Source organism: Hydrogenophaga sp. L76, assembly GCF_057654755.1.
Genome location: NZ_CM172807.1, coordinates 168,927 through 223,858, shown reverse-complemented (window position 1 = coordinate 223,858; position 54,932 = coordinate 168,927). Strand labels below are relative to the sequence as shown.

57 protein-coding genes (2 of these 57 cut by a window edge) are annotated in these 54,932 nt (G+C 66.6%); 30 read left to right on the top strand and 27 right to left on the bottom strand.

Features of this window, described 5'->3' with window-relative positions:
- Positions 1–761 carry the 3' portion of a serine hydroxymethyltransferase gene (gene glyA, locus AC23D4_RS01085; RefSeq protein ID WP_472888501.1) on the top strand. 484 nt of this gene lie to the left of the window's left edge, so the window shows 761 of its 1,245 coding nt (coding positions 485–1,245); its start codon lies beyond the left edge, outside the window; its stop codon occupies positions 759–761.
- Positions 762–792: 31 nt separating this feature from the next.
- Positions 793–1,242 carry a transcriptional regulator NrdR gene (gene nrdR, locus AC23D4_RS01080; RefSeq protein ID WP_305363060.1) on the top strand — a complete coding sequence of 150 codons (450 nt, stop codon included), beginning with the start codon at positions 793–795 and terminating at the stop codon, positions 1,240–1,242.
- 72 nt (positions 1,243–1,314) lie between these two features.
- On the opposite strand, the gene AC23D4_RS01075 is transcribed toward nrdR, so the two are convergent.
- Complete coding sequence (locus tag AC23D4_RS01075) at positions 1,315–1,863, bottom strand: GspH/FimT family pseudopilin (protein WP_472888500.1); 549 nt, start codon at positions 1,861–1,863, stop codon at positions 1,315–1,317.
- Positions 1,864–2,235: 372 nt separating this feature from the next.
- Here AC23D4_RS01075 and AC23D4_RS01070 point away from each other — a divergent pair, with 372 nt between their 5' ends.
- The 16 genes from AC23D4_RS01070 (at position 2,236) to tolA (ending at position 16,712) form a co-directional block, all read left to right on the top strand.
- The gene (locus AC23D4_RS01070) at positions 2,236–2,649 is read left to right on the top strand and encodes a type IV pilin protein (RefSeq protein WP_472888499.1); all 414 of its coding nucleotides are present in this window, start codon (positions 2,236–2,238) and stop codon (positions 2,647–2,649) included.
- Entirely contained in the window at positions 2,646–3,149 is a 504-nt protein-coding gene (locus AC23D4_RS01065) for a GspH/FimT family pseudopilin (RefSeq protein WP_472888498.1), read from the top strand. The genes AC23D4_RS01070 and AC23D4_RS01065 overlap by 4 nt, the downstream gene beginning before the upstream one ends.
- Positions 3,146–3,730: a hypothetical protein gene (locus AC23D4_RS01060; protein WP_472888497.1), complete on the top strand. Its 585-nt coding sequence runs from the start codon at positions 3,146–3,148 to the stop codon at positions 3,728–3,730. Before AC23D4_RS01065 ends, AC23D4_RS01060 begins: the two co-directional genes overlap by 4 nt.
- A 77-nt stretch (positions 3,731–3,807) precedes the next feature.
- Entirely contained in the window at positions 3,808–4,812 is a 1,005-nt protein-coding gene (locus AC23D4_RS01055; protein WP_487623680.1) for a PilW family protein, read from the top strand.
- Positions 4,812–5,378, top strand: a complete 567-nt coding sequence (locus tag AC23D4_RS01050) for a hypothetical protein (RefSeq protein WP_472888495.1) — start codon at positions 4,812–4,814, stop codon at positions 5,376–5,378. The genes AC23D4_RS01055 and AC23D4_RS01050 overlap by 1 nt, the downstream gene beginning before the upstream one ends.
- A gap of 65 nt (positions 5,379–5,443) precedes the next feature.
- Positions 5,444–8,716 (top strand): pilus assembly protein, encoded by a 3,273-nt coding sequence (locus tag AC23D4_RS01045; protein ID WP_472888494.1) that lies wholly within the window; start codon positions 5,444–5,446, stop codon positions 8,714–8,716.
- A 97-nt stretch (positions 8,717–8,813) separates the two neighbouring features.
- Entirely contained in the window at positions 8,814–9,935 is a 1,122-nt protein-coding gene (gene ribD, locus AC23D4_RS01040) for a bifunctional diaminohydroxyphosphoribosylaminopyrimidine deaminase/5-amino-6-(5-phosphoribosylamino)uracil reductase RibD (protein ID WP_472888493.1), read from the top strand.
- 114 nt (positions 9,936–10,049) lie between these two features.
- On the top strand, positions 10,050–10,697 hold the full coding sequence (locus AC23D4_RS01035) for a riboflavin synthase (protein WP_472888492.1): 648 nt from the start codon (positions 10,050–10,052) through the stop codon (positions 10,695–10,697).
- Positions 10,694–11,824, top strand: coding sequence for a bifunctional 3,4-dihydroxy-2-butanone-4-phosphate synthase/GTP cyclohydrolase II (ribBA, locus tag AC23D4_RS01030; protein ID WP_472888491.1), 1,131 nt, complete (start codon positions 10,694–10,696; stop codon positions 11,822–11,824). The genes AC23D4_RS01035 and ribBA overlap by 4 nt, the downstream gene beginning before the upstream one ends.
- Before the next feature lie 30 nt (positions 11,825–11,854).
- Positions 11,855–12,319 (top strand): 6,7-dimethyl-8-ribityllumazine synthase, encoded by a 465-nt coding sequence (ribH, locus tag AC23D4_RS01025; protein ID WP_472888490.1) that lies wholly within the window; start codon positions 11,855–11,857, stop codon positions 12,317–12,319.
- Between the two features lie 2 nt (positions 12,320–12,321).
- On the top strand, positions 12,322–12,861 hold the full coding sequence (gene nusB / locus AC23D4_RS01020; protein WP_472888489.1) for a transcription antitermination factor NusB: 540 nt from the start codon (positions 12,322–12,324) through the stop codon (positions 12,859–12,861).
- Between the two features lie 21 nt (positions 12,862–12,882).
- Positions 12,883–14,103: a pyridoxal phosphate-dependent aminotransferase gene (locus AC23D4_RS01015; RefSeq protein ID WP_472888488.1), complete on the top strand. Its 1,221-nt coding sequence runs from the start codon at positions 12,883–12,885 to the stop codon at positions 14,101–14,103.
- 62 nt (positions 14,104–14,165) lie between these two features.
- Positions 14,166–14,639: a tol-pal system-associated acyl-CoA thioesterase gene (gene ybgC / locus AC23D4_RS01010; RefSeq protein WP_472888553.1), complete on the top strand. Its 474-nt coding sequence runs from the start codon at positions 14,166–14,168 to the stop codon at positions 14,637–14,639.
- Positions 14,640–14,669: 30 nt separating this feature from the next.
- Positions 14,670–15,362 carry a protein TolQ gene (gene tolQ / locus AC23D4_RS01005; protein ID WP_177135309.1) on the top strand — a complete coding sequence of 231 codons (693 nt, stop codon included), beginning with the start codon at positions 14,670–14,672 and terminating at the stop codon, positions 15,360–15,362.
- A gap of 1 nt (position 15,363) precedes the next feature.
- Positions 15,364–15,801, top strand: a complete 438-nt coding sequence (locus AC23D4_RS01000; RefSeq protein WP_177135310.1) for an ExbD/TolR family protein — start codon at positions 15,364–15,366, stop codon at positions 15,799–15,801.
- Between the two features lie 11 nt (positions 15,802–15,812).
- A complete protein-coding gene (gene tolA, locus AC23D4_RS00995) occupies positions 15,813–16,712 on the top strand; it encodes a cell envelope integrity protein TolA (RefSeq protein WP_472888487.1) in 900 nt (299 codons plus the stop codon).
- Between the two features lie 44 nt (positions 16,713–16,756).
- Here tolA and AC23D4_RS00990 read toward each other — a convergent pair whose 3' ends face one another.
- From AC23D4_RS00990 to AC23D4_RS00970, 5 genes are all read right to left on the bottom strand, one after another.
- Positions 16,757–17,620 (bottom strand): universal stress protein, encoded by an 864-nt coding sequence (locus AC23D4_RS00990; RefSeq protein ID WP_472888486.1) that lies wholly within the window; start codon positions 17,618–17,620, stop codon positions 16,757–16,759.
- A gap of 13 nt (positions 17,621–17,633) precedes the next feature.
- Entirely contained in the window at positions 17,634–19,112 is a 1,479-nt protein-coding gene (locus tag AC23D4_RS00985; protein ID WP_472888485.1) for a SulP family inorganic anion transporter, read from the bottom strand.
- Between the two features lie 347 nt (positions 19,113–19,459).
- The gene (locus AC23D4_RS00980; RefSeq protein ID WP_472888484.1) at positions 19,460–21,694 is read right to left on the bottom strand and encodes an ATP-binding protein; all 2,235 of its coding nucleotides are present in this window, start codon (positions 21,692–21,694) and stop codon (positions 19,460–19,462) included.
- Positions 21,695–21,817: 123 nt separating this feature from the next.
- The gene (dnaE, locus tag AC23D4_RS00975) at positions 21,818–25,384 is read right to left on the bottom strand and encodes a DNA polymerase III subunit alpha (protein ID WP_472888483.1); all 3,567 of its coding nucleotides are present in this window, start codon (positions 25,382–25,384) and stop codon (positions 21,818–21,820) included.
- 49 nt (positions 25,385–25,433) lie between these two features.
- Complete coding sequence (locus AC23D4_RS00970) at positions 25,434–26,042, bottom strand: COG4648 family protein (RefSeq protein ID WP_487623679.1); 609 nt, start codon at positions 26,040–26,042, stop codon at positions 25,434–25,436.
- 330 nt (positions 26,043–26,372) lie between these two features.
- Between AC23D4_RS00970 and AC23D4_RS00965 the strand changes: the two genes are divergently transcribed.
- The 7 genes from AC23D4_RS00965 to AC23D4_RS00935 all read left to right on the top strand — a co-directional run bounded on the left by AC23D4_RS00965 (position 26,373) and on the right by AC23D4_RS00935 (position 33,829).
- Complete coding sequence (locus tag AC23D4_RS00965) at positions 26,373–28,010, top strand: NAD(P)/FAD-dependent oxidoreductase (protein ID WP_472888481.1); 1,638 nt, start codon at positions 26,373–26,375, stop codon at positions 28,008–28,010.
- 111 nt (positions 28,011–28,121) lie between these two features.
- On the top strand, positions 28,122–29,456 hold the full coding sequence (locus AC23D4_RS00960) for an NAD(P)/FAD-dependent oxidoreductase (protein ID WP_472888480.1): 1,335 nt from the start codon (positions 28,122–28,124) through the stop codon (positions 29,454–29,456).
- Positions 29,453–30,322: a MipA/OmpV family protein gene (locus AC23D4_RS00955; RefSeq protein WP_472888479.1), complete on the top strand. Its 870-nt coding sequence runs from the start codon at positions 29,453–29,455 to the stop codon at positions 30,320–30,322. The genes AC23D4_RS00960 and AC23D4_RS00955 overlap by 4 nt, the downstream gene beginning before the upstream one ends.
- A complete protein-coding gene (locus tag AC23D4_RS00950) occupies positions 30,288–31,091 on the top strand; it encodes a lysophospholipid acyltransferase family protein (RefSeq protein ID WP_487623678.1) in 804 nt (267 codons plus the stop codon). The genes AC23D4_RS00955 and AC23D4_RS00950 overlap by 35 nt, the downstream gene beginning before the upstream one ends.
- Positions 31,084–31,863, top strand: coding sequence for a glycosyltransferase family 2 protein (locus tag AC23D4_RS00945; protein ID WP_472888477.1), 780 nt, complete (start codon positions 31,084–31,086; stop codon positions 31,861–31,863). Before AC23D4_RS00950 ends, AC23D4_RS00945 begins: the two co-directional genes overlap by 8 nt.
- Before the next feature lie 2 nt (positions 31,864–31,865).
- Positions 31,866–32,624: a class I SAM-dependent methyltransferase gene (locus AC23D4_RS00940; RefSeq protein WP_472888476.1), complete on the top strand. Its 759-nt coding sequence runs from the start codon at positions 31,866–31,868 to the stop codon at positions 32,622–32,624.
- A complete protein-coding gene (locus AC23D4_RS00935) occupies positions 32,621–33,829 on the top strand; it encodes a cation:proton antiporter (RefSeq protein WP_472888475.1) in 1,209 nt (402 codons plus the stop codon). Before AC23D4_RS00940 ends, AC23D4_RS00935 begins: the two co-directional genes overlap by 4 nt.
- A gap of 11 nt (positions 33,830–33,840) precedes the next feature.
- On the opposite strand, the gene AC23D4_RS00930 is transcribed toward AC23D4_RS00935, so the two are convergent.
- The 16 genes from AC23D4_RS00930 to AC23D4_RS00855 all read right to left on the bottom strand — a co-directional run bounded on the left by AC23D4_RS00930 (position 33,841) and on the right by AC23D4_RS00855 (position 47,335).
- Positions 33,841–34,329 (bottom strand): hypothetical protein, encoded by a 489-nt coding sequence (locus AC23D4_RS00930; protein WP_472888474.1) that lies wholly within the window; start codon positions 34,327–34,329, stop codon positions 33,841–33,843.
- Positions 34,330–34,369: 40 nt separating this feature from the next.
- Positions 34,370–35,107 carry a 3-oxoacyl-ACP reductase FabG gene (gene fabG, locus AC23D4_RS00925; protein ID WP_472888473.1) on the bottom strand — a complete coding sequence of 246 codons (738 nt, stop codon included), beginning with the start codon at positions 35,105–35,107 and terminating at the stop codon, positions 34,370–34,372.
- Positions 35,104–35,490: a hotdog family protein gene (locus AC23D4_RS00920; protein ID WP_487623733.1), complete on the bottom strand. Its 387-nt coding sequence runs from the start codon at positions 35,488–35,490 to the stop codon at positions 35,104–35,106. The genes fabG and AC23D4_RS00920 overlap by 4 nt, the downstream gene beginning before the upstream one ends.
- Positions 35,491–35,531: 41 nt before the next feature.
- Entirely contained in the window at positions 35,532–36,335 is an 804-nt protein-coding gene (locus AC23D4_RS00915; RefSeq protein ID WP_472888471.1) for a beta-ketoacyl synthase chain length factor, read from the bottom strand.
- Positions 36,332–37,522: a beta-ketoacyl-[acyl-carrier-protein] synthase family protein gene (locus AC23D4_RS00910; RefSeq protein ID WP_472888470.1), complete on the bottom strand. Its 1,191-nt coding sequence runs from the start codon at positions 37,520–37,522 to the stop codon at positions 36,332–36,334. The genes AC23D4_RS00915 and AC23D4_RS00910 overlap by 4 nt, the downstream gene beginning before the upstream one ends.
- Positions 37,523–37,569: 47 nt before the next feature.
- On the bottom strand, positions 37,570–38,412 hold the full coding sequence (locus AC23D4_RS00905) for an SAM-dependent methyltransferase (protein ID WP_472888469.1): 843 nt from the start codon (positions 38,410–38,412) through the stop codon (positions 37,570–37,572).
- Positions 38,409–39,209 carry a polysaccharide deacetylase family protein gene (locus AC23D4_RS00900; RefSeq protein WP_472888468.1) on the bottom strand — a complete coding sequence of 267 codons (801 nt, stop codon included), beginning with the start codon at positions 39,207–39,209 and terminating at the stop codon, positions 38,409–38,411. The genes AC23D4_RS00905 and AC23D4_RS00900 overlap by 4 nt, the downstream gene beginning before the upstream one ends.
- Positions 39,206–39,847, bottom strand: a complete 642-nt coding sequence (locus AC23D4_RS00895; RefSeq protein WP_472888467.1) for an alpha/beta fold hydrolase — start codon at positions 39,845–39,847, stop codon at positions 39,206–39,208. Before AC23D4_RS00895 ends, AC23D4_RS00900 begins: the two co-directional genes overlap by 4 nt.
- Complete coding sequence (locus tag AC23D4_RS00890) at positions 39,844–42,192, bottom strand: MMPL family transporter (RefSeq protein ID WP_472888466.1); 2,349 nt, start codon at positions 42,190–42,192, stop codon at positions 39,844–39,846. The genes AC23D4_RS00895 and AC23D4_RS00890 overlap by 4 nt, the downstream gene beginning before the upstream one ends.
- Positions 42,193–42,250: 58 nt before the next feature.
- Positions 42,251–42,778, bottom strand: coding sequence for an outer membrane lipoprotein carrier protein LolA (locus AC23D4_RS00885; RefSeq protein ID WP_472888465.1), 528 nt, complete (start codon positions 42,776–42,778; stop codon positions 42,251–42,253).
- Between the two features lie 140 nt (positions 42,779–42,918).
- A complete protein-coding gene (locus AC23D4_RS00880) occupies positions 42,919–43,836 on the bottom strand; it encodes a lysophospholipid acyltransferase family protein (RefSeq protein WP_472888464.1) in 918 nt (305 codons plus the stop codon).
- Entirely contained in the window at positions 43,833–44,138 is a 306-nt protein-coding gene (locus AC23D4_RS00875; RefSeq protein ID WP_472888463.1) for a 3-hydroxyacyl-ACP dehydratase FabZ family protein, read from the bottom strand. Before AC23D4_RS00875 ends, AC23D4_RS00880 begins: the two co-directional genes overlap by 4 nt.
- Positions 44,125–45,474, bottom strand: coding sequence for an AMP-binding protein (locus AC23D4_RS00870; protein ID WP_472888462.1), 1,350 nt, complete (start codon positions 45,472–45,474; stop codon positions 44,125–44,127). Before AC23D4_RS00870 ends, AC23D4_RS00875 begins: the two co-directional genes overlap by 14 nt.
- Before the next feature lie 52 nt (positions 45,475–45,526).
- Positions 45,527–45,811: a phosphopantetheine-binding protein gene (locus AC23D4_RS00865; RefSeq protein WP_305363104.1), complete on the bottom strand. Its 285-nt coding sequence runs from the start codon at positions 45,809–45,811 to the stop codon at positions 45,527–45,529.
- A 16-nt stretch (positions 45,812–45,827) separates the two neighbouring features.
- Positions 45,828–47,093, bottom strand: a complete 1,266-nt coding sequence (locus tag AC23D4_RS00860) for a beta-ketoacyl-[acyl-carrier-protein] synthase family protein (protein WP_472888461.1) — start codon at positions 47,091–47,093, stop codon at positions 45,828–45,830.
- The gene (locus AC23D4_RS00855) at positions 47,090–47,335 is read right to left on the bottom strand and encodes an acyl carrier protein (RefSeq protein ID WP_472888460.1); all 246 of its coding nucleotides are present in this window, start codon (positions 47,333–47,335) and stop codon (positions 47,090–47,092) included. The genes AC23D4_RS00860 and AC23D4_RS00855 overlap by 4 nt, the downstream gene beginning before the upstream one ends.
- 231 nt (positions 47,336–47,566) lie before the next feature.
- On the opposite strand from AC23D4_RS00855, the gene AC23D4_RS00850 reads away from it, so the two are divergent.
- Entirely contained in the window at positions 47,567–48,247 is a 681-nt protein-coding gene (locus AC23D4_RS00850; protein WP_472888459.1) for a phosphatase PAP2 family protein, read from the top strand.
- A 13-nt stretch (positions 48,248–48,260) separates the two neighbouring features.
- On the opposite strand, the gene AC23D4_RS00845 is transcribed toward AC23D4_RS00850, so the two are convergent.
- From AC23D4_RS00845 to AC23D4_RS00830, 4 genes are read right to left on the bottom strand one after another with little or no spacing between them, the layout of a single operon-like run.
- The gene (locus AC23D4_RS00845; protein ID WP_472888458.1) at positions 48,261–48,956 is read right to left on the bottom strand and encodes a DUF599 domain-containing protein; all 696 of its coding nucleotides are present in this window, start codon (positions 48,954–48,956) and stop codon (positions 48,261–48,263) included.
- Positions 48,957–48,995: 39 nt separating this feature from the next.
- The gene (locus AC23D4_RS00840; protein ID WP_210822836.1) at positions 48,996–49,550 is read right to left on the bottom strand and encodes a flavodoxin family protein; all 555 of its coding nucleotides are present in this window, start codon (positions 49,548–49,550) and stop codon (positions 48,996–48,998) included.
- Positions 49,551–49,608: 58 nt separating this feature from the next.
- On the bottom strand, positions 49,609–50,016 hold the full coding sequence (locus AC23D4_RS00835) for a DoxX family protein (protein WP_472888457.1): 408 nt from the start codon (positions 50,014–50,016) through the stop codon (positions 49,609–49,611).
- Between the two features lie 52 nt (positions 50,017–50,068).
- A complete protein-coding gene (locus AC23D4_RS00830; RefSeq protein WP_472888456.1) occupies positions 50,069–50,770 on the bottom strand; it encodes a pirin family protein in 702 nt (233 codons plus the stop codon).
- A 153-nt stretch (positions 50,771–50,923) separates the two neighbouring features.
- On the opposite strand from AC23D4_RS00830, the gene AC23D4_RS00825 reads away from it, so the two are divergent.
- From AC23D4_RS00825 to gluQRS, 3 genes are all read left to right on the top strand, one after another.
- Positions 50,924–51,871 (top strand): LysR family transcriptional regulator, encoded by a 948-nt coding sequence (locus AC23D4_RS00825; RefSeq protein ID WP_472888455.1) that lies wholly within the window; start codon positions 50,924–50,926, stop codon positions 51,869–51,871.
- A gap of 76 nt (positions 51,872–51,947) precedes the next feature.
- The gene (locus AC23D4_RS00820; RefSeq protein ID WP_472888454.1) at positions 51,948–53,087 is read left to right on the top strand and encodes an NAD(P)/FAD-dependent oxidoreductase; all 1,140 of its coding nucleotides are present in this window, start codon (positions 51,948–51,950) and stop codon (positions 53,085–53,087) included.
- 105 nt (positions 53,088–53,192) lie between these two features.
- Positions 53,193–54,113: a tRNA glutamyl-Q(34) synthetase GluQRS gene (gluQRS, locus tag AC23D4_RS00815; RefSeq protein ID WP_472888453.1), complete on the top strand. Its 921-nt coding sequence runs from the start codon at positions 53,193–53,195 to the stop codon at positions 54,111–54,113.
- On the opposite strand, the gene AC23D4_RS00810 is transcribed toward gluQRS, so the two are convergent.
- Positions 54,091–54,312, bottom strand: a complete 222-nt coding sequence (locus AC23D4_RS00810; RefSeq protein ID WP_177135341.1) for a hypothetical protein — start codon at positions 54,310–54,312, stop codon at positions 54,091–54,093. The two genes, gluQRS and AC23D4_RS00810, sit on opposite strands and share 23 nt — an antisense overlap.
- Positions 54,313–54,434: 122 nt before the next feature.
- Between AC23D4_RS00810 and trmB the strand changes: the two genes are divergently transcribed.
- Positions 54,435–54,932, top strand: partial view of a tRNA (guanosine(46)-N7)-methyltransferase TrmB gene (gene trmB / locus AC23D4_RS00805; RefSeq protein ID WP_290971317.1) — the 5' portion only. It continues 264 nt past the right edge of the window; only the first 498 of its 762 coding nucleotides appear in the window; the start codon lies at positions 54,435–54,437; its stop codon lies off the right edge, out of view.

Below are 54,932 nucleotides of genomic sequence, written 5' to 3'. Positions count from 1 at the left end.
CGCGGGAAACCAAACCCAAACTCATCATCGCCGGCGCATCGGCCTACAGCCTGCGCATCGATTTCGAGCGCTTCGCAAAGATCGCCAAGGAAGTCGGCGCCATCTTCATGGTGGACATGGCCCACTACGCCGGCCTGATCGCTGCGGGCGTGTACCCCAACCCGGTGCCGTTTGCCGACGTCGTGACCTCCACCACCCACAAGAGCCTGCGCGGCCCGCGCGGCGGCATCATCCTGATGAAGGCCGAACACGAAAAGGCCATCAACAGCGCCATCTTCCCCGGCCTGCAGGGCGGCCCGCTGATGCACGTGATCGCCGCCAAGGCCGTGGCCTTCAAGGAAGCGCTGCAGCCCGACTTCAAGCTGTACCAGCAACAGGTGATCACCAACGCCCGCATCGTCGCCGAAACCCTGGTTTCGCGTGGCCTGCGCATCGTCAGCGGCCGCACCGAGAGCCACGTCATGCTGGTCGACCTGCGCGCCAAGGGCATCACCGGCAAGGAAGCCGAGGCCGTGCTGGGCAGCGCCCACATGACGATCAACAAGAATGCCATTCCCAACGACCCGGAAAAGCCCATGGTCACCAGCGGCGTGCGCATCGGCACGCCCGCCATGACCACCCGCGGCTTCAAGGACGAAGAAGCCCGCCTGACCGCCAACCTCATTGCCGACGTGCTCGACAACCCGCGCGACCCGGCCAACATCGAGGCCGTGCGCGCCAAGGTCAACGCCCTGACGGCCCGCTTCCCGGTCTACCGTTGAGCAGCCACCGCAGCAAGGTGCCATTGAAACCATGAAATGCCCTTTCTGCGGTCATCTGGAGACCCAGGTCGTCGAGACCCGGATCTCCGAAGACGCCGACTTCATCCGCCGCCGCCGCCAGTGCGGCCATTGCCAAAAGCGCTTCACCACCTATGAAAGGCCGGAAGTCAGCTTCCCGGCCGTGGTGAAGAAAGACGGCCGGCGTGTCGACTACGTGCCGGCCAAGCTGCGGGCCTCGTTCGCCCTGGCGCTGCGCAAACGCCCGGTCAGCACCGAGCAGGTCGACGCGGCCATCGAGCGCATCGAAGAAAAGTTGCTGAACCTGGGCGCCCGCGAAGTCCCGGCCACCCGGCTCGGCGAAATGGTCATGCGCGAACTCAAGAAGCTCGACAAGGTGGCCTACATCCGCTTCGCCAGCGTGTACCGCAGCTTCGAAGACATCGACGAGTTCCGGGCGCTGGTGGACGAAGTGAGGAAGTGAACGCCCCTTACTGCGGCGAATCCTCGAAAATGCTGGCTGCCGCTGGCAAAAAACGACCAACGGGTTGTGCCTTCATGGGCAGGATGTCAACACCGCCCTGACCGTCCTCGGTCGGCCCGCACTGTTGATGATGATCCGTGAAGCCTGGGTAGCCACGTCTGTTTCTCGGCAAACGGTGATACTTCCCGCCTGAAAAGCGCCATTCACCAGATGGCTGGACCCTGCGCCGGAATAGGAAACGAACCTGGAAACTGGCACATTTCCAGAAATCAACCAACTGCCTGGCATGGCCGACTCCGTCAACAACAGATTTTCACCCGGATCGAGTTGCACATTGTTGTTGGGATCGGAAAAAACGATCCACCCTTGTGACCAAAGTCCATCGGAGGTACAAGACTGTCCATCGCGTGATTTGCAGAGGGCCACCCGAGAATTCCGCTTGATGGCCTCGCTTCTGGTCAAAAGAAGCGCCGCCAAGAACCTGTTTGAATAAGCCGAAAGGCGAGTGCCATGCCCGAAACCGGACAAATCCGGAAGGGCCACGGCCAACAAAATCCCGATTATGGTCATGACAAACAGGGATTCAACCAGCGTGAATCCGTGATTTTTGTTTCTATTCATACCCTTCCCTCCAGCGCATTTTTTAGGACCCGACTTCTTTCAAACACAGGTCGTTGCACCCGCAAGCATACGGCCTGAATTCGCAAGCTGCTGCAAAAAATGGCGAATGACAGATTCCGCATTCGATTATGTAACCGTGAAACCCGAATGCACCCTGAATACCTGCGGTTCATCCCTCCGGATGGGCATGAACCGGTCAGGTCCGGGCGATCCAGGCGCCGGGATGTCATCGCTCGCGCCGGTCCTTGCCGCCTCCGGCAAAGGCACTTTGCAACGCAAAATACCGTCGAACCGGGCTTCCCGGCCGCTCATCAGCCAGGGCGCTCCCATTCGATGTCAACCGCTACGATGCAGTGGAAACATCCAAATACCATGAACGTCCTACGCACCAGCCTGCAGCGCGGCTTTACCCTGATTGAACTGATGATCACCGTCGCGATCATCGGCATCCTGGCTTCCATTGCCTTGCCCAGCTACCAGGATTACGTGCGCAAGGGCCGGCGTGCTGATGCACAGGCTTTCATGTACGAAGTGGCCTCGCGCCAACAACACTTTCTGGTGGACCGGCGCATGTATGCGAGCACATTGGTCGCATTGGGCCTGGCGGCCCCCAGCAGCGTCAGCCTGTATTACGACATCACCCTGCCCGTCGTGGTCAACAATGTTCAACCCATGGGTTTCACCCTGCAGGCGGCACCCAAAGGCGGTCAGGCCAACGACACCTGCGGTACCTTGACCCTGAATGCGCAAGGCGCCAAAAGCGCCGCCAAAGGGGGTTGCTGGTGAAATCACGGGCAGCCTTGGGCCGCGCGGCCGGCCCTCCAAAGCAAAGCGGTTTCACGCTCATTGAAGCGCTGATGGTGATTGCCATTCTCGGCATTTTCACGGCGCTCGCAGCCCCCAGCTTCAGCAACACCATCGCCACCATGCGGATCAAGTCCATTTCATTTGACCTGGTGAATGATCTGAACATCGCGCGATCGGAAGCCATCAAGCGAAATGCGGTGGTGGTATTGGCATCCGAGGGCGATGACTGGAACCAGGGGTGGCGCATCACAACCGGTGGCACCACCTTGAAGACCCGCGAGGCCCTCACGGGGTCCATTGCCATCGCATCCGATGAGACCGAGATCAGTTTCCTACGCAATGGCAGGCCCGATGTGGTTGCAGATGGCGATGACGCGACCGACTTCAGCATCACATCCAGCCTGACCGGTGTGACCGGCCGTTGCGTCAAGCTGCAGCCAACCGGATCGGCCCGCTCCGTCAAAGAGGCTTGCCCATGATGACCTCGCGCCCACGCCCTGCGGTCCAGCCCACCACGCAACGCGGCTTCCTGCTGATCGAAATCCTGGTGTCGCTGGTCATCATCGCCTTCGGCTTGCTGGCCCTGGCCGGCTTCGTCACCAAGGCCACCACCCTCGCGGTCGACACGGTCCAGCGCACACGGGCCTCCACCCTGCTCAGCGACATGGCGGGGCGCCTCATCACCAACAAACAACTGGCCGTGGCCGGCAACTATGTGGCCGCGACCCAGCCCTCCACCGGCTACGGCACGCCCAGCGCCACCAGCACGGTGTGTGCTGACGTCGGGGTGGCGGCGGTGGATCTCTGCGGCTGGCACAACCTGCTGCTGGGCACCAACGACGCCCAGACCGGCGGCAATGCTGCTGCGCTGGGCTACCGGGGCTGCCTGAGCCGGGATCCGGTGGCGCCCATCTTCACCATCACGGTGGCCTGGGGCGGCACCACCCCCGGCGAACCCGACACGGTACCGAACAGCGACTGCGGTGAAGGCCAGTTCGGCGACGACGCCTACCGGCGCGTCCTGCGCACGACGGTGCGCATTCCTTCCCTGGCCGAATGATGCGCACCATGACACCCAACCATTTCCCCCGCGCCGGGCGCGCCGCTGGCATGCGTGGCTTCACCCTGGTCGAGCTGATGATCGGCATGACCATAGGCCTTATCGTGCTGCTCGGGCTGACGGTTTTTTTCTCCTACAACTCGCGCAACCAGCACGATCTGGAGCGCAGCATCGGGCGCGTGGAAAACGCGCGGTTTGCGCTGGACACCCTGACCGAAGACCTGTTGCACGCGGGTTATTACGCCCAACACGTGCCCGCCAACGCCACCACCTACCAAGCCATCGTTCCCTGTCCTGAGCCTTTGATCCCCCCAAACCCTGATAACCCCTGGAACCTGGGCTGGAACGCGGCCGCGACCAGAATGCCGCCGGCCGTGCAAGGGTTTATAGCCGACGAAGACGATGGCACGCAGGACTGCCTGACGGGCCTGCGCGACAAAGTCGACAAAACCGAGGTCATCACCGTGACCCACGCCGAGACCGGGGATCCCGATCTGCCGGCCGAGACGAAGACAACCGACCTGTACATCCAGACGAAGGGGTCTGACGCTAACACCCAGGCCACGAGTTGCGCCCCCGACCCCCAAGTCATCGTCGCCACAGGCCCTGCAAGCAACTTTGTGCTGAAAAACGCGGCCTGCGACACGTTCAAAAACGTTCACCGCCTGTCGCAGCGCACCTATTTTTTATCGAAGTGCAACGACTGCACCAACAACGACGGCATCCCGTCCCTCAAGCGGGTTGAGCGCATCAGCGGCGGCTTCGTCGTCAACACAGTGGCCGAAGGGGTTGAACAACTTCAGTTTGAATACGGCGTGGACACCGATGGTGACGGGCAGGTGGATGAAGTGCTGCCTTTTGCCGGCATCACAGCGGTGGATCCCTACGAGTGGCGCAATGTCATGGCCGTGCGGGTGCACATGCTGACCCGCTCCAGCCTGCCCGATCCAGGTCACAAGGAAGAACGCACCTTCCAGATGGGTGCACTCACCCTCACGCCGGCCGATCTGCCGTCCGGCTTCAAGCGCACCCTGCTCACCACCACCGTGCCGCTGACCAACGTGACGGGCCGGAGAGAATGATGAAACCATGCCTTCAACAACGGCCCGGCAAACAGCAAGGCTCGGTGCTGCTTATCACCATGGTCTTCCTGCTGCTGTTCGCCATCGTCGCGACCGCGGTCTTCCGCGGCTCCCAGACCAGCGTGCAGGCGGTGGGCAACATGCAGTGGCGCACCGAGGCCATCAACGCCAGCAACGAGGTGGTGGCCAACATCCTCAGCGACTACGACGGCTTCATCCAGCCTGCTCTGACCCACGGCTTGAATGGCCCGGGTGCCCCGACTGTTACTGCGTTTTCCTCCGATGTCAACGGCGATGGCAAAGCCGACATCTCGGTGAACGTGGACAAAGTCGAATGCAACTATGTGGCCCCGGTCAAGTGGGAAGATCTCGACGAGGAGAAGAAGGAAGACCAGCAATGTTTCGGCAGCAGCGCCAACCAGATGGGCGAACCGCCAGCGATCTGTTCTGAAGTCCAGTTCTCAGTGGCGCTGACCGCCACCGATACGGTGAGTGCGGCCAACGTCCAGATCGAGCAGGGTGTGGGCGTACGCGTGAACAGCGTTACCAATGTTTGCGATTTCTGATCCCCAAGCCGCTTCGCCCCCCCAACACGCCCTCCGTTGACCCGCACGCGGGAAAGGATCCAGTCATGACCACCAGCCCGACAACCCCCCCCCGCACGCGGCGTCCGCTGCGCCTGCTCCAAGGCAGCACTGTGCTGTTCTCGCTCACCGCCGTGGCCGCGGTCTGGGCGGCAGACACCGACATTTACGGCCCGTCAGCGAACGCATCCCTGGCGCCCAATGTGCTGATCCACTTCGACAACACGTCGAACTGGTCGGCCCAGAGCAATGCCTGGCAGCCCGGCAGCGTCTACGACAAATGCAAGGCGGCGGACACCGACGGGAAGACTCCTTGCCAGGACGCCGTCACGGCAGTTTTCGGCGCCAACAAGACCGCCTCACTCCTTTGGCCGTGGCAAGCGGGCTTTAAAGAGTGGAACAGCAGCAACTCGCCCACCCAGGGGCAGGTGCAGCTGCAGGCCCTGAAATACGTGCTTAACGAAATGGTGTGCGAGGCAGCTTCACCCAAAATCGCAATCAACGTGGGACTCTCGCTGTTCAACAGCACCAAGGGTTCCGTGCTCGGTTCGAATGACCCAACGGCGGTGATCCACCACGCGGTCCAGCCCCTGAAAAAAGACACGTGTGCGGCCCTGATCGACAAGATCGATACCCTCGCCAAGAACATCAACGACCCCGAATACAAGGCACCGGGGGACGCCAACTACGGATCGGCGGTGTACGAGGCCTTCAAATACTTTGGCGGCTACACCAACCCCAACCTCGTTGCGACCGACGAGCCGGGCAGCCCCGTCAGCCGCTCCGGGTATGGCACGGGTCGCTTTGGCAACGGCGTTGGCAAAACTGAACTGGCCGATCCTTCGGCGTTCACCGATGCGGGACTGACCAACTACCGACCGCCCGAATCCCAGTGCAACCGCAACTACCTGCTGCTGGTGGGTAATGGCTACCCCAATGCCGAGCCCAATACGGGGCCGCTGGCGTTCAGCGGCATCGGTTATACGCCGCCCACCCTGTCGGCGACCAGCTCCGACACCAGCCGCCTGGCCGACGAATGGGCCTACTTTGCGGCCAACACGGACGTCCACGAGGCCTCGGGGGTGCAGCCTCTGAACACCTACACCGTGAACGTGTTCAACGCGAAGAGCGACCCGGAGCAGACCAAGCTGTTGAAATCCATGGCCTCGGTGGGCAGCCCGGACAACGTCTACGTCGAGGTCGGGGGCGACCTGCTGAAACTCATCTCCGAGTTCGAAGATGTGTTCCTCAAGGTCGCGACCGTGGACAGCGTGTTTGCGTCCACGGCGTTGCCGGTGGCCACGAACGCCCAGGGCACCTTCCTGAACCAGGTGTACGTAGGCATGTTCCGCCCCGACGGCGAATTCCGTCCTCGCTGGATCGGCAACATGCGCCAGTACCAGATCGGCACCGTCAACGGCGCGCTCACCCTGGTGGACGCCAACGACAAAGCCGCCACGTCCGGCGGCTTCTTCGCCGCCACGGCCCAGAGCTTCTGGACCTTGGACAGCGTGTTCTTCGACAAGAACCCCATGGGGACGCCCGCCAGCGCCAGCGACAGCCCCGACGGCGCGGTCACCGAAAAGGGCGGCGCGGCGCAGATGTTGCGCCAAGCCAACTTGCAAGATGCCAGCGACCGCAAGGTCTACACCCTGCCGGACAGCCCCACCGGCAACGCTCTCCTGTCCAACACACCCTTCAATACCACCAACACGGGGCTGGATGCGGCCCTGGTCGCCTGGACCCGCGGCGAAAACAACTTGCTGACTCAGCCCACGCACCTCGGCGCAGAGGCCTTCAACGGCTCCTACAAAGTCGGCTCCACCGTGACCGAACTGGGCAACACCGGCGCGCGCCACAGCATGCACGGCGACGTGCTGCACGCCACGCCAACGGCCATCAACTACGGCGGCAAAGATGTTGTGGTTTACTACGGCACCAACGACGGCTTCTTCCACGCCATTGACGGCCGCAAGAGCGGCACCGGCGCGGGCTCGGAACTGTGGTCCTTCGTCCCGCGGGAACACTATGCCCTGCAAACGCGCCTGCGCAATGGGGTGCCCTTGCTGCAGCTCCCCGAGAACGACGCGGAGGGCAACCTCATCGCGCCGACCGGCGGTCAGGAGCCGAGAAGCTATGGCATGGACGGTCCGATCGGCAGCTACACCCGCTACGACGCCAGTGGCGCGCTGCAGGAAGCCCTCATTTACCCGACCATGCGCCGCGGCGGTCGCACCGTGTACGCACTGGACGTCACGTCCAAAACGGCGCCCCGCTTCAAGTGGAAGATCAGCGGTGGCAGTGGCGACTTTGCCAAGTTGGCGCAGACCTGGTCCATGCCACGCACCATCCCGCTGGACAGAACCGCGACGCCCGAGCTGCTCACTGTGATGGGGGGGGGATACGACCCCAAAGAAGACGACAACGGGTCCGACGACATCGGTAATGCGGTGTTCATCATCAACGGGCGCACGGGTGCCCTGGTCAAGCGCCTCGATACCACGTATTCGGTGCCCAGCGACATCACGCTGGTTGATACCAACCGGGATGGCCGGCCCGACCGGCTGTATTTCGCCGACGTGCGCGGCAACCTCTACCGCGTCTCGTTGCCCGCCAGCGGTGACCTGCTGTCGTCCGCCACCTGGAACACGGTTGAGGCCATCAAGATCGCGGATCTGGAAGGCAGGGTGTTTTACCGGCCCGACGTGGTGATGACCAAAGCCTACGCGGCGATTCTGGTCGGCACCGGCGACCGGGAAAAGCCCGCACTCAAGGTCACCAGCGACCGCTTCTTCCTGATCAAGGATCCGCTGGCGGCCCCGATCACCACGGCGCTGAGCCTGACCGACATCACCAAAATCGCCACCGTCAACAACACCACCATGGTGCCGGCGCCTTCGGGTGACACGGTCAACGCGAACGGCTGCTACATCCAATTGGCCACCAACGGCGAGAAGGTCATCAACGCGCCCTTGACGGTGTCGGGCGTCACCTATTTCGGCACCAACCGGCCGGCGCCGGACAAAACCGACAGTTGCGTGGGCAACCTCGGTCAGGGCTTTGCCTACCAGTTCCCGCTGTTCTGCGGCGTGCCGCTGAAGCCCACCGAGATCCTGGGCGGCGGCATGATGCCCTCGCCGGTGGCCGGCGTGGTCTTGCTGGAAGGTCCTGCGGGCGACGACGGAGAACCCACCACCACCAAACAGCATTTCCTGATCGGTGGTGCGGGTTCCTCACCCTTGACGGTGATCGATCCCACGCCCCTGTTGTCGCCCAAGCGCCGCCCGCTTTACTGGCGCATCAACAACAACAACCGTTAAGACCCCCACCGGTTCGGTCCGCCCGACCCGCTTCTGCCGCGGGTCGGCCGGCTGACAGATGCCGGCGAGGGTGGCACCGGCGAACCGACCTGAACCCATGGAATCCCTGAGCCAGCTCGCGACCCACTCCATCGGCCTGTCGGAACCGAATCCCCGGGTCGCGTGCCGCATCGAGACTCCCGACGGCCATGTGTTCGACGGCCACACCCAGCGGGCCGGCGGTCCCCACGCCGAGGTCATGGCCTTGCGAGCGGCACAGGCAGCTGGCATCGCAGTGCGCGGCGCCACGGTTTATGTCACGCTGGAACCCTGCTCCCACCACGGCCGCACCCCGCCCTGCTGCGACGCCCTGATCGCCGCGCAGGTGGGCAAGGTGGTGGTGGCCACGGCCGATCCCAACCCGCTGGTGGCCGGGCGCGGCCTGGAACGCCTTCGCGCCGCGGGCATCGCGGTGGAGTTGCTGCCACCCGACAGCGAGGCCGCTCGCGCTTCGCGCGAACTCAACATCGGCTTCTTCAGCCGCATGATCCGGAAGACGCCCTGGGTGCGTTTGAAGGTCGCTGCCTCGCTGGACGGCAGCACGGCACTGGGCAACGGGGTGAGCCAGTGGATCACGGGCGAAGCCGCTCGCACCGACGGCCATGCCTGGCGGGCCCGCGCCTGCGCGGTGTTGACCGGCATCGGCACCGTGCTCGAAGACGATCCGATGCTGGATGTGCGCCTCGTGGACACGCCGCGCCAGCCGCACCTGGTGATCGTCGACAGCCGGCTGGAAACACCGCTGACCGCCCGCCTCTTCGGCCCGCCGGCCCAGGGGCTGGCGCGCAAGATCTTCATCTATTGCGCCGCAGCCGATCCGCAGAAACAGGCGGCGCTGGAAGCCCTGGGTGCCACGGTGGTCTGCCTGCCCGGCCCCCAGGGCAAGGTGGACCTGGCGGCGATGCTGCGCGATCTGGGCCAGCGCGAAGTCAACGAGCTGCATCTGGAAGCGGGCCACAAACTCAATGGCTCGTTCGTCCGCGAAGGCCTGGTGGACGAACTGCTGCTCTACCTGGCCCCGCTGCTGCTGGGCACAGGGGGCCACGGCATGGCCGGTTTTGGTCCGCTGCAGACGCTGGAGGACGGCACGAAGCTCGCTTTTCATGCCATCGACCCGGTGGGTGAAGACCTGCGGATCGTGGCCCGGGTGCGCGGCCACGACACCTTTCTGCACGCCTGAGCACCCCATCTGCTCCGCGCGGGCACCCCTTTGGCGCCCGGCCAACCGGCATTTCTGCCTTTCCGGTGACCCTCGGCCGGAAAGCGCGCGCAAACCCTGCGAAAATACGCGCCTATGTTTACCGGCATCATCACCGGCGTGGGGCGTATCGCCGACCTCCACGCTCTGGGCAGCTCTTTGGACCACGGCAAGCGACTCACGATCGAGGCGCCGCCGGGCTACCTCGACGACGTGGGTCTGGGCGACAGCATCGCGCACAACGGCGCCTGCATGACCGTCACCTCACTGGACGCGCCCAACCACCGCTACACCATCGACGTGTCGGCCGAATCGCTGGCCTGCACCGCGGGCCTGGACACGGTGGGCAACCGCGTCAACCTGGAAAAGGCCTTGCGCGGCAACGACCGACTGGGCGGACACATCGTTTCCGGCCATGTGGACGGCATCGGCACCGTGACCCGTTTCGCCCGCGTCGGCGAAAGCTGGGAGCTGCGAGTGATGGCGCCGCCCGAGCTGGGCAAATACCTCGCCTACAAGGGCTCCATCACCGTCAACGGCGTGAGCCTGACGGTCAACCAGATCCAGGACAGCGCCGCTGGCTGCGAGTTCAGCATCAACCTCATTCCCCACACGGTGGAAAACACCTCGCTGGGCCAGTTGGCCGATGGCAGCCAGGTCAACCTCGAAATCGACACCGTGGCGCGTTACGTGGAGCGCATGCTCAGCGCTTCCGGCACCCAACCCAAGGACTCTTCAGCATGAACGCTCCCGAAACCCTGGCGCCCGTGGCCATCTCCCCGGTGGAGGACATCGTCGCCGACATGCGCGCCGGTCGCATCGTGATCCTCGTCGACGAAGAAGACCGTGAAAACGAAGGCGACCTGGTGCTCGCCGCCGATCATGTGACGCCCGAAGCCATCAACTTCATGGCCCGCTTCGGCCGCGGCCTGATCTGCCTGACGCTCACGCGCGAGCGCTGCGAACAGCTCAAGCTCCCGCCCATGGTCGTGCGCAACGGCGACAAGAAGGGCACGGCCTTCACGGTGTCGATCGAAGCGGCCGAGGGCGTGACCACCGGCATTTCGGCGGCCGACCGCGCGCGCACCGTGCAGGCCGCCGTGGCCCCGAAAGCCCTGGCCGACGATCTGGTGCAGCCTGGCCACATCTTTCCGCTGCAGGCTGTTGAAGGCGGCGTGCTCATGCGCGCGGGTCACACCGAAGCCGGTTGTGACCTCGCCGCCATGGCCGGCTGCTCGCCCGCTTCCGTGATCTGCGAAATCATGAAGGACGACGGCACCATGGCCCGCCTGCCGGACCTGCAGTTGTTCGCCGCCGAACACGGCCTGAAGATCGGCACCATCGCCGACCTGATCGAACACCGCAGCCGCAACGAGAGCCTGGTGCAGAAGCTCGGCACCCGCAGCCTCAACACCGCCTTCGGCGAATTCACCGCCCACGCCTTTCGCGACGGCCCCAGCGGTGCCCTGCACCTCGCATTGGTCAAGGGCCAGTGGGCGCCCGACCAGAGTGTGGCCGTGCGCGTGCACGAACCGCTGTCCGTGCTGGACGCGCTGGAAGTGGGCCGCTCCATGCACAGCTGGAGCCTCGAAGCCAGCCTGCGCCACATCGCCGAATCCGGCGCGGGCGTGGCCGTGCTGCTCAACTGCGGCGAAACAGCCGCGCAATTGCTGGCCCAGTTCGAAGGCACCGCGCGCTCGGCCCAGGCACCCGAACGCGGCCGCATGGACCTGCGCACCTACGGCGTGGGCGCACAGATCCTGCGCGAATGCGGCGTGCACAAGATGCAGCTCATGGGCAACCCGCGCCGCATGCCCAGCATGACCGGCTACGGCCTCGAAATCACCGGATACCTCAGTCGCAACGCCTGAACATCCACCCATAACCAGAAAGAAACCCCCATGTTCGGCGCAGACAAAGGCACCCCCAACCCGCTCGATGGCAAGAAACTCGCCATCGGCATCGTGCAGGCCCGCTTCAACGAAGGCATCACCGATGCGCTCTTCAACGCCTGCCACACCGAGCTGCTGGCACTGGGCGTGCAAGAGAAAAACATCACCCATGTGAAGGTGCCCGGCGCGCTGGAAGTGCCCGTGGCCCTGCAGGCCCTGGCAGAGCGCGACGACTTCGATGCCCTGATCGCCCTGGGTTGCATCATCCGCGGCGAGACCTACCACTTCGAACTCGTGGCCAACGAATCCGGCTCGGCCGTGACGCGCCTGGCACTGGACTACCAGGTCCCGATCGCCAACGCCATCCTCACCACCGAAAACCTGGAGCAGGCGGTCGCCCGCCAGGAAGACAAAGGCCGTGACGCGGCACGCGTGGCCATCGAAATGGCCCACCTGCTGGAAGACATCGGCTGAACATGAACGACACCACATCGACCACCACCAGCGCCCCCAAGGCGCGCAAGGCCGCCGACAAATCGGCCCGCACGCGCGCCCGCGAGTTCGCCCTGCAGGCGCTCTACCAGCACATGGTGGGCCGCAACGACACCGGTGACATCGACGCTTTCACGCGCGACCTCTCCGGCTTCCACAAGGCCGACAGCGTGCACTATGACGCCCTGCTGCACGGCTGCGTGGCCGAGGCCGGCACGCTCGACGCGCTGATCACGCCCCTGCTCGATCGCCCGCTGGTCGAGCTCTCGCCGATCGAGCGCGGCGTGCTATGGATCGGCGCCTACGAGTTTCAGCACTGCCTCGACGTGCCCTGGCGCGTGGTCATCAACGAGTGCATCGAGCTGGCCAAGTCGTTCGGCGGCACCGACGGCCACAAATACGTCAACGGCGTGCTGCACCAGCTCGCCGCCCAGCTGCGACCGGCCGAGATCGCCGCCGCACCGAGCAAGGCGCCTGCGCGCAAGCCCTCGGGCCCGCGCAGCGATGGTGCCGACGAAGCCTGAGACCGGAACACCTGCCACAGCATGCGGATTTCCCAACGCGCCCAGCGGGTCGAGCCTTTTTACGTGATGGAGCTGGCCAAGGCCGCGGCCGACATGGCGGCCGCAGCCCGACCCGGCGACCGCCCGATGATCACGCTCAACATCGGCGAGCCCGACTTCACCGCGCCACCGCTGGTACAGCTCGCCGCCGAGCGGGCCATCCACGATGGCCGCAGCCAGTACACCGCGGCCACCGGCCTGCCGGCCTTGCGCCGCGCCATCAGTGGCTGGTACGCGGCGCGCTTCGGGCTGGACATCGATCCGGGCCGCATCGTGATCACCGCGGGCGCCTCGGCGGCGCTGCAACTGGCCTGCCTGGCGCTCATCGAGGCCGGCGACGAGGTGCTGATGCCGGACCCGAGCTACCCCTGCAACCGCCAGTTCGTGCAGGCGGCCGAAGGCAAGGCCGTGCTCATCCCCTCCGGCCCGGCCGAGCGCTTCCAGCTCAGCGCGGCCCATGTGGAAGCGGCCTGGACACCGGCCACGCGCGGCGTGCTGCTCGCGTCGCCGTCCAACCCCACCGGCACCAGCATCGCGCGCGACGAGCTGGAACGCATCGCCCGCTTCGTGCGCGAACGCGGCGGCGTGACCCTGGTGGACGAGATCTACCTCGGTCTGAGCTACGAGGATGACTACGGCCACAGCGCACTCGGCCTGCCCGACGGCCTGGGCGATGAAATCATCAGCGTCAACAGCTTCTCCAAATACTTCAACATGACCGGCTGGCGCCTGGGCTGGCTGGTCCTGCCGCCCGCGCTGGTGCCCGTGGTGGAGCGGCTGGCGCAAAACCTGTTCATCTGCGCCAGCACCATCGCACAACACGCCGCCCTCGCCTGCTTTGAACCGGAGAGCCTGGCCGAATACGAGCACCGCCGCGCCGAGTTCAAGGCCCGGCGCAACTTCTTCATCCCCGAACTCAACCGCCTCGGCCTCACGGTGCCGGTCATGCCCGACGGTGCGTTCTACGCCTGGGCCGACGTGAGCGGGCTGTGCGAGCGCTGGGGCATCCCGCCGCAGGGCGCGCGGCCCGACGAAGGCGGCAGCTGGGCCCTGGCCTTTGAACTGATGAAACGCTGCCAGCTCGCCACCACGCCCGGCCGCGATTTCGGCAACGCCGATCCCGGGCGCTACCTGCGTTTTTCCACCGCCAATTCGATGGCGCAACTGCGTGAAGCGGTGGCCCGGCTGGAGGCGGCCCTGTGAAAGTGCCTCCAGCCGCAGCACCGACCCCGCCGCCGGGCCGCCCCAAGGCGGGGTCAGCCCCCTTGGGGGGCAGCGACCCGCAAAGCGGCGGAGCGTGGGGGCAACATTTCAACTGGCCGGTGCGCGTGTACTGGGAAGACACCGACGCCGGCGGCATCGTGTTCTACGCCAACTACCTCAAGTTCTTCGAGCGCGCCCGCACCGAGTGGTTGCGTGGTCTGGGCATCCAGCAGCAGCGCCTGCGCGAAGAAGCGGGTGGCATGTTCGTCGTGACCGACACCCAGGTGCGCTACCTGCGGCCGGCCCGGCTGGACGATTTGCTTTTGGTTACCGCCCGTGTACTGGAAGTCGGCAAGGCCTCCCTCACAATCAGGCAGTCTGCGCTCCTGAAAGCGCAGCAGGTTGGTGAAACCGATGTGCTGCTCTGTGAAGGCAGCATCCGCATCGGCTGGGTGAATACCGCTACCATGCGACCCCAGCGCATCCCCACCGCGGTGCTGGATGTCATGCCCTTGCCGGGCAGCCCGATCACCTGAACCTTTCTCCTTCCAACCACTCCGAACGACATGACCCAAGAACTCTCCATCGTCCAGTTGCTGCTCAATGCGAGCTGGGTGGTCCAGGCCGTGGTGCTGTTGCTGGTGGTGGTGTCCATCATCAGCTGGGCCGCCATCTTCCGCAAAGTCTTCGCGCTCAAGCGGGTGAACGCGCACAACGAAGATTTTGAGCGCGAGTTCTGGTCCGGAGCCAACCTCAACGACCTCTACGCCGCCGCCGCCCAGAGCGCACGCCACGGCGGCCCGCTGGAGCGCATCTTTGCCAGCGGCATGCGCGAATACCAGAAACTGCGCGAACGCCACATCACCGACAACGGCACCCTGCTCGACGGCGCCCGCCGCGCCATGCGCGCGAGCTTCCAGCGCGAGCTCGACGTGATGGAAGCCAATCTCTCCTTCCTCGGCACGGTCGGCTCCGTGGCGCCCTATGTCGGCCTGTTTGGCACCGTCTGGGGCATCATGCACGCCTTCACCGGCCTGGCCGCCCTCGCCCAGGTGACGCTGGCCAGCGTGGCGCCCGGCATCGCCGAAGCCCTGGTCGCCACCGCCATCGGCCTGTTCGCCGCCATCCCCGCGGTGGTGGCCTACAACCGCTTCGCCCACGACATCGACCGCGCGGCCAGCCGCATGGAAACGTTCATGGAAGAGTTCTCCAACATCCTGCAGCGCAACCTGGGCAACCAGTCTGCCTCCGGACACTGACATGGCGACGTCGTCCCGTCGCCCACGGCGCACCAAGAACGAGATCAACATGGTCCCGTTCATCGACGTCATGCTCGTGCTGCTGATCATCTTCATGGTCACGGCGCCACTGATCTCGCCGAGCCAGATCGATCTGCCCAGCGTCGGTCAGGCCAACGCACAACCCAAGGATTTCGTACAGGTCATCATCGACAAGGACGAGGGCATCGAGGTGCGCGAGGGCCTGTCCAACAAAGACGGTCGCAGCATCAAGATGACGCAACTCGCCGACGAAGTGCGCAAGCTGCAGGCGGCGTCAGAAGGTGGTGAAGCCGACAAGGTCCCCGTGGTCATCAGCGCCGACAAGGGCATCAAGTACGAGACCGTGGTCAAGGCGATGGACACCCTGCAGCGCGCGGGTGTCCAACGTGTCGGCCTGTCGGTCCAGACCACGCGCTGACCCGCCCCGCCATGCAGATCACCGCCGACACCCACGACCTCAAGCCTCCCCGTCCGGGCCGCTGGCTGGGCCCTGTCGGGCTGGCGTTGCTGGCGCATGCCCTGCTCATGGGCGCGCTCACCTGGGGCGTGCACTGGAAGGACGAACCGCTGGTTTCGTTCGAGGCCGAACTCTGGTCCGCCGTGCCGCGCGAAGCCGCACCGCGCGCCGTGCAGCCCCCCCCTCCTCCGCCACCACCACCGGAACCCGAGAAACGGCCCGAACCCAAACCCGAACCGCGCCCCGTACCGCCGCCCCCGCCAGCGGTGAAGGAGGCCGACATCGCCACCGCCCAGGCCAAGAAGAAGGCCGAGGCCGAGAAGCGGGAAGAGGCGAAAAAGGTCGAGGCCAAGCGCAAGGCCGAGGCGCAGGAAAAAGAAAAAGAAGCGAAGAAGGAAGCCGCCGAGAAGCTCGCTGCCGAAAAAAAGGCCCGAGAGAAAAAACTGGCTGACCAGAAAGCGGAGAAGGCCGAAAGGGCCAGAGAGGTCGCAGAAGAGAAGTTGCGCGACCAGCTCCGTCGCGAACAGGTTGCCCGCATGATGGGTCAGGTCGGGGCCAGTGGCAACCCTGATGCGCGCGGTTCTGCGGCCCGATCAAGCGGCCCGTCGTCGGGCTACGGCAACCGGGTGCGTGAGCGCATCCGCCCCAACATCCGCTACTCGGAAGAGTTTCCCCGCAAGCTGCTGGCCGAGATCGAAGTGCGGGCCTTGGCGGACGGCACCATCACCTCGCGCCGTCTGCTGAAAAGCAGCGGCAATGCCGCCTGGGACGATGCCGCCCTGCGCGCCATCGACCGCACCGGCAGCCTGCCGCGCGACGTCGACGGGCGCGTGCCATCGCCGATGATCGTGGAGATGCGCCCGCTCGACTGAGACCCGCACAGCCCACCCCCCACACCGGGGCCAGGCTCAGCCTCTCAGCGCAGCAGCAGCGTCGGGATGCGCGCCGAACGCAGCAGGTCGGCCGTCTTGCTGCCGAAGAAGAGGCTGCGCAGGGGCGAGTGGGTGTAGGCGCCCATCACCAGCAGGTCGATGCCCCGGGACTGGATGGCCTGCGCGATAACGGTCTCCGGGTCGCCCGGCACGATCTCCCCCACCACGCCAAAGCCGGCACTTTCCAGCTTCTCTGTCGCCCAGGCCATCTGCTTCGGACCCTCCTGGCTGGCCTTGCCCGACATCAGCAGGTAAACGGGCAGGCCTTTGAACAAGGGGCTGGCCGCCACCATCTCGACACCCCGGCGCGTGATGCTGCTGCCGTCGAAAGCGATCAGCACGTGCTCGGGTGCCTTGAAGCCTTCGGTGACGGTCAGGATGGGGCGGTCCAGCGCGCGCACCACCCGCTCCACGTTGCGCCCCAGGTCGCGCTGTGTGCTCCTGGCCGACTCACCGCGCCGGCCCAGCACGAAGAGGCGCACACCGGCCTGCTGTTCGTGCAGGGTCTCGTCGAGATGGCCCAGGCGCTGGCGCACGTCCACGGTCATCACGCCGGCTGCCAGCGCGCGTTCGCGCAGGCGGTTGAGAAACAGGCGCCCCTGTTCGCGCGCGGCCTTCGTGCGCGCCTCGTCGGCTTCGGCGAGTTCGCCCAGCAGGTGTTCCTGGGCGTTCGGCGTGAGCGAGCCGCTGTGGTCCTGGATCTGGCTGGTTTCCGGGTGGCGGTCGATCACGTGCAGCAACTCCAGAGGCGCAGCCATGCGCCGGGCGGCCCAGGCGGCGTAGTCGGTCACGTGGTCGGCATAGGTGGACTGGTCCACACAGGCGAGAACTTTGTTGTCGGTGGTCATGTGGTGCTCGCTTTCAGTGACCGGTGAGCAGGTCTTCGGCGCCTTCCTTGTCGTGCACGCCGAACTTGTCCACCATCGTGGCGCTGGCTTCGTTCAAGCCGATGACTTCGACCTCGGTCCCCTCGCGCCGGAACTTGAGCACCACCTTGTCGAGCGCGCTCACGGCGGTGATGTCCCAGAAGTGCGCGCGGCTCACGTCGATGCGCACGCGCTCGATCACTTCCTTGAAGTCGAAGGCGTTGTTGAAGCGGTCGGCCGTGGCGAAAAACACCTGGCCGGTGACGGTGTAGGTGCGCAGGCGGCCTTCATCCTCGGCCAGCGACCGGATGCGCAGGATCTGCCCCACCTTGTGGGCAAAGAAGAAGCCGGAGAGCAGCACGCCCGTGAGCACGCCCTTGGCCAGATCGTGCGTGGCCACGGTGACCACCACGGTCGCCACCATCACCACACTGGAGCTGGTCGGGTGTTCGCGCAGGCTTTTGATCGAACCCCAGCTGAAGGTGCCGATGGAGACCATGATCATCACGGCCACCAGCGCGGCCATGGGAATCTGCTTCACCCACTCGCCCAGGAACACCACCAGGATCAGCAGCACCACGCCCGCCACCAGGGTGGACAGGCGCCCTCGCCCGCCCGACTTCACGTTGATCACGCTCTGGCCGATCATGGCGCAGCCCGCCATGCCACCGATGAAGCCGGTGGCGATGTTGGCCACGCCCTGGCCCACGCACTCGCGGTTCTTGTCGCTTTTGGTGTCGGTCAGGTCGTCGACGATGGTCGCCGTCATCAGCGATTCGAGCAGGCCCACCACCATCAGCGTGAGCGAATAGGGAAAGATGATCTTCAGCGTCTCGAGGTTGAGCGGGATGTCGGGGATCAGGAACACCGGCAGGCTGTCGGGCAGTTCGCCCATGTCACCCACGGTGCGGATGTCCAGGTCGAGGAACATGTAGACACCCGTGAGCACGACGATGGTGACCAGCGGCGAAGGGATGGACTTGGTGATGTAGGGGAAGCCGTAGATGATGGCCAGGCCGGCGGCGGTCATGGCATAGACATGCCAGGTCACGTTGGTCAGCTCGGGCAGCTGCGCCATGAAGATCAGGATGGCCAGCGCGTTGACGAAGCCGGTGACCACCGAGCGCGACACGAAGCGCATGAGCACGCCCAGCTTGAACCACCCGGCGAACACCTGCAGCACACCCGTCAACACCGTGGCGGCCAGCAGGTAGTCCAGTCCGTGGCTCTTGACCAGGGTCACCATCACCAGCGCCATGGCGCCGGTGGCGGCCGAGATCATGCCGGGCCGCCCACCCGTGAAGGCGATGATGGTGGCGATGGAGAACGAGGCGTACAGGCCCACCTTCGGGTCGACACCCGCGATGATGGAAAAGGCAATCGCCTCGGGGATCAGAGCCAGCGCGACGACCAGACCGGCCAGCACATCGTTGCGGACATTGGACAACCAGTCCTGCTGGAAATTCTTGAACACAACAGACACTCCAGTGACAAAGCGGACAAGCCGCCGCCGCACAAAACGACACAGGGGAAAATCAAAGATCACCGGCCCGTTGGGCGCCAGCACAACGGGAGGCACAACGGCCATGAATCCCGGCCAGTTCCGATCCAGTCCCCGGCCTGTGCACCGGCATGCGCGGGGGGCCGGGCAGCCTTGGACGAGGGGATCACTGGAACTTACAAGGGTGACTCCGGGATCTGGACCGAGCCGGGCTGGAGACGCCATGCAGCGCAACCCGGTGGTCATGAAAGCCAACCATTCTAACGGGGCGCTTCGGGCAGCGCCCTGTCGGTGACGGCTGGCGATCAGGGGGGTGCCGCTCAGCCCTCTGTCGGCGAGGTTTCGGCGCCAGCGAGCACGTCTTGCAGCACGCGCTGCAGCTCAGCCGCATCCACCGGCTTGTGCAGCACGGCGGCAAACAGCGACTGCAGCAGCTCGGGCGCGACCTCGTTCGCATGCCCGCTCATCAGCACGATGGGCGGGGGTGAGGTGGTGGCGCGGATGCGATGCGCCAGCCCCACGCCGTCGAGCCCGGGCATGGACTGGTCGGTCAGCACCACATCCCAGCGTTTGCCGGTCTGAGTGAATTGCGCCCAGGCTTCTTCCCCGTCGCGCGAGCGGGTCACGTTCCAGCCCTTGCGCTCCAGCAGCGCGCTCCAGGCGTGACGCACCAGCTGGTCGTCGTCCACAAACAGGAGCTGGTGTCCCGGGTCGTGTCCACCGCCGGGCGCGGCGATCGGGTCAACCGCCACTTCGCGCCGGCTGGCCGGCAGATAGAGATGGAAGCAGGCGCCCCCATCGGGCTCGTTGCGCAGCCCGAGGGCTCCGTGATGGCGCACCACGATGCCCTGTGCCACCGACAGGCCCAGGCCAGTGCCGCGTCCCTTGGCCTTGGTGGTGAAAAACGGTTCGAACACCCGGTCCAGGTGCTCGGGCGCAACGCCAGGGCCATGGTCGCGCACGGTCAGCACCAGGTAGCGACCGGGCTCCAGCCCGGCCGCGCCAGGTGGCACGGCGTGCGCCGGGGGCAGCGGCAGGTCCAGGGCATTGAGCGTGAGTTCGATGCGACCCTTGCCCTGCATGGCGTCGGCTGCGTTGATCAACAGGTTCACCAGCACCTGCTGCAGCTGGGTGGGGTCGGCGTCGACCTCGTCGTCAACGACCCGGTAGTCCACCACCAGCTCACAATCGCGCGTCAGGCCCGAACCCACCAGTTGCCGGGTTTCCTCGATCAGGCTGGTCCAGTGCAGGCGCCGCAGTTTCGGCGGGGTCTGGCGACCAAAGGCCAGCAGCTGGCGCATCAGGCCATCGGCATAACCCGTCGCCTTCAGGGCCTGCTGCAAGGCTTCGTGACTGGGGTGTCCGGGATCCGGCAGGTCTTCGACGGCCAACCGGACCCAGCCGGTGATGGCGGCCAGCGAGTTGTTGAAATCGTGGGCAATGCCACCGGTGAGACGGCCCAGCGCTTCGGTCTTCTGGCTCTGCATCAGCTGCATCTGCAGCGCTTCCTGGTGTTCGTGTGCGGCGCGCTGCGCATCAGCGTCCTGCCGCGCGCGTGCCAGCAGGCTGTTGATGCCCTCCGCCAACCGGGTCAGTTCGTCGTTGCCCTGCACATGCACCAGGCCCGGCGATGCGATGCCCTGCTGTGTGACGAGATGGAGATCGGTGTGCAGCCGCTGCAGGCGTCGCAGGAGCAGGCGGTCGAGCAGCAACACCAGCAACACGCTGGCCAGCAGCCCCGCCAGGGCGGCCAGTCCCATGCCCTGCCAGGCCAGCGCCTGTCCCTGCTGCTGCAGGCGGCGGTCCAGCGTCAGCACCAGTTCGGCGACGGGCCGGCCCTGGTGGTCTTGCAGCACGGCGTGAAGATCGTCGTGGTCGTCGTCCACCGGGACCAGATGAATGTCCGATCCTCCGTGATCGGGCGCACCGAAGCTCAGGCGCGTCGGCGTCATCAGCACGTCGGCCAACCGCGCGACTTCGGTCTGATCGAAATGGCGCACCATGATGATGGTGCCCTGCGCTGGCTGGTCAGGGTGGTCGGGGTGGTGCACGGCGGCCCCCACCACGATTTCCAGCTGGCCGTTGATCACGCGCAGGGTCTGCAGCACGGTCTTGACGTTGCCGGAAGCCAGGATGGGTGCGATCAGCTCGCGCAGCGGTGCGACGCGTTCGGCCGGCACCTCGGCCAGTCCGTCTTCGCCGCTGCGGGCCACGGTGGCGATCGCCCGGCCCTGCGTATCGAACACCACGACCTCCGAAATGCGCAGGTAGCCCAGGTTCTCGGCACCGAAGTTGTCCGACATGAACCCGGCTTTTTTGCCTGCCACGTAGTCCACGGCATCGCCCCAGTAGGCGTAATCGCGTGCGGTGGCGCCCAGCGCCTGGACCTGCTGGTTGAGCACGCGGCGGGCGCGCTCACCTTCCTGCGCAGCGCGATCGGCCTGCATGCGGGCGAACGAGTCGCCAATGATGTAGCGCGAGCCCAGCACGACGCTGGTCGCACTGAGGCCGACGATCACGAGCACCAGCGCCCAGGCCTTGTGTTGCAGTTTCATGGTTGCATGCACTATCGGCTCCATCGGGCCGGGGTTGAGGAGCGAAAGCCACGACGACATGATGCCATTGGCACTGAGCCCACTTCTGGCGCCCGGTCGGACCGACGGCAGGGCGCGCAACCGTCAGTCGAACACGATTTCGGCGCGCCGATCGTGCGCCTGCGCCATCCAGCTCGCGAGCGCCGCGTCGGTGGGAAAAAACAGCGCCCGGTCGTCGAGCTGCAGTTCACATTGTGCTCCGGCGCGTTGCAGTGCCAGCCGCACCGGCAGGCCACGCACCAGCTCACCCTGTTCGGTGACTTCGCGCTTGGGCGGGAACGCCTTCACCAGCTCGGCCACCGCCGGTGCATGGCCGTTGACCGCCACGCGCAGGTATTTGCCAAAACGGCAGCGCGCCGCGGCCAGGTCCCAGATCTGCTGGATCTTCAGCCGCAGGCCACCCGAAAAACGATCGGGCTGGGCCACGGCCTGGACGACGATGAGTTCGTCGTCTTTCAGCAGGTTGCGATGCAGGTTGATCAGGTTTTCGTCGGCGCTGACTTCGAGCACCGCGGTCTTGTCGTCGATCTTGAACAGCGCAAGCTTGCCGCGCTGGCCGTTGATGATGCGGAAGTCGGTCACGATGCCGGCCAGGATCACCGGGTCCCGGCTCTCTTTCACATCGCCCAGCTCGGTGCGGGCAAAGCGGCGCACCTCGCGTTGCACCTCGTCGAACAGATGACCGGAGAAGTAGAAACCGAGGGCGGTCTTCTCCAGCGTGAGCTGTTCTTTCACGCCCCAGGGCGTGGTGGGCACCAGGTCGGGCTCCTGCGTGCTGGAGCCGTGGTCGTCCTCGCCCATCATGTCGAACAGGCCGCCCTGGTTGGCGTTGGCCACGCTGGCGGCAGCGAAGTCGAATGCCCGCTCCACCGAGGCCAGCACCTCGGCGCGGTTCAGGTGCAGCGAGTCGAAGGCACCGGCCTTGATCAGGGCCTCCACCGTGCGCTTGTTCAAGCGCTGGCGGTCCACCCGGCGGCAGAAATCGAACAGGCTCTTGAACGGGCCGGCCTCTGCGCCGTTGGGGCCTTCGCCGCGGCCTTCACGCGCGGCCACGATGGCGTCGATGGCCTGCTGGCCCGTGCCCTTGATGGCACCGAGGCCGTAGCGGATGGACTTGTCGGTGATGGGCTCAAAACGGTGGAAGCCGCGGTTCACGTCGGGCGCCTCAAAGGCGATGCCCATCTTCTTCGCGTCTTCCCACAACACCCGGAGCTTGTCGGTGTCGTCCATTTCCACCGTCATGTTGGCGCAGAAAAACTCGGCGGTGTAATGCACCTTGAGCCAGCCGGTGTGGTACGCGAGCAGCGAGTAGGCGGCGGCGTGCGACTTGTTGAAGCCGTAGCCGGCAAACTTCTCCATCAGGTCAAAAACCTCGTCGGCCTTTTCCTGGGAAATGTCGTTTTTGGCCGCACCGGCGCGGAAGATCGCGCGGTGTTCGGCCATCTCTTCGGCCTTTTTCTTGCCCATCGCGCGGCGCAGCATGTCGGCGCCGCCGAGCGAATAACCGCCCAGTATCTGCGCGGTCTGCATCACCTGCTCCTGGTAGACCATGATGCCGTAGGTCTCGCTCAGCATCTCGGCCACCAGCGGGTGCGGGTACTCGATCACCTCGCGCCCGTGCTTGCGCGCCACGAAGCTGGGGATCAGGTCCATGGGTCCCGGGCGGTACAGCGCGTTCAGCGCGATCAGGTCTTCCAGCCGGCTCGGCTTGGCGTCTTTCAGCATGCCCTGCATGCCGCGGCTTTCAAACTGGAACACGGCTTCGGTCTGACCGCGCGAGAACAGCGCATACACGCGCTGGTCGTCCAGCGGAATGTCTTCGAAGCGGAAGTTTTCCTGGCCCTTGTGGCGCTTCATGATGAACTCGCGCGCGATCTCCAGGATGGTCAGCGTGGCCAGGCCCAGAAAGTCGAACTTCACCAGGCCGATGGCCTCCACGTCGTCCTTGTCGTACTGGCTCACCGCCGAGTCGCTGCCGGGTTGCATGTAGAGCGGGCAGAAGTCGGTGAGCTTGCCCGGCGCGATCAGCACGCCGCCGGCGTGCATGCCGATGTTGCGCGTCATGCCTTCGAGCTTTTGCGCCAGCTCGATCAGGGTCTTGACGTCGTCTTCCTTCTGGATGCGCTCGGCCAGCACCGGCTCCATCTCGATCGCGTAGTTGTTCTTGTCGCCCTCCGGCTTCGGATTCGGCGGGTACTGCAGCGTGACCGACATGCCGGGCTTGTTCGGGATCAGCTTGGAGATGCCGTCGCAGAAGCCGTAGGAAAAGTCGAGCACGCGGCCGACGTCGCGGATGGCCGCGCGCGCGGCCATGGTGCCGAAGGTCGCGATCTGGCTCACGGCGTCCTTGCCGTAGCGCTCCTTCACGTAGTCGATCACGCGGTCGCGGTTGGACTGGCAGAAGTCGATGTCGAAGTCGGGCATCGAGACGCGTTCCGGGTTCAGGAAGCGTTCGAACAGCAGGTTGTACTGCAGCGGGTCCAGGTCGGTGATCAGCAGCGCGTAGGCCACCAGCGAACCGGCACCGGAGCCGCGGCCCGGGCCCACCGGGCAGCCGTTTTCCTTCGCCCACTTGATGAAGTCCGACACGATCAGGAAGTAGCCCGGGAAACCCATCTTCAGGATGGTGTTGAGCTCGAACTCCAGGCGCTCCACGTAGCGCGCGCGCACGGCTTCACGTTTGGCCTCGTCGGGAAAGAGGTGCTTCAGCCGCCCCTCCAGCCCCTCGTACGAGACGTGGCGGAAGTAGTCTTCCACGGACATGATCACGCCATTCACCGGCGGGATCGGGAAGTTGGGCAGTTGCGGTTTGCCCAGCACCAGCGTGAGGCTGCAGCGTTTGGCGATCTCCAGCGTGTTGGCCACTGCGCTGGGGATGTCGGCGAACAGCGCCTCCATCTGCGCCGCGCTCTTGAAGTACTGCTCGCGCGTGAAGCGGCGCACACGCCGGTTGTTGCCGAGGATCTCGCCATCGGAGATGCAGACCCGCGCTTCGTGCGCCTCGTAGTCGTCGGGCTCCAGGAACTGCACCGGGTGCGTCGCCACCACCGGCAGGTGCAGCCGCGCCGCCAGCTGCACGGCGGCCGTCACATGGCGTTCGTCGTCCACACGGCCGGCGCGCTGCAGCTCGATGTAGAAGCGGTGGGTGAACAGGCCGGCGAGCTTCAGGGCCACGTCGGCGGCGCGGTTCGCATCGCCCTGGATCAGCGCCTGTCCGACCGGTCCGGCCTGCGCGCCGGAGAGCATCAGCAATCCGCCGTTGAGCTCTTCCAGCCACTCGCGCTGCACCAGCGCACCGCCCCGGCCGTCGCTGCGCGTCCAGGCGCGCGCCAGCAGCTCGCTCAGGTTCAGGTACCCCTGCTTGTCCTGCACCAGCAGGATCACGCGCGGCGCGGCCGGCTGGTGGCTGCCGGGCATGGCGTTCGGCGTCTCTTCGGTGAAGCCCTGCAGCATCACCTCGGCGCCCAGCAGTGGCTTCACGCCCTCACCGCGGGCAGCCTTGTAGAACTTGACCGCGCCAAACAGGTTGCTCAGGTCGGTGATCGCCAGCGCGGGCTGGCCATCGGCGGCCGCGGCAGCGACCACGTCGTCGATGCGGTTGGTGCCGTCAACGACGGAGAACTCGGTGTGCAGGCGAAGGTGGATGAACATCGGTCAATCATGCCATTGTGGGTGGCGGTGGACGGTGGCCAAAAGGGCCTCAGGGCGTCTTGTCAGCGCGCTGTGATTTCCAGGCACGCACGGCGTCGGCCATGGTGGCCGGGGTCTCTTCCGGCAAGGCATGGCGGCGCCAGAGGTACTCGCCGACAAACATCAGCGCGATCAGGGGTCCCCCGAGCAGGTTGGCAAAGGTCGACCAGACGACGAGCGGCGCGAACAGGAACAGTCCGGTCGACACCAGTGCCATGCCGACAAAGAAAATGCTCCAGGCCCGGGTGACCTGCCGGGTGTAAGCCACCTGCGCCGGCGAGAGCACGCCGCCGTGCACGCGCCGCGCCATCTGGGTCACCAGCGACTCGTCCGGCCCTCTCAGGGTGCGCCCGAAAAAGACCGCCAGCAGGAGATAGACGCCCAGATGCTCCACGTAATAAAGCAGCGCCACCTGGCCCTTGAGGAAAGGCCACGCCCCGACCACTCCTGCCAGCACCGCGGCCCCGGCCAATGCCCCCAGCCAGCGCGAGGGCAGGCGCCACAGGCCCAGCGCCAGCGCCACGCTCATGGGTGTCAGCGCCAGGGCTGCGCCCCAGCCGGAAGACTCTTTGCCCGCGCTGGTGAAGTGGGCCGTCAACGCCCAGGCCACGGTCAACAAGGTCAATCCAATACCGCGAACCCAGCTCCACACCTTCGACGTGGCTCCGTTCACCCCGGCACGATCGGGCCCGACCCCACCAGCAGCCCCTTCGGGCAGCAGAACTTCAACGGAATCGGGCAAATGGGTTGACATCAGGGGGAAGTCGCTGGAGCGCGGTGTGGAGGGGGCGCGTCCCGACAGCATGGGCGCACAGTGCGGGTGTCGGGGTGGCATCTGAAGGTGCCGCGACAAGTCCGGATGAATGGGCTTCGATTTTAACGAGTCCCCTGCATGGCCTGACGAAGCCCCTCGGCAAGCGTGTCCACCGATTGAGGTCATACTCCCACGATGGGAAACACACCGCCTCTTCACGACGTCGTCATCCTCGGTGGCGGCCTGGCCGGGCTCACGCTGGCCATGCAACTGAAACGGCGCGAACCGGACATCGACATCCTGGTGCTCGAACGGCGCGCCCATCCGGTCCCCGAGGCCATCCACAAGATCGGTGAGTCGTCCGTCGAAATCGGCGCGCACTACTTCGACAAGGTGCTCGGCCTCGGTGAACACCTCAGGGAACGGCAGTTGCGCAAGTTCGGCTTCCGCTTCTTCTTCTCCGAAGGTCGGCGCGACATCGACCAGGTCACCGAAATCGGGGCCAGCCGCCATCTGTCGGTGCCCAGCTACCAGATCGATCGCGGTATCTTCGAGAACTTCCTCGCCATCGAAGCCCAGGAGCGGGGCATCCGCTTTGTCCAGACCGCCATGGTGCGGCAGGTCGAACTGACCGACGGGGAACCGGGTTCCCATGCGACGCACCAGGTGGTTTACGAACACCAGGGCGCATCCCACACCGTCAACGCGCGCTGGGTGGTGGACGCCTGTGGCCGCGCCGGCCTGCTCAAGCGCAAACTGAACCTGGCCGAACTCAACGACCACCCGGCCCATGCGGTCTGGTTCCGCATCAAGGACCGCATCCACATCGACGGCTGGAGCGACAACACCGCCTGGCGCGAGCGCTGCGACCCGCAGGCGCGCTGGCTCTCCACCAACCACCTGGTGGGCGCCGGCTACTGGGTCTGGCTCATCCCGCTGTCGTCCGGTTCGCACTCGGTCGGCATCGTGGCCGACCCGGCGATCCACCCACTCGCCACCATGGACACGTTCGACAAGGCCATGACCTGGCTGGAAAAGTACCAGCCCCTGCTGTTCGACGAACTCGACCCCAAGCGGGACCTGCTGCAGGACTTCGCCTTCTTCAAGCGCTTCTCCTACGGCTGCAAACAGGTTTTTTCGGCCGACCGCTGGGCCCTCACCGGCGAAGCCGGCCTGTTCCTCGACCCGTTCTACTCGCCGGGCAGCGACTTCATCGCCATCAGCAACACCTACATCACCGAACTGATCGCCATGGACCGGCGCGGCGAACGGCTGGGCGCGCGCGCGCAGATCTTTGACCAGCTGTTCCATTCGTTCTACGACAGCACGATGGTGCTGTACCAGGACCAGTACCCGCTGTTTGGCGACCCGGAAGTGCTGCCGGTCAAGGTGATCTGGGACTACACCTATTACTGGGGGGTGCTGGCCCAGTTCTTCTTCCACCAGCGCCTGACCGACCTCTCATCGCTCGCCGCTTTGCGCAGCGAACTGGCCGAGTGCCAGCAAATCAACGTGCTGGTGCAGGCGTTCCTGCGCCAGTGGTCGCTGGTGAGCCAGAAGCGCAACCCGGCGGTGATGCTCGACCAGGCCGAGATACCCTGGTTCGCGGAACTCAACCGCAGCCTGAACGACGATCTGGACACCGAAGGCTTCCAGGCGCGCATCCGCGAATCCCACCTCCGCCTGAAACAGCTGGCTGGCGAGATCATCCTGCGGGCCCTGGCCGATCATCCGGACCTCCAGGCCGGCGAACTGACCGCGTTGCTGCCGGCAACCGCTGACGCGGGATCGTTATCGAGCGGCGCCCGCATGCTGCCCGAAACCGTCTTCTGAAGCTCCGGACCCCGCCTCATCGCGGTTGGCCCGCCGCCCGCGGTTCGCCAGAGCGGAGAGACTATCATTCGGGGCTTCCAGCCGCCCATCGGCATTCCAGAGTCCCATCCCATGAATCCAAAGGCCCAGGGGGAACCAGGCCCAACCTGCGACGTGCTCGTGATCGGCGGCGGCCCGGCCGGCTCGACCGTGGCCAGCCTGCTGGCCGAGAAGGGGCACCACGTGGTGGTGCTCGAAAAAGCCCACCACCCCCGCTTCCACATCGGCGAATCCCTGCTGCCGGCCAACCTGCCGCTGTTCGAAAAAATGGGCATCGCCGACCAGATCAGGGCCATCGGCATGCACAAACCCGGCGCCGAGTTCGTGTCGCCCGATCACGAAATGGCACAGACGTTTCATTTTGCAGACGCCTGGGACAAGTCCATGCCCAGCGCCTACCAGGTCCGGCGCGCCGACTTTGACGAAATCCTGTTCCGCCACGCCGCCGGCAAGGGCGCACAGACGCACGAAGGCGTCAAGGTCACGAAGGTGGATTTTCTGGCCCAGGGCGGTGCCGACGTCAGCGCACGCTGCGACGACGGTCACGAGATGCAATGGCGCGCGCGCTTCGTGATCGACGCCTCGGGGCGCGACACCTTTCTCGCCAACCGTTTCAAGATCAAGCAGCGCAACCCGCGCCACAACAGCTCGGCCGTGTACGCGCACTTTGACGGCGCACAACGGCGCGAAGGCGCCGATGAAGGCAACATCACCATCTTCTGGTTTGCCCACGGCTGGTTCTGGTTCATTCCCCTCACCAACGGCACCACCAGCATCGGCATGGTGACCTGGCCGTACCACATGAAGACGCGCGGGCAGCGCAGCCTGCAGCAGTTCATGATGGACAACATCGCCACCTGTGCGCCGCTCGTCGAGCGCCTCAAGGACGCCCGCCAGGTCAGCCCGGCGGAGGCCACCGGCAATTTCTCCTACGTTTCGCAGCGCAACCACGGTGCCAGCTACCTGATGCTGGGCGATGCCTACGCCTTCATCGACCCGGTGTTTTCTTCCGGTGTCTGGCTGGCCATGCACAGCGCGGTGGTGGGCGCCGACACCGTCGACACCTGCCTGCGTGAACCGCGGCGGGCCGCTGCAGCGCTCAAGCGCTTCGACCGCGTCATGCGCCACGGACCGCGCGAGTTTTCCTGGTTCATCTACCGCGTCACCAACCCCATCATGCGCGACTTCCTCATGGGCCCCAGGAACGTGTTGCGGGTCAAGGAAGCGATCCTGTCGGTGCTCGCGGGCGACGTGTTCGGCAAGACGCCGATCTGGCGCTCGATCCTCGTTTTCAAGGCGATGTATTACACCGCCAACATCCTTCAGCCCAAGCGCGCGTTCATGGCCTGGCAGCAGCGCCGCTTCAACATCCGCAAGGTGGACGACCCCGCCATGTACAACGCATGACACCCAAGCACAGCCGTCGTCCGGCACGGCATCCCTTCCAGCGGCTCGCCGCCTGTGCCTTGCTGCTGTGCAGCGCTGGCCAGACCGCACACGCGGCCGAAGAAAAGCCCCTGTGGGAGGCCGGCATCGGCGTGGCCACCGTCAGCTTCCCGGCCTACCGGGGATCGGACCAGCACCACAACTTTCTCCTGCCCTCGCCCTACTTCGTCTACCGTGGCGAGTTCCTAAAGGCCGATCGGGATGGCGTGCGCGCACAGTTGTTCGACTCGGATCGTGTGGAACTGACCTTCTCGGCCGCGCTCTCGCCGCCGGCCTCCAGCGATGACATCCGCGCACGCGCCGGCATGCCGGACCTGAAGGCGAACTTCGAACTCGGGCCGCAACTGAACCTGACCCTCTGGCGCACCGACGATCGCGCCCGCCAGCTCAAACTGCTGCTGCCCCTGCGCGCGGCCTTCACGCTGGAGAAACAGTCCCGGAGCCTGGGCTGGGTGGTGCATCCCAAGCTCAACATGGACATCAGCGACCTGTCCGGCTTCCCCGGCTGGAACCTGGGACTGCAGCTCGGACCCCTGTTCGGCGACCGCAAGCAGCACGACTACTTCTACGGCGTCGATACCGCCTACGCCACCAGCGACCGGCCGGCCTACGCCGCGGGTGGCGGCTTTGCGGGCATGCAGGCCATCGTGGGCGTGTCCAAGCGCTACCCGAAACACTGGGTCGGTGCCTTCCTTCGCTACGACAACCTGAGCGGCGCCCGTTTCGTGGACAGCCCCCTGGTGCGCACCCGGAACTACGTCGCCGCCGGTGTGGCGGTGTCCTGGATCCTGGGTGAATCGACGACGCGTGTCCTGGTTGATGAGTGAGCACCAGCCGCCGGGCCGTCCGCTGTGGACGCTGTACGAGCATGTCGCCATGCTCATCGGGCTGGGCAGCCTGGCCGCGCTGTGTCTGGCCTGGCTGCCGTTTGCCATGCTGTTGCACCCGGTGCTGCCGCGAGCGCTCGGTGAGCGCCTGGGTCGCCAGGTCATCATGGGGGGGTTCCGCGTCTACCTGCGGCTGCTCGGCGCCTTGTGCGCCTGCCGTTTTGACCTGACCGCGCTGGACACCCTGCGCGACCAGGGGCCGCTGATCATCGCGGCCAACCACCCGTCCCTGCTCGACGCGGTGCTGATCATCTCGCGGCTGCCCAACGTGGTCTGCGTCATGAAAGCGGGCCTGATGCGGCATCCCTTGTTCGGTTCGGCGGCGCGACTCGCGCGCTACATCCGCAACGACGGCATGTTGCAGATCGTCCAGCAAAGCCGGGAGGCGCTGCAGACCGGCGCGCAGGTGCTGATGTTTCCCGAAGGTACCCGCACCAAGGCTTTTCCGCTGGACCCGCTGACGCCGACGCTGGGGCTGATCACCAGGCGCTCGGGCGCCCCGGTGCAGACCGTGATCCTGGAGTTTTCAACCCCCTACCTCGGCAAGGCCTGGCCCCTGTTCCGCAAGCCAACGCTCCCGCTGCACTGCCGCGCCCGCCTCGGTCGCCGGTTCGACGCCCCCAACGACCACCATGCGTTCACCCTGGAACTGGAAGCCTATTTCCGGCAGGAAATGACCCCGCCCGCCCAAGCCGACCAAGATGCCTGAGACCACACCCCCTCCTTCAACCACCCACCTGGTGTTGATCCCGAGCTACAACCCCGGCCCCGGGGTGCTGGAAACGGTGCGCCAGGCGCGCGCGCAATGGACGCCCGTCTGGGTCGTCGTTGACGGCAGCACCGATGGCACCGGCAGCAGCCTCCAGGCGATGGCCCAGGGCGACCCCGGACTGCGGGTGATCGTGCTGCCGGAAAACCGCGGCAAAGGTTCGGCCGTGCTCGAAGGCATCGACCACGCGGCCCGCGCCGGCTTCTCACACGCGCTCACCATGGACTCCGACGGCCAGCACCCGGCGGACCTGATCCCCACCTTCATGGCCGCTTCGTTGAACGCGCCCCAGGCCATGGTGCTGGGCAAGCCGGTGTTCGGCCCCGAAGCCCCCGCCCTGCGCGTCAACGGCCGCAAAGTGTCCAACGGCTGGGCGAACCTGGAAACGCTGTGGATGGGCATCGGCGACTCGCTCTACGGTTTCCGCGTCTACCCCATTGCTCCTTTGGCCCGGATCATGCGCGCCAATCCCTTCATGCGGCGTTTCGACTTCGACCCCGAAGCGGTGGTGCGGCTGTGCTGGGCCGGCGTGCGGCCGATCAACCTCGACGCGCCGGTGCGCTACCTCAGCGCCGAAGAAGGCGGCGTCTCGCATTTCAAATACCTGCGCGACAACGCCCTGCTCACCTGGATGCACACCCGGCTCTTCCTCGGTTTCGTGCTGCGCCTGCCGTTGTTGATCTGGCGCCGTCTGCGTGCCTCCGGAGATTGAACATGACCGAACCCCAAGAACGCACCGGCGCGCTGAAGGCCGACCCGCGCATGAAGCAGTATTTCGGCAGCGAAGACGAACGCCGCCGCATGACGCAGACCCTGTTTGACGAAGCCGCGCCGGGCTACGACAAGGCCGAGGCCCTGACAGGCCTGGGCAGCGGCGCCTGGTACCGGCGCGAGGTGTTGCAGCGCAACGGCCTGAAGCCCGGCATGGCCCTGCTGGACGTGGCCGCGGGCACCGGCCTGGTGACTGTGGCCGGCGCCGAACTGGTCGGGCCGCAAGGCCGTGTGTGGGCACTCGACCCCTCGCCGGGCATGCTGGCCGAGCTGCGCAAGAAGGTGGATGTGGAAACCATCGTCGCCTACGCCGAGGCCATTCCGCTGCCCGATGCGCAGGTCGATTTTGTGTCCATGGGCTACGCGCTGCGCCACGTGGGCGACCTGAACCTGGCGTTCGCCGAATACCTGCGCGTGCTGCGCCCGGGCGGTCGCGTCTGCATCATGGAAATCAGCCGTCCCCGCAACCGGCTGCTGCGTGGCCTGCTGCACTTCCATATCGGCGTGGTCGTGCCGGTGCTCGCACGCCTCACGCGCCGCCACGCAGACGTCCAGCGCCTGTGGGCCTACTACGGCGACACCATCGAATCGGCGCTCGAACCCGAGCTCATTCTCGATGCACTCAAACGCGCCGGTTTTACCGATGTGGACTGCTCGGTCTCCCTGGGCATTTTCCGCGAATACACCGGGCGCCGACCGTGAACACCACCGAGGTCTTCCTGATCGCGATGCTGATCATCTTCAGCATCCCCTGGCTGGTCTGGCGGGTCTTCAAGACCGACTATTTCGCGCCACTGGTGGTGGTGCAGATCGTCATGGGCATCGTGCTCGGCCCCGGTGTGCTGGGCCACTGGTTTCCGGCCTACTACGAATTCGTCTTCACGCCCACCGTGGTGCATTCGCTCAACGGCATCGCCTGGTGGTCGGTGATGCTGTTCGTGATGATCGCGGGCGTCGAGCTCGACCTCGGCAAGGCCTGGCAACACCGGCGCGAAAGCGGCATCACCGCAGGCCTCGCGCTGGGCGTGCCCTTGCTGCTGGGCTGCGGCGCAGCCGCCGTGCTGCTGGGTTTTGACGGCTGGATGGGCCCGAAGGCACAAACCTGGCAGTTCGTGGTGGGCATCGGCATGGCCTGCGCCGTCACCGCCCTGCCGATCCTGATCCTGCTGATGGAGAAGCTCGACATCCTGCGCCAGCCGCTGGGCCAGCGCATCCTGCGCTACGCCAGCCTGGACGACATTGCGATCTGGGGCGTGCTGGCGCTGATCCTGATGGACTGGAACCGCATGGGCAAGCAGCTGGCCTTCCTGATTGCTTTTGTCGTGCTGGGCCTGGCATTTCGCCGCCTCATGGCCTGGCTGGACGAGCGGGACCGGTGGTACGTGGCGCCGATCTGGCTGGCCCTGTGCGGCCTGGGTGCCGACTGGGCGGGCCTGCATTTCATGGTGGGGGCCTTCCTCGCCGGCGCCGTCATGGACGGTCACTGGTTCAACCAGGAAAAACTCGATCTGCTGCGCCATCATGTGCTGCTGGTGATGATGCCGGTGTTTTTCCTCTCCACCGGCCTGCGCACCAACTGGGCCGTGGGCGGCACCGAGGTGTTTGCGGCTGCCGCGCTGCTGCTCGTGGCCTCGGTGGTGGGCAAGCTGATCGGCGTGCGCATCGCCGCGCGGGTGCTGCGCTGGGCACCGGGCGAAGCCTCGATCATCGGCTGGCTGCTGCAGACCAAGGCGCTGATCATGATCATCTTCGCCAACATCCTGCTGGACAAACAGGTGATCACCAGCGAAGCCTTCACCGCCCTGCTGCTGATGGCGGTGGCCAGCACCATGCTGACGGTGCCGATGGTGGAGCCGCAGATGCGCCGCTCGAGGGCGCTGGCGGGCTCAGCCCCTCGAAACAGCTGAAGCCGCGCGGATCAGGAGCTGCTGCAGCCGACGCGCTCGACCTTGATCGAGCCCATCACCGACACGCCTTTGGCGGCGTTTTCGCCGCTCATGACGGTGGTGCCGCTGCTGGCCGAGGCCAGGCGGGCGCCGCAATGCAGCTTGATGTCCATGCCGCCCATGACGTTGACGGCCGCGCGCAGGCAGTACCAGCCGTTGGGGTTGAGCAGCTCGATTTCCGAGCCACCCATGACGTTCACGCCCGGGTTCACCATGATCAGGCTCGGGCCCGGCGTGACCTCGCGGTCAGCCGTGCCCTGGCCAATGCCGAACACCTTGACCGACGTGGCCAGCGTCCTGTAGGCGGGATTGGGGCCGAAAGGGTGTTCGCCCCAGGCTTTCAGGCAGGCTTGTAGCGCACCGCTTTCGCTGTCCTGGGCCTGGGCCGGACCGGCGGCGCCACCCAGGACAAGACAGGCGATCAGGGCGCCGCGGGTGAAGCGGTTGCGGAGGTGTGTCATGGGATTGAGGCTCCTTGGAGTGTTGTCTCGGCCGATGCGATCAGATCATCGCGCCGTTGATGGAAATCACCTGTCCCGAAATGTAGCCCGCCCGGTCCGAGACCAGGAAGGCCACCAGGTCCGCCACCTCTTCCGGGCGGCCCACGCGCTGCATCGGCACCAAACGTTTGACCATGTCGGCATCAAACGTGCCTTCGATCATGCTGGTGGCGATGAGCCCCGGCGCGACCGCATTCACCGTCACGCCGCGGCTGGCCAGCTCCAGCGCCAGCGACTTGCTCGCGGCGTGCAGCGCGCCCTTGGCGGCCGAGTAGTTCACCTGCCCGCGGTTGCCCGCCACGGCGGCGACCGACGAGATGCTGACGATGCGGCCCCAGCGCGTGCGCATCATGGGCATGGTCAGCGGCTGGGTCACGTTGAAGAAACCGTTGAGGGAAACATCGAGCACGCGGTCCCACTGCTCGCCGCTCATGCCGGGGAACACCGCGTCGTCGTGGATACCCGCGTTGTTGACCAGGATCTGGATCGCGCCGGCCTCGGTCAGCGCTTCCAGCGCGGCGGCCGTCGCCGCACGGTCGGTGATGTCGAAAGCCACAGCCTCGGCGCTGCCGCCATCGGCCACGATCTGCGCCGCGATGGCTTGCGCTTTCTCCAGGCCCCGGTTGGCGTGCACGATGACGTGGTGGCCGTCAGCGGCCAGGCGCTGGCAGATCGCGGCGCCGATACCACCGCTGCCGCCGGTGACGAGGGCGCGCCTGCTTTTCGCTGAAGAGGTCATAAGGTTTGAGCGTCGAGCACCACCGAGGCCCGGCCTTCGATCAGGCAGCGCTCGCCGTGGTGGAGGTGGAACTGGTAGAGGATGAGTCGCGCATCACCCGAGAGGCGCTCGGCGGTGATCCGCAATGGCCCGGACTGGTGATCCAGCCGGTCCACGTGCAGGCTGAGGCCGCGCACGCTGGTGAGGTAGCCCTGGGTGGGCGCGGCGGCCGACTGCGCGAGCAAGGCGCCGTGCACCGCCATGGCCTGCGCGGCGTACTCCACGCCGGTCGCCGCGCCCAGGCGGTCGGCCGCACGCAGGGGATTCAGGGGGTCGGTGTGACTCAGCGTGTCACAGACGATGCGCTGCTCGCTCCATTCGAGCACATTCTCCAGCAGGCACATGCTGCCCTGGTGGGGAATGTGGGCGGCGATCCAGTCGCGGTTCAGCACGGTTGCAGGTCCACCTGAAGCTGCATGGGTGCGAGGTAGTCGAGCACCACGGGGCCGGCCGCGCCGCGCGCCAGGCGCCGCAGCAGGGGCAAGGCACGCAGGGCCGGGATGTTCTGGCGCAGCCCTTCGAGAGCCGCGTCCTCCAGCACATCGGCGGACGCCCGGCTGGGTGTGACCGTGATCGACGCCAGCGAAGCCTCGCTGCGCTGCGCACTGAGCAACAAGGCCACGCCACCGCAGTCGGGCGTGTCGCGCTTGGCGTGCAGCGGTTCGGGGTATTCGCTGTCGTAGGCCACCAGCAGCACCGGCTGGCCGTCCAGGGCCACCTGGGCCAGGGCATCCAGCAGGCCGGCGCCGAAGCTGGCGTCGAACGCGCCCAGCACCTGGCAAGGCGCCATGCTGCGCGTGGCGATGCCCCAGTAGCCGGCGGCGGCGTTGTGCACCGAGTTGTGAAAGCGCGTGGGTGAAATCTGGCGATCCTCGCCCGCGAGCTGCTCGCACAGCGAATGGCAGTTGTGGCCGTCGGCGCCCGAGGCGGCGAACACGGTGGCCAGCGTGGACGCGTCGGCGCCCGCGTGGGTCACGGCCTCCTGCCCCACGCCCAGGCTGAGCCGGATGACACGGCTGGCGCGGCGGCGCTCGGCCGGGGGCAGCAACAAGGGCACGGGCAACACGCTCGGTGCGGACTCATAGGCCGCATCACCACGCAGCACCGCCGCGGCGGTGGCCCAGTCGGGCAGTCCGGGCGCAATGAGGCCGATACCGTTGATCCAGGCTTGCAAGGGTTGAGCTTTCATTCCGCGATCCCCAGCACAAGACTGCAATTGCTGCCACCAAATCCGAACGAATTGCTCAGCGCATGGCGCAGCGGCGCGTCGGTGCCGTGCAGCTGGTAACGGATCGGTATGGCCGGGTCCAGCGAGCCGGTGCCGGGGCTGCCGGGCAGGCGGCCATCGGTCAGTGCCATCGCGCAGATGATCGCTTCGATCGCGCCCGCCGCGCCCAGTGTGTGGCCCATGTAGCCCTTGGTCGAGTTGCCGGGCACGGTGTCGCCGAACAGCGCACTCACCGCCTGGCCTTCGGCCGAGTCGTTGGCGGGCGTGGCCGTGCCGTGCAGGTTGATGTAATGAATGTCACTGGCGCCCAGGCCCGCCGAGCGCAGTGCGGCTTCCATCGCCAGGCGCGCGCCCAGGCCCTGCGGGTGTGGCGCCGACATGTGGTACGCGTCGCTGGACTCGCCTGCGCCCAGCAGCAATGCGGTGCCCGGCGCAGGCTGGTCCGGTCGCTCCAGCAGCGCAAACGCTGCCCCTTCGCCGATGGAGATGCCGTCGCGCGCCGCGTCGTAGGGCCGGCAGGGCCGGGATGAGGTCAGTTGCAAGGAAGCAAAACCGTACAGGGTGGTCAGGCAGAGGGTATCGACACCGCCCACGATGGCTGCGTCGATCTGGCCCAGCGCGAGCTGGCGTGCCGCCGCGGCAAACACCTTGGCGCTGGACGAGCAGGCGGTGGAGATCGCCATCGCCATGCCCTCCAGACCGAAGTAGTCGCGCGTGAACTCGGCGAGCGAGAACGCGTTGTGCGTGGTCCGGTAATGGAAATCGTCGGGCAACGCGCCGCTGACCGGATCGCGCCGCCGGTAGGCCAGCTCGGTCTGCAGGATGCCGGCGGTGCTGGTGCCCAGGAACACGCCCACACGATCGGCGCCGTAGCGAGCGACGGCCTCACGCACGCGCTGCGCGAACCCGTCGGTCTCCAGACCCATCAGGGTCAGCCGGTTGTTGCGGCAGTCGTAGCGGGCCAGCGCCTCGGGCAGGCGCTGCGCATCGACACCCGCGACCTCGCCCACCCAGGTGTCGAGCGCCACCGATTCAAAGGCACAGGGAGCGAGTCCCGAGCGCTCGGCGCGCAGGGCCTCGCGGTTGGCCGCCAGCCCTCGGCCCAGGGCGGTGGTCAATGTGTAAGCTGAGAGTTGCAGTGGGGTCACGTGAGGCGGTGGAACGTCTAAACCCGCAGTGTAGAGGAAGGCACCGATCAGACCGGCACCCGGCAGACCAGCATCACGTTGGCAAAGGGCTTGCCTTCACTCATGGGTTCGGTTTCAACCTCAAAGCCCAGCGCGGTCAACAGCGCCTGCCATTCGGCCAGGCTGCGGCAGTGGAGGCGCGGCGGACGGCGGCTGCGCGCCAGGGTCACCGCGCGGTCGACCCAGTTCGACATCAGAAAGGGCCAGCCCGCTTCGGCGTCACCGACACGTGTGAGGAACAGGCCGCCGGGCGGCAGGGCCGCGCGAATGCGTCGCAGCAGGCGCTCTTGCGAGGCGGGGTCCACGTAGTGCAGCGCATCGAGGACGGTGACGGTGTCCACCTGACCGACATCCACCTGGGTCATGTCGCCCTGCTCCACCTGCACCAGCGGGTGGTGGCCGCCGAACGCCGCCACCGCGCGTTCGACATCGCGCGACATCAGTTCCACGCCGCGCAGGCTCTGGAAACGGGGCGCGGGCGCCCAGCCGGCCGGCCACTGCCCGCGCTCCGACAGGCGCTGCGCCGCCAGCAGCCAGGCGAACAGGCAACCCTGCCCGCAACCGAGGTCGAGCAACCGCCCGCCCCTGGACAACAGGCCGCGCCGCAACAGCTCCCGGAAGATCGGGTCACCGCCCAGCTTGCCCCACGCATGGAAAAAAGCGAAACGGCCTGCCGCCCAGAACAGGCGGCTCGCGTCGGCGCGCAGGATTTTCAGAAACACCCGGGGCGCTGGCCCAGCGCCGCCCTGCGAGCTCGCTTGGGAGCGGCCCGGCGCTTCGCTCATTCGAATACCTTCGCCCTGCGGGCTGCGGTGCGAGCTCGCTTGGGAACGGCCCGGCGCTTCGCTCATGCCAACGCCTGCTGAAGCGTCACGGCCCGCAAGGACTCGGCTTTCAGCCGGTCGAGCAGCAGCGGCAAGGTGGCCAGGATCACCGGCTGCCCATCAGGCGTGAGCGCGGCGTGACCGTCGTGCATGAGCAGGATGTCGCCCGGGCCCAGCCCTCGGGTCAGGCGTTGCAGCACCTGCTGCGGGCGACCGTCGCGTGTGTCGTAGGGCCGGCGGGTCCAGGCGGCCAGCTGCAGGTCGAGCCCGGCGAGCACCGGCTCCAGGAAGGGGTTGCGCAGGCCGGCGGTGGGCCGGAAAAACAGCGGCGCCTGGCCGGTGATGTCCGAGAGCGTGGCCTGGGCGGCCGCGACGTCAGCACGCATGCGCCGGGGGCCGAAAAGGGAAAACGCGTTGGAGTGGGAGTCACCGTGGTTCTCGACCCGGTGACCGCGCGCCACGATCTCGCGGCAGAGCGCCGGGTGGGCCCGCGCGCGCCAGCCGATGCAGAAAAAACTGGCCTGGGCGCCGGCCGCGTCCAGCAGGTCGAGCACGCGCGGCGTGACCTCGGGGTCGGGCCCGTCGTCAATGGTCAATGCCAGTTCGCGCCGCGCAAGCGCTGCCGCCGGCAGGCGCGTCAGATTGGGGCCGAGCAGGCTGGAGCGCGGCAACAGGCCGGCCACCGTGATCACCGCGTGATTGAGCGCCACGGCCCCCAGTGCCCAGGGCCAGACGGCTGGCACGGCCACCGTGCCCAGCGCGGCCCCCGCGTGCAGCAGCGCAGACGCCTTGATCGCGGGGGGAACGGTCCAGGGCCGGCTCATGGCAACGCCGGGAAATGCCCCAGGGAGAGGAAACGCTGCCACAGCGGCAACCAGACCGCCCAGTCGTGTTCGCCCGGCAAGGTGAGGTGGGTCGCTTCGGGCAGGTGCCGGGCCAGCAGGCGCATGCCATCGGCAAAACGGTCCTGCGCCCCATAACCCATGAACACCGGCACCTGCGGCACGGGTTGCCGGAGCCACTGCCAAAGCCGCACGTCGGGGTCGCTCTGCTGATCGGGACCCGCCTGCCAGGCATGCAGCCCGCCGGCGCGGTCGATGGCGTTGGTGGTCAGCCGACCACCCGCGTAAGGAGCGAGCAGGCACAGGCCGTGCACCTCGCCCGCGCGCCCCGCCAGGCAGGACAGCGCCAGTTGACCACCGCGCGAAATGCCCCCCAGCCACACCCGCCGGTAGCGCGCGCGTGCCGGCGCCAGCCAGTCCTGTTCCAGGGAACGCAGCGCCAGCTGGTTGTCGGCGCCCTCGGCGTGCAGGTCGGGCGCGATCAGGTCCAGCGCCAGACGCTGCCGCTGCACCTCGGCAAACAGGCCGGCCTGCACCATGTGCTGCGGCGTCATGAGGGCCCCCGGCAGCATGAGCAGCACGCTGTCGGCGCCGCAGAGCTGGCTTTCGGTCGGCTTCATCGGTCCGCTGCCGCCTTCGGATACACCAGCACGGCCGCCAGCAACATCGACATCAGCGCCCCCGGCCCCACGGTGATGCCGATGGCGTTGAGCACCGGCACGTTCGACGTCGCCAGGGCACCAAAACCGATGGCCGTGGTGACGGTCGCCACCGACAGCGACATCAGCGTGGCCGCGTCCAGCGGTTCGCCGCCGGCCGGGCGGTCAAAAAACAGCGCGTAGTTGGAACCCACGGCCACGGTCAGCAGCATGCCCACCAGGTGCAGCAGGTGCAGGCGCTGGCCCGACAGGTGCAGCGCCGCGATCACCACCGTCACCGTGATGACCAGGGCCAGCAGCACGCGCAGCAGGCGGCCGGGTGAGCGCAGGGTCACCGCGAGCAGCACCACGATCGCCAGGAAGCCCAGCAGGGACAGCTGGACCGCCTCGCCCACATAGCCGCCGTACATCGATTCGAACTCGGTCTTGAGGTCGACGAACACCGCGCCGCTGCCCGCCAGCGCCGCACGCAGGCGCTCGACCGGCAGGCTGGCATCCGGCGTTCCGGGCGCCGGACGCAGCGGCATCATCACGTTCCAGCCACCGTTCTGGCCGGGCATCAGCATCGAATCCACCGCCAGCGCCAGCGCACTGCCGTCGAGGTCGGTGCGCTGCATCGCACCGGCCGTGCGCGCCGCCTGCACGTCGGCCACAAACGGGCCGAGCCGGGAGGCGGACAGCGGCGAGTCGACCAGGGCCACCTGCAGCCGCGCCTGCAGCACCGCCGCCTCGGGCAGGCTGGCCAGTCGCTGCTGCTGCAAGCGGGCGCTGGGCAGGAAGCGGGCCGGGCTGTCGTAGCCGCCGATCACGCCTTCTTCCACCAGCCGGTCGAGTTGCTGACCGGCGCGTTCGGCCGCCTGCAGTGCCAGCTCCGCACTCGGGGCGTGGATGCTGACCAGGTAGCGCGCATCGGGTGCGGCCAGGTCGTCGCGCATGCGCGCGTCGCTCTCGGCCTCGACCTGGCTCACGGTGGACAGCGCCGAGAGATCGGCGTGCCAGAGGTCGTCGCGCTGCTGCCAGAGGTAGGCCAGCGACACCACCGCCAGCAGGCCCACCACCGCGCGCAGCCGCCAGGCCTGCCCCAGCAGGGCATGCACCCGCTGCACCCAGGCCCCGGGCGCCGGCACCTCGAACGCGCTACCGGCCAGCACAGGCAGCATGAAACGCGTCACCAGCGCCGCCGTGACCACGCCGGTCAGCGCGTACAGGCCGAGCTGGGACAGCCCGGGAAAGCCCGAAAACAGCAGGGCGCCGAAGCCCAGCGCCGACGTCAGCACGCCCAGCCTCACGGTGGGCCAGAACTGCTGGCGCCAGGCGGCCAGACCCGTGCGCCCCGACTGCACGAAAAAGTAGATGGCGTAGTCCACGGCCTCGCCGATGAGGGCCGTGCCGAAGCCGATGGTGATGCCGAACACCGTGCCGTGCACCAGGCTCACCACCACCACGCCCGCCAGCGCGCCGCTGAGCATGGGCAGCAGCCCCAGTGCCAGCAGCCGCGGCGAGCGGTAGACCCAGAGCAGCACCCCGGCGATGCCCAGCATGCTGATGAGCAGCAGCCGCGAGGTTTCCTGCTTGATGGCCTCGCGCGCCTGGACCGCAAACTGCCCGGGGCCCGACATCTGCAGCACCAGACCGGTGTGGCCCGTGGCCTGCACCGCCTGCGCAAACGCTGCGTGCACTCCGTCGATCGCGGCCGACTGGCCGTCGGTGTCCGAACCCAGCGCGCGTGTCTGCAGCAGCAGCATGGCGCGTTCGCCGTTGCGCGAGGCCCAGACACCCGCGCGCATCTGCGGCTGCGAGGCCGGATTGAGCTGGCCCAGAACGGCCAGCACTTCCCCCGTGGGGTCGTTCAACAGATAGGGCTTGAGCAACAGCCCGGCGGGCGACGAGAGCAGGTCGATGGTGTCGGTCACGGCCGCCAGCAGCCCCGCTTCGGTGAAGCGCTCGGGGCTCACCGCGGGGCTGAGCTGGTAACGGTGGCGCAGCAGCACATCGCGCTCGCCTTCCAGACCGCCCGCTTCGCCGTTCTGCACCGACACATAGGCCGGATCATCGGCCAGGCGCTGGCGCAGTTCGCGCGACACGGCCGCGCGCTGTGCATCATCGCCCCCCTCCACCGAAACCATGAGCAGGCGCGAGACCGTACCGTCGCGCAGCTGGCTGGTGAGCGCCTGCTGTTCGGCACTCGGCCGCGACGGCAGGAAAAACGACATGTCGGCCGAAAAACGGCTGTTCCAGACCACCGCCACCCCGGCCAGCATCAGCGCCAGCCAGACCAGAAACACCCGGACCGCGGCCGACCTCATGGGGAAACCTCCGTCCAACGGACTGCGGTGCGAGCCCCTTCGGGCGGCCGTGCGGCGCTCATGGGGTTTCTATCGGCTCGATGCTGATTTCCGAACGGTCTCCGTCGACCTGCAGGTACTCGATGTGGCGGACCTGACGCTCGCCACCGCTGACGGTGATGCGCTGGAGCAAAGCTGCGATGGCGGGTTCGCTCGGCACCAGGGTCAACACCCACTGGCTGCTCTCTCCTTGCAGATCAAGCGTGTAGTTCTTCTCCAGGGATTTGCGATTGCCCGACAGCGTGCTGCGGATGCTGTCCACAAACGCCAGTGCCTCGGGGCGGCTGGCGAGGCTGATGGAGAGCTTGCGCTTGTCGCGCTCCATGCTGAGCATGTCCTTGTCCAGCACCAGGGTCTCGGGCTTGGGCAACAGGGTGCGCTTCTCCAGCCGGTCGGGCGGGCTATACACCATCTCGCCGCTGGCCTGGACCGGCTTGTCGAGCAGGGCCATGTGCCGCTTCTCGACAAAACGCGCCCGGCCACCCTTGTGGCCGGCCAGATCGGTCATCAACTGTTCGATGTTGTATGCGGCCTGGGCGGCCGTCATGGCACCCAGCCCCGCCAGAGCCAGAACGACGGAACGCAGAAGCGCCCCCCAGGGCGCCCGCGGAACCGGCTTCGCCGGGCCACAGGCTGCATCCCCCCTCGCAGAAGGGGGGAAGGCGCGAAGCAACGCAAGGGGGTTTCTCATTTTTTCCAGAAGTCGAAGAAGTTGAACCAGTTGTAGGGCGCCAACCTGCAAAGTCGCGCCAGGCTGTCGGCATAGGCCTGCACGGCCGCCTTGATCGCCGCGTCACGCCCACCGCGCTCGACATTTGAAAAATCGGCCAGCTGTTCGAAATGCAGCTGGTAGCGGTTGCCCCCGAGGTACAGACCCGCCATGAGGAACACCGGCCGCTTGAGCATCGCCGCCATGCGCCAGGGACCCAGCGGAAAAGCCGCCTGTTCACCCAGAAACTCGACCGACAGGGTGGCGTCATCGTTCAGCGATCGGTCCGCCAGCATGCCCACCAGATACCCTTCGTCGAGCTTGTCGCGAACCTCCAGCATCGACTCCAGGTGTCCCAGGGAGATGATATCTTGCATCGCCTTGGGGTTGATGGCCGCGAGCGTGGCGTTGAGCTTGCGCGCGTTCTGCTCGTACATCAGCATGGCCACGCGCAGCCCCTTCTTCCCCCGCCCCATGGAGCGCAGCACCTCAAAGCTGCCCAGGTGGGCCCCCATGAGCAGCGCGCCGGGCTGTTTTTCAATCGCCGCCAGCAACGCCTGGTCGCCCTTGACCTCGATGTCAAACACGTTGAAACGGTCGTTCAGCAGGTAGATGCGGTCGTGGATGGTGCTGGCGAAACTGAACACGTGGCGGTAGCCATCGCGCCAGCCCGCGTAGCGGCCCAGGACACGGTGCAGGTAGGCGCGGCTCGCACGGCGCGCCGCGGGCGCAAACAGCACGAAATAGACGGCGATGCCGTGCAGCACCAGACGCCCCACCCGCCGGCCGAACGCCAGCGAGATCCAGACCATCAGGCGAAGGATGGCCAGGTTGCTGCGCTCCTGGCGCCGCATCCACTCGGGTTGTGCGTCGGTCTGTCGGGTTCCGGTGTTCATGGGTTCAAGGGCTGCAGGCTGCCCGAGGCGACATCGCGGTCGCCACAGCGCACCACGAACGACAGCCCGCCCCGCGCCCCGTCCTGCAGCGTGAACACCAGTTCGTCATCCGGCCCGCAGGGGCTGAGGAACTTGGCCTGCGCGACCTGCCAGGCACCGCCCGCGAGCCCCAGGTGCGCTTGCGCCAGCAGCACGGCCTGATCCAGCAGGACCACGCCGGGCACGATGGGATGCCCCGGAAAATGACCGGCAAAGGCCGGGTGGTCGGGCGGCACGCGCCAGACCCGCTCAAGCACGACCATGACCCAACCGCTCCTGGTACAGCGCCAGCAGCGCCGTGCGCGGCAGCTTGCCGGTGCTGTTGCGCGGCAGCGCGTCCACCAGCACCAGCGGGCGCGGCAGGAAGACACGGTCGATGCGCTGGCGCAAGGCGCGCTGCAGCGAGTCCGCCGACACACCGGGCGCCACCACAAACGCCGTCAGCCGTGTGATGCCTTCGACCTCATCGCCCGCGGAGTCGGGCAGGAAAAAGGCGCCGTCGAGCACGCCTTCGATGGCACACAGCTGGTGGTTCAGGTAGGCCAGCGAGCTGCGTTTGCCCGCGATGTTGATCAGGTCGGCATGCCGGCCGTGCAGGAGAAAACGACCCTCGCCCTGGAGTTCAATGATGTCCGACAGCGGTACCCGGCCTTCCACATGGCCCTCGCGGGCATAGGTCGTGTCGTTCTCCTGCTCCAGCACGACGCCCGGCAGCAAATGCCACATGGGGCCGTCGGTGGTGCGCCGGCAGGCCAGCTGGCCCGACTCCGTCGAGCCGTAGATCTCGTGCACCGGTGCCCCGCTGCGCTGCTCGGCGCGCGCAGCGAGTTCGGTGCCCAGCGGCGCGGTGGCGGACAGGCACATGTCCAGCGCCGGCCAGTCCAGATCGGACGCCAGCAAGGCCGACAGGTGGAAGGGTGTGGTGACCAGCATGCGCGGCCGCGGCACGGCCTGCAGCGCCTCCACCACATCCTGCGGGTAGAACGGCTTGCCGCTCCAGAAACTGCAACCGCCGTGCAGCGCGAGCAAAAAGGTGGACTCAAACCCGTAACTGTGCTGCGCCGGCACGGTGCCCACGAGCACCGTTCGCTTTCCACCCAGCCCCAGCCCCGCGGCCTCGGCCTGCCCGTTCTGCACCAGTCGGCCCCAGGTCTTGGCGTGCGGCTGCGGCAGACCGGTCGAACCCGAGGTGAACAGGATCGCGACCACACGATCGGCATCCACCACCGGCATCTCCTGCGCCGGTGAGCGGGGCAAAGTGGCCAGATCGGGAAAGTCGATGCAAGGCAGGTCGGCCACATCGAAGGGACCATCCACCACGCCAAAAGTACCGGGATGGTCCTGCGCCAGCCGCTGCAGGGTCTCCCCCGAGTGCGAGGCCGGTTGCAGGCTGGTCTTGCCCGCGAGCACGCAGGCGGCAAACAGCACCGCGAAGTGGTACCGGTCTTCGCACAGGTTGAGCACCCCCTGGCCAGCGGGCAACACGCCGGCCACCGCCTGGGCATCGGCCAGGAAGTCGCGCACCGTCACCGGACCCGAAGGACGCCAGGCGAGCACGTCGTCCAGCCCGTGAGCACTGATCAAGGGCAGCCGGCTCATGCGCCGCCAGCCTGAAACCGCCAACAACCCCTTGCTCGCGAAACGCCCCAGGTCATTTGGTGCGCTGGCTGGCGATGTGGGTCGTCAGCGCACGCAGGGACGCGTAGATCTTGTCGTTGTTCTCGTTGTCCGAGCGCAGCTGGAAACCGTAGTGCTTGGAAATGACGAGCGAAATCTCGAGCATGTCGATCGAGTCGAGACCCAGCCCCTCGCCGTACAGTGGATCGTCGGGTTTCACATCCTGGGGCTGCACGTCCAGGTTGAGGGCCTCCACGATCAGCGCAGCCACCTCGCTCATGAGGTCTTCGAACGGGACGTTGGCAAAGTTTTCTGACATGGGGATTCCCTGGTATTCAGTGGGTAGGCGTCGGGGCGGCGGCAAAGACCAGCACGGCATTGCTGCCACCAAACGCAAAGGAGTTGGACAGGGCAGCACGCAAGGGAATCTGGCGGCGGCCTTGATAGACATGATCCACCCCTTCGCAGGCGGGATCAAGCCGACCCTCCAGGTGCGCGGTCGGAGGGATCGCCTGCTCGCGCAGCGCCAGCACGGTGGCCAGCGCCTCGATGGCGCCCGCGGCGCCCATCAGGTGGCCATGCATGGATTTGGTGGCGCTCACGGGCAGCGCGGGCGCCAGATCGCCAAAGACCTGGCGCAGGGCCGCGATTTCCACCGGGTCACCCTCCTGGGTCGCGGTGCCATGGGCGTTGACGTAATCGATATCGGCGGGTGAGAGCCCGGCATCCGACAACGCGGCCTGCAAGGCACGGGCCTGGCCCTGTGGGTCGGGGCGAACCAGGTGGTTGCGGTCGCAGCTCGCACCGTAGCCGACGATCTCCCCCTGGATGCGGGCACCCCGAGCCACGGCGTGATCCCAGTCTTCCAGCACCAGCGCAGCGCCGCCTTCACCCAGCACCAGACCTCGGCGATCGGCCGAAAACGGCCGGCAGGCCGAAGGTGCGGTCTGCTCGTCGCCGGGAGAAATCAGGCGCATGGCTTCCCACGCACGCGCCACACCGTAGGTCTGCGTGCCGTCGGAGCCTCCCGTGATCGCCACCGTCGCCTCACCCGAGCGCACGCGCCGGAAGGCCTCACCAATCGCAACCGAAGAAGAAGAGCAGGCCACGGTGTGGCTCATGCTCACTCCGCCCAGACCGAGCTGAATGGAGAGGTGTGCATTGACGGCATTGTTCATGCCCATCACCACGCTCAGCGGCGACAGGCGCTCGCGCCCGTTCTGCCACATGTCTCGGTAGCCCTTCTCGAAGGCCATGATGCCGCCCAGCGCCGTGCCCCAGATGCAGGCCCAGTCATTGCGCTCGTCCAGATCGGCGGGCAATCGCTCCAGTCCGGCGTCTTGCCAGGCTTCGAAAGCCGCGGCCACACCCAGCTGTGCGAAGCGTTCCATCATCGACGCCAGCGGTTTGCCCAGCGCCGCAACAGGATCAAACCCGGTGCAGCTCACGAACGGCATGGCCAGGGGCCTGGGCTTGTCATCGGTCTGGAGGTAGCGCACCGCCGAACGACCCGCGAGAAGGTGTTCAAAAAAAGGGGCCGCTCCATCCCCGTAGGGGCTGACCAGACCCAGCCCCGTGATGGCCACACGGCGTCGGGTCATGATGCGGCGACTTTGGCTGCGCGCAGGGCGTCGATCAGGGTCACCATCTCGCCGACAGTCTTCGGGATGACCACACGGGAGTCGATGGAAATTCCCAGGCGGTCTTCCGCCTCGAACATCAGCTCTGCGAGCATCAGCGAATCAACACCCAGATCAGCGAGCAACGCACCAGGAACCACCGCCTCGGGCGCTGCACCCAGGCGATCGTGGAGAAATTGGCGAATCAGTTCGGTCGATTGCATGGCATACATTCAATGGCTGGCTGTCTTGCTCGACCCCGACACCCGGTAACGAATGCCCAGCAGGTCCGGAGGGTCGGCGAGGAGCCTCAACCCGGGCACAGACCGCCGATCAGCGCGGAATTTTCAGTGATTTGATTGTACAGCCGGCACAATGCGGGCTGCCCTTCACCCGACCCCACCATGACCCTTCCTCAGCGAGACACCGCACGCCCACAAGCAACGCTTGTTGCCATGCCCACCTCCGAAATCACGCCCGGTCCTGCCGGAACATCGGGATGGCTGGGCAGGCTCGGGCGGCGCTTTGTCATCTACTGGCCACTCAAGGGATTTGGCACCACGACCTTCATGGCGCTGTTTTTCTGGAGCTATTTCTGGATCCTGGAACACCCGCGCAGCGTGGCCGTGGTCATGCCCGAAATCTGGCTGGACCGCTGGATCGGTTTCGTGCCGTCCGCGTTTCCGATCTACGTGTCGCTCTGGCTCTACGTCTTCCTGCCACCCGCGGTGATGGGCAATCTGCGTGCCCTGGTGTGGTTTGGCGTCTGGGTGGGGGCCATGTGCCTGTTCTGCCTGGCGCTCTTCTGGTGGTTTCCGACCCAGACACCCTTGGTCGACATGGACTGGAGCCTCTACCCCGGCCTGGCCGTGGTCAAGGGGGTGGACGCGGCCGGCAACGCCTGCCCTTCGCTGCATGTGGCTTCGGCGGTATTCAGTCTCTGCTGGCTGCACCGCATCGTGGCCCAGCTGCGCGCCCCCAGAGTGCTGCAGTGGCTCTCCGCCGTGCAATGTGTGGCCATCGTCTGGTCGACCATGGCCACCCTGCAGCATGTGGCCCTCGACGTGTTTGCGGGTGTCGTGGTGGGACTGGCCTTCGCGGCCGCCTCGCTGGCCCACGTGAAGAACACCGCCTGAACCTGCGCAACAGTCAGTCACGGAGGACGCGCAAGACGTCAGAGTGGAACTCGCGGCTATAGAGAATGGCCACCACCGTCAGCGTGCCCAGCACCATCGCCAGCGGCGATACGAACCAGGCCAGCGCGGCAAACGAAAAGTAATACGCACGCAGACCGTCGTTGAAGGTTTCGGCGGCGGCGCCCACCATGGCGGCCGCGCGATCGGCGTACTGGTTGCGGTCGAACTTGCCCGATTCAAAGTCCTCGGGCGGCGGCATGGCGCCGATCACCAGCGCGACAAAGGTGTACTGGCGCATGCACCAGGAAAAGCGGAAAAACGCGTAGACGAAGATCGCCACCAGCACCAGGATCTTGAACTCGAAGACGATCAGCGAGGTGGCCTGCGCAAAAGGAATCTCGTTCATCAGCTCGGACGCCTTGTCGGTCGTGCCCAGCAAGGCGAACAGACCACCGATCACCAGGATCGAGGTGGACGAGAAAAAAGCCGGTGTGTTCGACAAGGTCTGGGTGATCAGGCCGTCGAGCATGCGCGGGTCTCGCATGGCGGCCTGGCGCATCCAGTAGGCCCGGTAGCGGTTGGTGGTCACCAGCAGCGAGGAGCGGCGTCGACCCCAGACACTGGCGAACCAGGCGTAGCCCACCCACAAGGCAAAAAAGCAGACCAGCGCCAGCCAGTCTGCCCAGGGGAGGATGTCGATGATCTTCATCCGGCGGATGTTAGCCGCACGAAGCCGCCAACCGGCCGCTCAGCCCTTGAATTTTGCCGCCACCTCGGCGACGCGTTCCCCGAACAGGCGCGCCGTTTCCAGATCACCGGGCAGCATCTCATTGGCACTCGCGTCCGACGGGCTTTGTGCGATCGCGCCGCTGTACGACACCAGGTAGTTCACATCATCGCGCTGTGCAGCCTTGGTGTTGCTGGGCATGAGGCCCTGGCTCACCCAGATCATGCCGTGCTGCATGGACAGCGTGAACAGGTAGTGCAGCGTGGACAGCTTGTCGCCGTTCATGCCGGCGCTGTTGGTGAAACCGGCCGCGAGCTTGTCTTTCCACTGCTGGGAAAACCAGGGTTTGCTGGAGGCATCGGCGAATTTCTTGAACTGCCAGCTCACGCTGCCCATGTAGGTGGGTGAGCCCATGATGATGGCGTCGGCCGCGGCCAGCGCTTCCCAGCCGCCCTCGGGCAGATTGCCGTCGGCGTCGATGGCGATCAGTTCGGCGCCTGCGCCACTGGCCACCGATTGCGCCATGCGCTGGGTGTGACCGTAACCCGAGTGGTAAACCACAACAACGTTTGCCATTGGAGACCTTTCAGAAAAGCGCCGCAGCGCGGGTGGGGAAAAGGGACTCGAAGACCACTCAGGCCGGGCGGCGGGCGTCCAGGCTGAAGGCGCCGGCACCGAAAGCTGCGAGCGCCAGCAGGCCGCCCGTCACACCGATGTTCTTCATGAACATCAGCTGCTGCATCATTTGCTGCTCGGCCGGCATGGCCCAGTAGTTGTGGAAAAAGAACGAGGCGCCCAGCGTGAACAGCGCCAGAGCCAGGGCAGCCCAGCGCGTGCCGAAGCCGATGATCAGAGCCAGGCTGCCCAGCACCTCCACCGCCATGGCCACCGCAGCGGCCACGGTGGGCATGGGCAGGCCCACCGATGCGATGTAACCGGCCGTACCGGCAAAACCGGTGATCTTGCCGATGCCGGCGGGCAGGAACAGGGCCGCCAGCAGCAGGCGGGACAACAGGGCGAGGGGGTTTTGCAGGGTGTGCATGGAAATGTCCTTGGAATGAAGTCTGGGGTGGGTCAAAAAGCTTGTCTGTGCGTCAGGCCACAAGGTCAAACACCAGCACCTCGGCGTCGTCGCCGCGAGCCAGGGTGAGTCGCTCGGCCTCGGCGATCAGCGCCGCGTCGCCGGCCTGCAGACGCTGGCCGTTCACGTCGAGCGCGCCGCGCACCAGGTGCACGTAGGCCTTGCGCTTCGGGTCCAGCGCCAGCTCGGCGCTTTCGCTGCCGTTGAAGAGGCCGGCGTACAGGGCCGCGTCGGCGTGGATGCTGACCGAGCCCCTGGCGCCGTCGGGCGAAGCCACCAGGCGCAGCTGGCCGCGCTTTTCGGTCTCGGAAAAGCTGTTCTGTTCGTAGCCGGGATCGATGCCCTTCACATTGGGTTCGATCCAGATCTGCAGGAAGTGCGTGGTCTGGTCGGGTGCGTGGTTGAACTCGCTGTGGCGCACGCCGCTGCCGGCGCTCATGCGCTGCACGTCGCCGGGCGGGATGCCCTTGACGTTGCCCATGCTGTCCTTGTGCGCCAGGTTGCCCGACAGCACATAGCTGATGATTTCCATGTCGCGGTGGCCGTGCGTGCCGAAGCCGGTGCCCGGTGCGATGCGGTCTTCGTTGATCACGCGCAGGTTGCCCCAGCCCATCCAGGCGGGGTCGAAATACTCGGCGAACGAAAAGGAGTGGAAGCTCTTGAGCCAGCCGTGGTCGGCGTAGCCGCGGGCGTCGGAACGTCGGATCTGCATCATGGTGTCTCGTCCTTTCAAGGGGGTGGTGCCGGCCGGTTGCGGGATCGCAGCAGCTGGCATGGATTGAATTGTGGAACCGCCACCCCCCGGTGTGTTTGCACGGTTTTGATGGCATCATTCAATTCAATTGAACACACCAGTTTCGCAAGCACCATGGCCAGTCCCAGCCCCCGCGCCGCCCTGTCCCCCGAAAACCTCGGTCTTCTCGAAGCCGTGGCACGGCTCGGCAGCATGGCCGCCGCCGCGCGCGAACTGGGCATGGTGCCCAGCGCCCTGACCTACCGCATCCGCCAGATCGAGGACGCGCTCGACGTGCTGCTGTTCGACCGCAGCGCGCGACGCGCCCAGCTCACGCCCGCCGGCGCCGAGCTGCTGCGCTGCGGGCAGTACCTGCTGAACGAGCTCGATGCGGTGGCCCAGCGCGTCAAGCGCGTGGCCACCGGCTGGGAGCCGCAGATCACCATCGCGGCCGACGCCATCATTGCCCGCGCGACCCTGTTCGAGCTGTGCGAGGCTTTTTACGCCGAAGGCGCTCCCACGCGCCTGAAGCTGCGCGCCGAAACGCTCTCGGGCACGCTCGAAGCCCTGCAAAGCGGCCAGGCCGATCTGGCGCTCGGCGTGCCCAGCGAGATGGCACAACCCGAAATCCAGACCGCGCCGCTGGGCAGCGTGCCGTTCGTCTACGCGGTGGCGCCTCACCATCCGCTGGCGGCAGCCACCCACAGCCTGAGTGACGAAGAGCTGCGCCTGCACCGCGCCGTGGCCGTGGCCGACAGCACCCAGCGCGGCAGCGGCGTGACTTACAACCTGCTGCCGGGGCAGGACGTGCTCACCGTGCCGACCATGCAGCACAAGCTGGAAGCGCAGCTGCGCGGTCTGGGTACGGGCTTCCTGCCGCAAACGCTGGCACAACCCTTCATCAACGCCGGGCGCCTGATCGTGAAGACCGTGCAGCGCCCCAACCGCAGCATCCGCGTGGCCTACGCATGGCGCCAGCCACGCAGCGCGGGCGACACCGGGCGGGCGCTGCGCTGGTGGCTGGAGCGCCTGCAGCACCCCACCACCCGTGCCGCCCTGCTCCACAACCATCACCAGATTTGATGCAGCCGGGGTTCACGCCAACAGGCAGGCTGCTACAGTCAACCTCAACCGTCCCGCAACACAGGCGCCCCGAGACATGACCACCAGCAAAAAAACCCGCACCCCGTCCGCAGCCGTCCCGCGCAAGCCGGCCCGCACCCCCCAACCCAGGAAACCGACCCCGATGCACATCGCGGTGGTGGGCGCCGGCATGGCCGGCGTGGCCTGCGCGCGCACGCTGCTGCAGGCGGGTCACCGCGTCACCCTGTTTGAAAAGAGCCGCGGCTTCGGTGGCCGCATGTCCACCCGCCGCAGCGAATTCGGCGGCTTCGACCACGGTGCGCAGTACTTCACGGTGCGCGACAAGCGCTTCGCCCAGGCACTGCAGACCGCACAGTCCGTGGTGCGCCCCTGGAGTGCGAACACGGTGCGCGTGCTCGACGAATTCGGTCATGTGCTGGCCAGTTCCCCGCCGCCGTCCGAACCGCATTTCGTGGCCACACCCGGCATGAGCGGTCTGGTCGAGCACTGGGTCCAGCCGCTGGCCCACCCCGAACTCTTCGGTGACCTGCCCGCGCGCACGCTCACCGAAACCCGCGTCACCCACATCGAACGCGATGTGCTGAATCCCGAGCAGTGGCAGCTGCGCACCGAAGACGTCGAAGGCGGCCAGCACGTGCTCGGTGGCTTCGACCGCGTGGTGCTCGCCATTCCGCACCTGCAGGCCCACGACCTGCTGCTGGTCTCCGGCCACTCGCCCGAGCTGCGCCAGTCCCTCGCCCCGGTGCAGGTGGCCCCCTGCTGGACGCTCATGGTCGCCTACCCCCAGGCCATGCAGCCCGGCCTGCCGCACATCGGTCCGCAGTGGAACGCCGCGCGCAGCATCCACCACCGCATCAGCTGGCTCGCGCGCGAAAACAGCAAGCCGAGGCGCGAGCCCATCGAGCGCTGGACCATCCAGGCCAGCCCCGAATGGTCGGCCAAACACCTTGAAGACGATACCGAGCGCGTCAAGGCCAAGCTGCTCAAGGGTTTTGCCGAAATCACCGGCATCCGCGCCACCCCCACCCACGCCGTGGTGCACCGCTGGCGCTTCGCGCAGACGCAGCAGCCGCTGGGCCGGCCCTACGTGTACGACAAGTCGCTCGGCATCGGCCTGTGCGGCGACTGGTGCCTGGGCCACCGCGTGGAAGACGCCTTTGTCTCCGGGCTCGAACTCGCTCTCGAAATGATTTGACCCCCCCTGCGCCGCTGCGCGGCTTCCCCCCCCGGGGGACAACACCAGCGGTCTGGCGAAGCCAGTCCCGCGGTGTGTGCTGGCACAGACACGCGCTCCGAGTACATGGCTTTGTCGGTTGCATCGTCCTACCGCGGGCGCTTCGCGCCCTCTCCCACCGGCCCGCTGCACGCGGGATCGCTCGTCGCGGCGCTGGCCAGCTGGCTTGACGCCCGCGCCCACGGCGGCATCTGGATCGTGCGCATCGAAGACGTGGACACGCCGCGCTGCGTGCCCGGTGCCGACCGTCTCATCCTGCAGCAGCTCGCCACTTGCGGCCTGGTCAGCGACGAACCCGAGGTCTGGCAATCAGAGCGGGGTGTGCTCTACCTGCAGGCACTGAACCAGCTCGTCGTCAAGGACCGTGCCTACCCCTGCGGCTGCTCGCGCAAGGACATCGAAGCGGCCTTGCACGCGGCAGGGCTGGGTCGCGAGCGCCATCACGCGGCCGTCTACCCCGGCACCTGCCGCCCCGAAAACGGCGGGCTGCAAGGCAAGCCCGCGCGCGCCTGGCGCTTCGCGGTGCCGAGCGAGCCGGCTGTCATGACGTGGACCGACCGCCGCCTGGGCCCGCAGGCGCAGAACGTGGCCCGCGAGGTCGGTGACTTCATCCTGCGACGCGCCGACGGCCTCTGGGCCTACCAGCTCGCCGTGGTGGTGGACGACGCCGCGCAGGGCATCACGCACGTGGTGCGCGGCGAAGACCTGGCCGACAACACGCCGCGCCAGATTGCGCTGCAGCGGGCGCTGGGCCTGCCCCTGCCGGCTTACCTGCACACCCCGCTGGTGCTGGGCGCCAATGATGAAAAGCTCAGCAAACAGAACGGGGCACAGGCACTGGACCTGAGCGAACCGGTGCTGGCGCTGCACCAGGCGGCCGCGACACTGGGACTGCTGGCCGCTCCGGGATCGGTGCCGGAAGCCCTCGCCGCCTGGGTCGCTCAGTGGAGGGACGCTCAGTCTCTCAGCCTTTGCGCCCGCCCATGACCAGTAGCAAGCCCCCCACCGCGATGGCACCGATGCCCGCCCACAGCGGCACATTGACGGTCTTCTTTTCCTTCACGGTCAACTCCAGCGGGCCCAGCTTCACCGCCGTGCTGTCCTGGGTGTAGCTGAAGCCGCCGTAGATCAGGGCCAGCGCGCCGCCAGCGATCAGGACCAGGGCAATGAGTTTGGTGGCGTTCATGGTGATTCTCTGAAAAGGTTGTGGAGTCTGTCACCCCCATTCTGCCCCCGACGGGAAATCAGGGCACGCGCCGCGCCACCAAGCCGGGCTCCTACAATCTCCCACCCCTCTCGCGCCGCACCATGAACCCTGACATCCCCGACAACGCCACCGCCGACCAGGCACCCCCTCCCGCCGGAACACCACAGCCCGATGGCGTGCCCTTCATGCGCGTGATCAAGAGCTACGTGCTGCGCGCCGGGCGCACCGGCCCGGGCCAGGCCCGCGCCTACGAGCAGTTCGGTCCGCAGTTTCTGCTCAACTACGACGCCAGCCAGACGCTGGACACCACGGCCGCCTTCGGCCGCGCGGCGCCGCTGATCATGGAGATCGGCTTCGGCATGGGCGGCGCCACCGCGCACATCGCCACCGTGCGCCCTGGCGACAATTTCCTCTGCTGCGAAGTGCACGAACCCGGCGTGGGCGCGCTGCTCAAGCTCGTGGGCGAAGCGGGCCTGCAGAACATCCGCATCTTCCGCCACGACGCGGTCGAAGTGCTTGACCACATGCTGCCCGAGGGCAGCCTGGACGGCGTGCACATCTTCTTCCCCGATCCCTGGCACAAGACGCGCCACCACAAG

What these genes read in the sequence shown, in the direction of transcription:
- nrdR (WP_305363060.1), top strand. Translation starts at nt 793, where the DNA reads ATGAAATGCCCTTTCTGCGGTCATCTGGAGACCCAGGTCGTCGAGACC.
- AC23D4_RS01075 (WP_472888500.1), bottom strand. Translation starts at nt 1,863, where the DNA reads ATGAATAGAAACAAAAATCACGGATTCACGCTGGTTGAATCCCTGTTT.
- AC23D4_RS01070 (WP_472888499.1), top strand. Translation starts at nt 2,236, where the DNA reads ATGAACGTCCTACGCACCAGCCTGCAGCGCGGCTTTACCCTGATTGAA.
- AC23D4_RS01060 (WP_472888497.1), top strand. Translation starts at nt 3,146, where the DNA reads ATGATGACCTCGCGCCCACGCCCTGCGGTCCAGCCCACCACGCAACGC.
- AC23D4_RS01055 (WP_487623680.1), top strand. Translation starts at nt 3,808, where the DNA reads ATGATCGGCATGACCATAGGCCTTATCGTGCTGCTCGGGCTGACGGTT.
- AC23D4_RS01050 (WP_472888495.1), top strand. Translation starts at nt 4,812, where the DNA reads ATGAAACCATGCCTTCAACAACGGCCCGGCAAACAGCAAGGCTCGGTG.
- AC23D4_RS01045 (WP_472888494.1), top strand. Translation starts at nt 5,444, where the DNA reads ATGACCACCAGCCCGACAACCCCCCCCCGCACGCGGCGTCCGCTGCGC.
- ribD (WP_472888493.1), top strand. Translation starts at nt 8,814, where the DNA reads ATGGAATCCCTGAGCCAGCTCGCGACCCACTCCATCGGCCTGTCGGAA.
- AC23D4_RS01035 (WP_472888492.1), top strand. Translation starts at nt 10,050, where the DNA reads ATGTTTACCGGCATCATCACCGGCGTGGGGCGTATCGCCGACCTCCAC.
- ribBA (WP_472888491.1), top strand. Translation starts at nt 10,694, where the DNA reads ATGAACGCTCCCGAAACCCTGGCGCCCGTGGCCATCTCCCCGGTGGAG.
- ribH (WP_472888490.1), top strand. Translation starts at nt 11,855, where the DNA reads ATGTTCGGCGCAGACAAAGGCACCCCCAACCCGCTCGATGGCAAGAAA.
- nusB (WP_472888489.1), top strand. Translation starts at nt 12,322, where the DNA reads ATGAACGACACCACATCGACCACCACCAGCGCCCCCAAGGCGCGCAAG.
- AC23D4_RS01015 (WP_472888488.1), top strand. Translation starts at nt 12,883, where the DNA reads ATGCGGATTTCCCAACGCGCCCAGCGGGTCGAGCCTTTTTACGTGATG.
- tolQ (WP_177135309.1), top strand. Translation starts at nt 14,670, where the DNA reads ATGACCCAAGAACTCTCCATCGTCCAGTTGCTGCTCAATGCGAGCTGG.
- AC23D4_RS01000 (WP_177135310.1), top strand. Translation starts at nt 15,364, where the DNA reads ATGGCGACGTCGTCCCGTCGCCCACGGCGCACCAAGAACGAGATCAAC.
- tolA (WP_472888487.1), top strand. Translation starts at nt 15,813, where the DNA reads ATGCAGATCACCGCCGACACCCACGACCTCAAGCCTCCCCGTCCGGGC.
- AC23D4_RS00990 (WP_472888486.1), bottom strand. Translation starts at nt 17,620, where the DNA reads ATGACCACCGACAACAAAGTTCTCGCCTGTGTGGACCAGTCCACCTAT.
- AC23D4_RS00980 (WP_472888484.1), bottom strand. Translation starts at nt 21,694, where the DNA reads ATGAAACTGCAACACAAGGCCTGGGCGCTGGTGCTCGTGATCGTCGGC.
- dnaE (WP_472888483.1), bottom strand. Translation starts at nt 25,384, where the DNA reads ATGTTCATCCACCTTCGCCTGCACACCGAGTTCTCCGTCGTTGACGGC.
- AC23D4_RS00965 (WP_472888481.1), top strand. Translation starts at nt 26,373, where the DNA reads ATGGGAAACACACCGCCTCTTCACGACGTCGTCATCCTCGGTGGCGGC.
- AC23D4_RS00960 (WP_472888480.1), top strand. Translation starts at nt 28,122, where the DNA reads ATGAATCCAAAGGCCCAGGGGGAACCAGGCCCAACCTGCGACGTGCTC.
- AC23D4_RS00955 (WP_472888479.1), top strand. Translation starts at nt 29,453, where the DNA reads ATGACACCCAAGCACAGCCGTCGTCCGGCACGGCATCCCTTCCAGCGG.
- AC23D4_RS00945 (WP_472888477.1), top strand. Translation starts at nt 31,084, where the DNA reads ATGCCTGAGACCACACCCCCTCCTTCAACCACCCACCTGGTGTTGATC.
- AC23D4_RS00940 (WP_472888476.1), top strand. Translation starts at nt 31,866, where the DNA reads ATGACCGAACCCCAAGAACGCACCGGCGCGCTGAAGGCCGACCCGCGC.
- AC23D4_RS00930 (WP_472888474.1), bottom strand. Translation starts at nt 34,329, where the DNA reads ATGACACACCTCCGCAACCGCTTCACCCGCGGCGCCCTGATCGCCTGT.
- fabG (WP_472888473.1), bottom strand. Translation starts at nt 35,107, where the DNA reads ATGACCTCTTCAGCGAAAAGCAGGCGCGCCCTCGTCACCGGCGGCAGC.
- AC23D4_RS00920 (WP_487623733.1), bottom strand. Translation starts at nt 35,490, where the DNA reads ATGTGCCTGCTGGAGAATGTGCTCGAATGGAGCGAGCAGCGCATCGTC.
- AC23D4_RS00915 (WP_472888471.1), bottom strand. Translation starts at nt 36,335, where the DNA reads ATGAAAGCTCAACCCTTGCAAGCCTGGATCAACGGTATCGGCCTCATT.
- AC23D4_RS00905 (WP_472888469.1), bottom strand. Translation starts at nt 38,412, where the DNA reads ATGAGCGAAGCGCCGGGCCGTTCCCAAGCGAGCTCGCACCGCAGCCCG.
- AC23D4_RS00900 (WP_472888468.1), bottom strand. Translation starts at nt 39,209, where the DNA reads ATGAGCCGGCCCTGGACCGTTCCCCCCGCGATCAAGGCGTCTGCGCTG.
- AC23D4_RS00895 (WP_472888467.1), bottom strand. Translation starts at nt 39,847, where the DNA reads ATGAAGCCGACCGAAAGCCAGCTCTGCGGCGCCGACAGCGTGCTGCTC.
- AC23D4_RS00890 (WP_472888466.1), bottom strand. Translation starts at nt 42,192, where the DNA reads ATGAGGTCGGCCGCGGTCCGGGTGTTTCTGGTCTGGCTGGCGCTGATG.
- AC23D4_RS00885 (WP_472888465.1), bottom strand. Translation starts at nt 42,778, where the DNA reads ATGACGGCCGCCCAGGCCGCATACAACATCGAACAGTTGATGACCGAT.
- AC23D4_RS00880 (WP_472888464.1), bottom strand. Translation starts at nt 43,836, where the DNA reads ATGAACACCGGAACCCGACAGACCGACGCACAACCCGAGTGGATGCGG.
- AC23D4_RS00875 (WP_472888463.1), bottom strand. Translation starts at nt 44,138, where the DNA reads ATGGTCGTGCTTGAGCGGGTCTGGCGCGTGCCGCCCGACCACCCGGCC.
- AC23D4_RS00870 (WP_472888462.1), bottom strand. Translation starts at nt 45,474, where the DNA reads ATGAGCCGGCTGCCCTTGATCAGTGCTCACGGGCTGGACGACGTGCTC.
- AC23D4_RS00865 (WP_305363104.1), bottom strand. Translation starts at nt 45,811, where the DNA reads ATGTCAGAAAACTTTGCCAACGTCCCGTTCGAAGACCTCATGAGCGAG.
- AC23D4_RS00860 (WP_472888461.1), bottom strand. Translation starts at nt 47,093, where the DNA reads ATGACCCGACGCCGTGTGGCCATCACGGGGCTGGGTCTGGTCAGCCCC.
- AC23D4_RS00855 (WP_472888460.1), bottom strand. Translation starts at nt 47,335, where the DNA reads ATGCAATCGACCGAACTGATTCGCCAATTTCTCCACGATCGCCTGGGT.
- AC23D4_RS00850 (WP_472888459.1), top strand. Translation starts at nt 47,567, where the DNA reads ATGCCCACCTCCGAAATCACGCCCGGTCCTGCCGGAACATCGGGATGG.
- AC23D4_RS00845 (WP_472888458.1), bottom strand. Translation starts at nt 48,956, where the DNA reads ATGAAGATCATCGACATCCTCCCCTGGGCAGACTGGCTGGCGCTGGTC.
- AC23D4_RS00840 (WP_210822836.1), bottom strand. Translation starts at nt 49,550, where the DNA reads ATGGCAAACGTTGTTGTGGTTTACCACTCGGGTTACGGTCACACCCAG.
- AC23D4_RS00835 (WP_472888457.1), bottom strand. Translation starts at nt 50,016, where the DNA reads ATGCACACCCTGCAAAACCCCCTCGCCCTGTTGTCCCGCCTGCTGCTG.
- AC23D4_RS00830 (WP_472888456.1), bottom strand. Translation starts at nt 50,770, where the DNA reads ATGATGCAGATCCGACGTTCCGACGCCCGCGGCTACGCCGACCACGGC.
- AC23D4_RS00825 (WP_472888455.1), top strand. Translation starts at nt 50,924, where the DNA reads ATGGCCAGTCCCAGCCCCCGCGCCGCCCTGTCCCCCGAAAACCTCGGT.
- AC23D4_RS00820 (WP_472888454.1), top strand. Translation starts at nt 51,948, where the DNA reads ATGACCACCAGCAAAAAAACCCGCACCCCGTCCGCAGCCGTCCCGCGC.
- gluQRS (WP_472888453.1), top strand. Translation starts at nt 53,193, where the DNA reads ATGGCTTTGTCGGTTGCATCGTCCTACCGCGGGCGCTTCGCGCCCTCT.
- AC23D4_RS00810 (WP_177135341.1), bottom strand. Translation starts at nt 54,312, where the DNA reads ATGAACGCCACCAAACTCATTGCCCTGGTCCTGATCGCTGGCGGCGCG.